The sequence below is a fragment of the Gordonia sp. 852002-50816_SCH5313054-c genome (genome assembly GCF_001665925.1).
Taxonomy (GTDB): domain Bacteria; phylum Actinomycetota; class Actinomycetes; order Mycobacteriales; family Mycobacteriaceae; genus Gordonia; species Gordonia jacobaea.
The window spans coordinates 1-56,994 of record NZ_LZTE01000055.1 but is presented as its reverse complement, the minus strand read 5'-3'; the positions used below and the strand labels follow the sequence as shown (position 1 = coordinate 56,994).

Below are 56,994 nucleotides of genomic sequence, written 5' to 3'. Positions count from 1 at the left end.
AGAACGTTCGGCGATCGCGACGTGCTGCGCAACGTCGACCTTCGCATCGGAGCTGGAGAGTTCGTCGCGCTGTTGGGTGCGAGCGGTTCTGGCAAGAGCACGCTGCTGCGCGGAATCGGCGGTCTCGACGACGGATTCACCGGAACTATCGAAGCCCCGACTGCCAAAGCGATTGTCTTCCAGGAACATCGATTGGTTCCCTGGCTTCCGGTGTGGCGGAACGTCGCACTCGGCCTGCGGGGTGCGCGGCCCCGTGACCGATCGGTGCAGGCGTTGGCCGAGGTCGGTCTCGCGTCGAAGGAGAATGCGTGGCCGACCACGCTCTCCGGGGGTGAGGCGCAACGAGTTGCTTTGGCGCGGGCGCTCGTACGTGAACCCGACCTGCTACTCCTCGACGAACCGTTCGGTGCGCTCGATGCGCTGACACGACTGAACGCCCAATCGCTCGTCGAAAAGCTCTGGCAGCGGCATCGCCCCGCCACGCTGCTTGTGACCCACGATGTTGAAGAGGCTGTGCTGCTTGCGGATCGCGCACTTGTGCTCCGCGACGGACGGATCGCCGAGGACATTCCCGTCGATCTCGACCGTCCGCGAGACGTCACGGAACCGAGGTTCGTCGAACTACGCAGAACACTGCTGTCCGCGCTCGGCGTCGGACGGGGCCCAGATGGCACACACACTCGAGAACCGGAGAACCCTGATGACTGAGCAACTCACCCTGCAGACGGACGTGCTCGTTCTTGGCGGTGGACCGGCCGCGGCGTGGGCTGCGTTGAATGCCCGAGACCGAGGTGCCGAAGTGGTCCTCGTCGACAAGGGCTACTGCGGTACGTCGGGAACCACTGCGCCTGCGGGAACGGGAGTCTGGTACGTCGTCCCGGATCCCGAGCGGCGGGCGAAGGCCAAGGCTGATCGGGAGCAACTCGGTGGATACCTGGCCGACCACAACTGGATGGACCGGGTACTCGACCAGACGTACGCGAACATGCGACGTCTCGGCGACGAGGGCCGCTACCCGTACCCGATCGATGAGAAGACCGGCGAACCGATCCGCACCGGCCTTCAAGGCCCCGAATACATGAGGCGAATGCGAGCATGGCTGCAACGCAGAGGGGTTCGTATTCTCGATCACTCGCCAGCGCTCGAGCTGCTGGTCGACGACGCCGGCCGGGTGTCGGGCGCGGCGGGTGTACAGCGCCAGACCGGCGACGAGTACCGGATCAGCGCTGGTGCGGTGGTGCTGGCGACCGGAGGGTGTGCGTTCCTCTCACGCGCGCTGGGCACGAACGTCGACACCGGCGACGGCGCGCTGATGGCGGCCGAAGTCGGTGCGGAGTTTTCCGGGATGGAGTTCGGCAACGCATACGGGATCGTCCCGAAGGGTTCGACGATCACCAAGACGGCCTACTACGGGTACGCGAGCTTCTATCACGAGGACGGCAGGATCGTCGAAGGCGCGGGCTCGATGAGGGGACGCTCAGTGATCGCGCGAACCCTGTTGACGGAGAAGGTCTTCGCGCAGCTCGACCGTGCAGACGAGACGACCGCCGCCCAGATGAGGCTGGGCCAACCCAACTTCTTCCTGCAATTCGATCGACGCGGAATCGACCCGTTCACCCAGCGGTTCGAGGTCGATCTCCTCGCGGAGGGGACGGTGCGCGGCACCGGTGGGGTGAACGTGATCGACGACGACTGCTGGACCGGCGTCGAAGGCCTCTACGCCGCGGGAGACGCCGCAACGCGTGAGCGCATCTGCGGCGGCTTCACAGGGGGAGGCAGTCACAACGCCGCCTGGGCGATGTCGTCGGGCACCTTTGCGGGCGCGGGTGCGGCGCGAGATGCGTTGGCGCACGGGCGTCGAGCGGTCGTGTCACTGAGAGGTGCGGGACGAGTCGGACTCGGTGTCGGCGATACGATGCTGAACCCCGACGCCGTCGTCGTCTCCGCGCAGTCACAGCTCCTGCCGTTCGAGAAGAACTATCTACGTGACGGGAGCCGGTTGACGCCCGCGCTGGGTGAATTGAACAGTATTTGGGAGGCACTGTCGCACAGTGACTTCGGCGCGTCGACGGCTCGTGGGCGAGTCCTCACCAGGCAGGCCGCGGCGATCACCGCCGTCGGACGGTGGATCTACACGTCGGCCCTCGCGCGAACGGAATCGCGTGGGATGAGCTCGCGCGACGACTATCCCGCTCTCGACCCGGCGCAACACGGTCACATCCTCATCAAGGGACTCGACGACGTCGAGATCCGGTGCACGCCTGCGCTTCCGGGTTCGCTGCGGCCTCATCAGGTGCGAGTCGCATGATCGAACTGGTTCTCGCCGACGCGTGCATCGCATGCGACAAGTGTGTAAGTGTCTGCCCGACAAACGTGTTCGACTCGACAGAGTCAGGTATCCCCGTCATCGCACGCCAGGCGGACTGTCAGACGTGCTTCATGTGCGAGGCATACTGCCCGACCGATGCGCTCTATGTAAGCCCCGAGTCGACGCCGGTCGAAAACGTGGACCTGCTGCGCACCGACCTCATCGGCACCTATCGCGAGCACATCGGCTGGGGTAAGGGACGCGAACCCGGCAGTCGAACCGCGGTAGGACCCGAGATCCCACACGGCGACCCACCACCGAGGAACGCGGCACGTGTCGCCGCAGCAACCACGTCATCACACGAGACATCATGAAACGGAACACCATGAACCGCACACTGAGGATCCGCATTGTCGCGGTCCGCTTCTTCGCGCTCATCGGCGCCTCGCTTCTCGCGGGACTGGCGCTCACTGCCTGCGGCGGCCAACAGAACTCGAGTGCGCAGCGAGACGTCATCGACACGTTGCGCGTAGGCGTGATCGGTTCGGCGAACACCCTGACCGGGCCTATCGGGTATGCACACAGTCGAGGCCAATTGCTGCCTGCGCTCTCCTCTCTCGGGGTGAAGAACATCGAGGTCGTCAGCTTTCCCAACGGCCCAGATCTGAACCAGGCGCTCGTCGGAGGACGGCTCGACGTCGCACAGTATGGCGATACTCCCGCGCTGGTGGCGCGCGGCAGCGGTCTCGACACCCGACTCATCAACATCGAGCAGTTCAACCTCAACGCCGGTGTCGTCGCGAAAGACCCGACGATCAAGACCCTGAAAGATCTGCAGGGCAAGAAGATCGGTGTGCCCAAGGGGTCATACATTGATCGGTACCTCCAGGGAGCTCTGCAGGAGGAGGGCGTCACCGCTGAACTCGTGCACCTGTACCCGGCGGATCAGGAGGCTCCTCTGGGAGCGGGCGAGATCGACGGTGCCGCACTGCCGGGCGTCGTGCCATCGGTATCGCTGCAGACGTTTGAACTCAAGGGATTCCACCTCGTCGACTCCGTTTACCGGGACCATCCGCATCTCGCCGGAACATCGTCGACCGTCGCCGAGAGCGGCTTCCTCGACAAGCATCCGACGTTCGCCGCGACCTGGCAGCAACTGCACGCGAGCGCAGTGACGTACGCCAAGGCGCATTGGAACGAGTACGTGGACTTCGAGGTCAAGAACTCCAAGTCGCCCGCTGAGGCGATCCGTCAAGCCGCGAACCCCGACGGCTACTCGACCGAGCCATTCCCCGACGCAGGCGTCACATTGCTGCGCGGCACAAAAGAATTCCTCGTCGCGAAGAAGAGCATCAAGAAGGACTTCTCACTCGAGGACTGGTTCTATCGCGCACCAGCGTCGTCAAACTCCTGAGTAACGAAAGCGAAAACCTATGACCGACAACGTGATCAACGTTGATGCAGAGGGACGGGCGGGACCCAAGTTCGGTGTGTGGGCCAATGTGTACGGCACGTGGGCGTCGGCCCACCACCCCGATGACCCGGTCGACGCATCGTGGCGACGCAACCTGAACCTGATCCAGCAGGCCGAGAACCTCGGATACGACAGCACTTTGGTGGCCCAGCACCTGATCAATCCGTTCTCACACGACTGGGAACAGTTGGAGACCTGGACAGCGGTCGCGGCGCTCGCGGCGGCGACGACGAAGATCGAGTTGATCGCCGCGATCAAGCCATTGCTGTTTCATCCCGTCGTACTGGCCAAGCAGGCAGCGACGATCGAAGAGATCTCTCGCGGTCGGCTGTCGTTGAACGTGGTCAATGCCTGGTACAAACCCGAGATCGAGCGGGCGGGCATCGCCTTCCCCGAGCATGACGACCGATACGCCTATGGTGCCGAATGGCTCTCGGTCGTACGCAGGTTGCTGGCGGGCGAGGTCGTCGAACATCACGGAAAGTTCTTCGACATCGACGGCTATCAACTCAGTCCGACCGGACTCTACCGCGAACGGCCGCAGATCTACGTCGGTGGCGAGAGCGATCAGGCGCGTGACCTGGTCGCCCACCAGGGCGACGTGTGGTTCATCAACGGGCAACCAATCGACAGCGTGCGCGAGCTCATCGGATCAGTCGCCGCACGACCACGCCACGGCAATCCGGTGCGGTACGGGCTCGCAGCGTTCGTCGTGGCGCGTCCGACTGCCGCCGAGGCGCAGGCCGAACTCGACCGCCACTGGGAACTCAACCGACTCGACCAGGAGTACACGGCGTCGATCATCGCCGGCGCCGACGAGAAGGCGGTGATGTTCCAGACATTTGCGAAGTACCCGGCAATCGGGACGAACGGCGGAACCGCAGCGGGACTCGTCGGCAGCTACGACGAGGTGGCCGCCCGGATCGTCGACTTTCACAATGCTGGCATTGAGACTTTCATGCTTCAGTTCCAACCGTTCGAAGCGGACATGGAGCGCTTTGCCGGCGAAGTCATTCCGCGGGTCAGGGAGCGCATCGGGAGCGCCGAACTCCAAGTCAGTGCGTCGTGATCCAGCGCCAGCAGACGGCAGTCAGCGGGTGGCAAATCTAGTAATCAGTGCGAACGCAACCCTTGGAAATCGGTCCGACCTCGACTGAACTGGTGTAGTTGCGCCTACGGCGCGCCACCTGATGTCGCTCGACGCCTGGATGCGTCGAGCGACGAGATGCGTCGATCGAGGAGAGAGGCTTTACGTGAGCTCCCTGAAGTTCCACTGGTTCCTGCCCACCAACGGCGGTGACAGCCGCAACGTCGTCGGAGGTGGTCACGGCGTCGCTGCCGAAGCCGCTGGTCGACCGGCGTCGGTGCAGTATCTGGGACAGATCGCGCGCAGCGCCGAGCAGCTCGGCTTCGAGGCCGCGCTCACTCCGACGGGTGCCTGGTGCGAGGACGCGTGGGTCAGCACGGCCATGATCAGCAGCCTCTCCGAGCGTCTGAAGTTCCTCGTCGCATTCCGCCCGGGCATGACCGCCCCGTTCCTGGCCGCGCAGATGGCCGGGACGTTTCAGAACCTCTCCGGTGGTCGGCCCCTGCTCAACGTGGTCACCGGTGGCGAGGACGCCGAGCAGCGGATGTTCGGCGACTTCCTCGACAAGAAGCAGCGCTACGCCAGGGCCGACGAGTTCCTGGAGATCGTGCGACGGCTCTGGACCGGCGACACGGTGAACTTCGACGGCCAGTACCTCTCCGTCGAGAACGCGGTGTTGCACCAGATCCCGGATCCGTTGCCGCAGATCTACTTCGGCGGCTCGTCGCCCGAAGGAATCGCGGTGTCGGCGAAGCATGCCGACGTCTATCTCACCTGGGGCGAGCCGCCAGAGGCAGTGGCGGAGAAGATCTCTCGCGTCCGTGCCGCCGCAGAGGAGCAGGGTCGCGAACTGAAGTACGGAATCCGGTTGCACACCATTGCGCGCGACACCTCCGAAGCCGCGTGGGCCGAAGCCGATCGCCTGCTGGCCAACATCTCCGAAGACGACATCGCGCGCATCCAGGCGGGGCTGAGGCGCTCGGCGTCAGAAGGGCAGCAGCGCATGCTCGCGCTGAACAAGGGGTCCAAGGACGGACTGGAGATCTACCCGAATCTCTGGGCGGGCGTCGGCCTGGTGCGCGGCGGTGCCGGAACCGCGATGGTCGGTTCCTTCACCGAGATCGCCGAGCTGATCGAGGCGTATCACGAGGTCGGGATCGACGAGTTCGTGCTGTCGGGCTACCCGCATCTCGAGGAGTCGTACTGGTTCGGCGAGGGTGTACTTCCCGAACTCACCCGTCGCGGACTATGGGAGCACCCCGCCCCTGTCGCGGTCAGTGCCTCGGTTCCGTTCGGAGCGCAGGCACCGCTCAAGCGGGTGTCGGCATCGTGACGACCGCTGTCGTCGTCGGCAACCCGAAACCAGGCAGCAGAACTCTCGGCGCCGCAACGTATGTGGCCGCGGAGCTGTCGGGCTCTGAACCCGAGCTGATCGTCGACCTTGCAACACTCGGCTCGACGATCCTCGACTGGGGCGACGAGCACGTCAACGATCTCGTGACACAGGTCGGCCAGGCTGATCTCGTCGTATTCGCCAGTCCCACATACAAAGCCGCATATACCGGCCTGCTGAAACTCTTCCTCGACCGCTTCGCGGGCGGGACCGGGCTCTCCGGGATCGCGATTCCGTTGATGCTCGGCGGTAGCCCCGCACATTCGCTCGCGCCGGAACTCACCTTGCGTCCAGTTCTCACCGAGATCGGAGGCACGGTGCCGGGACGTGGTCTGTACGTCATCGATTCCGCATACGACGACCCTGCCGCATACGCCGAATGGCTCACTGCGACAAAGCCGATCGTCACCACATTGCTGAAGGCAGGCTCATGAGCGAACCGCGCACCGACCAGCTACAGACCAATCAGGATCTCGATCCCGCGCGTCTACGTAAAGCGTTCGGCATTTTTCCGACCGGCGTCGTCGCGGTTGCCGCAGAGGTCGACGGCCAGTTGACCGGCCTCGCCGCCAGCTCGTTCACCAGCGTCAGTCTCGACCCGCCGCTCGTGTCGGTCTCGGTGGCGTCGGGGTCCAAGACCTGGCCGGATCTTCGACGCGCAGCACACCTCGGCGTCACAATCCTCGCTGACCACCAGGGTGCCGCTTGTCGACAACTCGCCGGAGCGGTCGAGCACCGATTCGACGGCATCGCGGTGAAGGCATCCGACGAGGGCGCGGTGACTCTCGATGAGGGACTCGCGCATTTCGATTGCACCATCTACCGCGAGGTCGAGGCGGGCGATCACATCATCGTGCTGCTCGAGCTGCATGGCGTCGACCATCCGGAGACCGGAAACCCGTTGATCTTCCACCGCAGTGGATTCGGCAAACTCGCGCAGGCGGTCTAGTCCAGAGTCGCGATGAACGCCTCGGCGATTGCTTCGAGGCCCGCTTGATCGTCGGCTCCGAAGCGGTCGGGTACTGGACTGTCGAGGTCGAACACCCCGATCAGCTCGCCGTGGTGCACCAGTGGCACAACGATTTCCGACCGACTGTCCGCGTCGCAGGCGATGTGGTCGGGGACGGCGTGCACGTCGGCGACGCGTTTCGTGGTGCGGGTTCTTGCCGCCGCCCCGCAGACGCCGCGATCCAACGGGATGCGTACGCAGGCAGGTTTTCCCTGGAACGGGCCGACCACCAGCTCGCGGCCGTCGAAGAAGTAGAAGCCAACCCAATTGACCTGTGGCAGAGCTTGATAGACGAGTGCTGACAGGTTGGCCGCATTGGCTACGCGATCCGATTCGCCCTCGATGAGTGCGCGCGCCGCGCCGGCGAGCTCGGCATAGTCGATCGCGGGGTGGTCGGTGGGCGGGAGGGACTCGGTGCTCATGTCACCACTGTGCCCGCATCGGTGGTCGCTGCGCCAGCGTGGGTCTTCACGTATTGACCTGTGCCTTGCGTGCGAAACGTTCTTGGAGAGGGCCGAATACCGCCGGTTCGCCGAACCAGACGACGACGTCGTCGGCCCCGGCGCGACGCCACGTGTCGAGTTCGTCGACCAATGCGTCGACCTGGTCGGCGGTGCGGACGAAGCGTTTGATCGCCGTCGTGACGCGACCCTCGGTACGACGTTTGAGATCTGCTGCTATCACCCGGAACGTTGCAGGGTCGGTGCCCGAGTTGTTGAAGTAGATCGACTGCCAACGATCACCAAGGCGTACAGCACGATTCACCGCAGCAGTGGAGTGCCCGCCGATCGTGATCGGAATGCCCTGTGGGCGTACCGGAGTGGGATACCCGCCGCCGAAGCTGTAGTGCTCGCCCAACAGTCCGTCGGTGTTGCCTGCCCACAGGTGGCGCAGCACGCCGATCGCCTCGTCGGTTCGACGCCCACGATCGTGGAATTGCGCTCCCACGGCAGTGAATTCGTCTGCGTCCCACCCGACGCCGACCCCGAGTTCCAGCCGCCCGTCGCTCAGCGCGTCGACGGTCGCGGCCTGCTTCGCGACAACGAACGGATTCCGCAGGGGGAGAACGAGTATGGAGGTGCCCACACGCACGGTGGTCGTGTGTGCGGCGATGAACCCGAGCAGCACCAGTGGGTCGTACTCGGCGGCATACGCCGGATCGGGATGCTTGATCGGTGGCAGGACGTGCTCGGCCAGCCATACTCCGTCGAAGCCGAGGTTCTCAGCCGCGGTCGCGAGTTCGGTGAGCTGCTCGATGCTGCCGTCGTTGGGCAGTGCGACGTGAAAACCCATGCACACCATAGTGTGACGTACTCGTCCCACAGACGATCATTGTGCCCACGGCGATCACAAGTGGACCCGTTTGCAAGTCGCTGTCGCGGCGGTGATTACGGCGGGCGAACACAACTGTGGCCGGGAAGCCCCCGTGCTTCCCGGCCACAGTCGTGACGGTGCTACTGGCGTACGGTGCGCCCTCGGAGCGAGAGGTATGCGGCGATCAACACGATCGCCACGACGATGCCGACGATGAACGGGATGACCTCCCAGCCGCCGTTGGCGTTGCTGTACCCGAACTGGTAGGTCAGCCACGATCCGATGAGCGACCCCAGGACGCCGAGAACGATGGTCATGATGATGCCGATGTTCTGCTGGCCCGGCATGACAAGCCGTGCGAGTGCGCCGATGATCAGGCCGACGATGATGGCGCTGATGATTGTTCCGATCACGTGAAACTCCTCCGATAGCGGGCCCTGATCCCCCTTGGATGTTCCACGACTGCTTCATGGAAGGAAGGTCGATTCTTCGACGCATCCGCAAGGCCCCGAGTCAACGTACGACCGGGGACCAGCGGCAAAGCTCATCGCCGACCGCGTCGTGATCCAATCGCAATGTCGGACAAATGACCCATCTCGGCTGGGCACCGGTTGGTGCGCCGCGGGCGGGGACGCGCCGGCTCAATGCCGGTGTCGTCGGAGGTGCACCAGATGGGTGTCGCGCTCGTCGTTGACCCACGCGTAGTAGAAGCCGATGAGAATTCCGCCTCCGACGAAGTTTCCCAGCAGCACCGTGCCGAGATTGCCGAACACCAAACCTATTGGCATGTCGTGTTGGAAGCCGACGATCATGAACAGCACTGTGTTGGCCACAGAGTGTTCGAAATCAAGAAACGCGAAGACGAAGACGGCGGTGATCATCGCCATGCATTTCGCAATGTCCTCGGTCAGGTAACCGTTGTAGACGAGCAACATCGCGAGGTTGATCATGAAATTGCACAGCACGGCTCGGATGAACAGGTCGAGCCATCCGCTGAATCCGTTACTGAGGTAACCGGTCTTGACGTCGACCGCGTGCACCATCGCGTTGAGTACCGGACCGTCGAGAAGTGTTGTGCCGCGCAGCATCACAGCGATCAGCAGGCCGCCGAGGATATTGCCGAGATAGCAGAACAGCAGGATGCGCATGATCAGGACCGGCGTCACCCGTCGGTAGTAGGCGCCGACCGAGACGATCATCATGTTCGAGGTCAGTAGCTCGGACTTGGTGTAATAGATGAACACCAGCGCCCAGCCGAAGGCCAGCGCTCCGATGAGTTTGCCGACCGCGTGCAGTTGTCCGGGCGGATCGGTCATCGTGTCGAACGCGGCGACGATCGTGTAATTGATGACGTAGAAGATCGCGATGATGATGCCGGCCATCGCGGCGCGTTGGATGAAACGGCGCCGCAGATGGCCGGTCATTTTCTTCTTGGACTCGAGCACGTCGAGCGTTGTGCTGATGAAGAACTTGCCCGGGAAGAGCTTGTTCACATCGAACTCGGGGTCGCTCATGTGTCAACGGTTCCACAGCACATGCCATGGCGCCCGCTATACGTACACAACTGCGACCTCAGCGCGAGGCCATCGAAATTATTGTCGTGGCCTCGCGCTGACGACCGAATTGTGTACGTACCCGTCGATGCTCGGGGTCAGTCGGCGAGCGTAGCGGTGTCGATCACGAAGCGATACCGCACATCGCTACCGACGACGCGGTCGTAGGCGGCGTTGATCTCGTCGGCGCTGATCTTCTCGATCTCTGCTCCGATGCCGTGTTCGGCGCAGAAGTCGAGCATCTCCTGGGTGGCGGGAATGCCTCCGACCATCGATCCGGCGATCGAACGCCGGTTGGCCAGTAGCGAGAATGCCTTGATCTCGAGCGGATGCTCCGGAACCCCCAGCTCGACAAGGGTGCCGTCGATGGCCAGCAGTCCGAGGTAGTCGTCGAGGTCGAGGTTGACCGACACGGTGTTGATGATGAGATCGAACTCCCCGCGCAGGGTCCGGAAGGTCTCGGCATCCGTCGTCGCGTAGTAGTGATCGGCGCCGAAGCGTTCGCCGTCCTCCTTCTTGGACAGCGTCTGACTCAAGACGGTCACCTCTGCGCCCAGCGCGTGGGCGATCTTGACGCCGATGTGTCCGAGGCCGCCCAGACCGATGATGGCGACCTTCTTGCCCGGGCCCGCGCCCCAGTGCTTGAGCGGTGCATACAGCGTGACGCCCGCACAGAGCAGCGGTGCAGCGACGTCGAGGTCGACGCCCTCGGGGATCTTCAGCACGAAGTCCTCGGTCACGACGACCTGTTGCGAGTACCCACCGTGGGTGAACTCGCCCTCGTAGGTCTTGGAGTTGTAGGTCTGCACGACACCCGTGGTGCAGTACTGCTCGTCGCCGTTCTTGCACGCGGCACATTCACCGCACGAGTCGACGAAGCAGCCGACGCCGACGCGATCGCCGACCTTGTGCCTGGTCACCTCATCGCCGACAGCGGCGACCGTTCCGGCGATCTCGTGTCCTGGCACGACGGGGTAGGTGGTGCCGCCCCATTCGTTGCGGGCGGTATGGATGTCGGAGTGGCAGATCCCGGCGAAGGCGATGTCGATCAGGACGTCCTTCGGGCCGAGGTCCCTGCGCTCGATGGTGGTCTTCGATAGTGGCGCATCAGGAGCTGTTGCCCAGAAAGCATTGACGGTTGTCGTCACTGTGTTCCCTATCCGGCGTCCGCGGAATCCACGACGATCTGCCGGTGCCGCGGGCACCTCACTACATCCAGCGTGCCGACGTATTGCTGGATGCGCATGCGACTGTGTCGCGTGACACGCCAGGCCGAAGGGGACCGACTTGGTTTTGTCACAGGCAACCTGACTAGCATTCGCGTGTGACCGAATCGCCGGAGAAGACGACAGCAACGCTGCCCAACCGTCGATCCGACGACCCCAATGGCCGCGCACGACGCCTCTCACCTGGGGCGACGTCAATCGTTGCCGTCGTGGCGGGTGTGATCGCGATTGTTGCGGCTGTGCTCACGCCTTTCCTCCCGGTCACCACGACGACGGCAACCATCACGTGGCCGCAGGGTCAGCAGCTCGGTTCGGCAAACGCCGACATCACCTCTCCGCTCGTCGCCCAGATGGCGCAGGATCTCGACGTCACCATCCCGTGTTCGCTCCTGCGTTCTGCGCCGGCTGATGCGTCGTCGACGATCCTCACGACGATGCCGCCCGCTGCGAAGAACCAGCGGACATCGGCGCTGAACGTGACGGCAGACGCGAACACGGTGACGGTGACGATGCGTGGCGACACGGTCGCGTCTGCCCCGCGCGCCGACGTCGCGTCGGATCGGTGCACGCAGCTCCACATCTTCTCGTCGGCGGCGGGTTCGGGCGCACGCTTTGTGGGACTCGGACCGGTGCAGATGGCGCCGGAAGCCGACCGTCCGCAGGTGGCAGGCCTGTTCACCGACATCCCGACCTCGACGATCACCTCGACGCCCGGATTGTCGGCGCGCATCGTCGTCGACGATCGGTTCGATTCGAGTCCGTCGATCATCAAATGGCTCGTGATGATCGTCGGCGTCCTGGCGGCGATCGTCGCACTCGGTGCGCTTGCTCAACTCGACCGCATCTATGGCTACCACCGGCGAGTCGGTCGGGTGCGGTGGTTGGAGCTGCTTCGTCCGCGCGCCACCGATATCGCCGTGACCGCGATCCTGCTCGTCTGGCACTTCCTCGGAGCAGGCTCGTCCGACGACGGCTACATCCTCAACATGGGCCGGAACGCGGAGCACGCGGGCTACCTGGCCAACTACTACCGCTTCTACGGCATCCCCGAGGCGCCGTTCGACTGGTACTACGACTTCCTCGCACACTGGTCGGCGGTGTCGGCGACGGGTGTGTGGATGCGCATCCCGTCGTTGGTGATCGGGCTGGTGAGCTGGTTCATCCTGAGTCGGGTGCTGCTCCCGCGTCTGGGACGTGCCATCCGCACGTCGCAGTGGGCGATGGTGACCGGCGCCGCGGTCTTTCTCGCATTCTGGCTGCCGATGGCCTCCGGCCTGCGCAGCGAGGGCGTCGTGGTGCTCGGCAGTCTGCTGACCTGGTGGGGCGTCGAGCAGGCCATCGCGACCCGGCGCATGTTGCCTGCCGCGGGAGCGGCCTTCGCCGCCGCTCTGACCCTTGCGACCGCGCCGACGGGTGTCATCGCGGTCGCACTCCTGATCACCGGTGCGCGGCCGATGCTCAAGATCCTTGTTCGACGACGCCGCGAGTCGGGCCTTGCCTCTCTTCTGCTTCCGCTGTTGGCGGCTCCGGCCATCGTGCTGATCATCGTGTTCCGCGACCAGACGCTCGCGTCGGTGTTCGAGGCGATACGGGTGCGCTATACCGTCGGGCCGACGCTGGCCTGGTACCAGGAACTGTTGCGGTATTACTTCCTTGCGGTCAACACGCGCGACGGCTCGCTGGTGCGAAGGGTGCCGGTGCTGTTGCTACTGGTCTCGCTGTTCGTGGTTCTCGCGATCATGCTGCGGCGCAAGCAGATCCGTGGGGTCGACAGCGGACCGGTCTGGCGCATCACCGGGGCGGTACTGATCACGATCGGACTGCTCTCGCTCACCCCGACCAAGTGGACCATTCAGTTCGGCATCTTCGCGGGCCTCGCAGCGGCACTGGCAGCGGTCGCCTGTGTTGCGATCGGCCAGGTGGCGCAACGTAATACGCGTAACCTGTCGATCCTGATCGCAGGTCTGCTCGTCGCCTGCGCGGCCGCGGCGGCCGGATACAACGCATGGCCGTGGTCGTACGACTTCGGCATCTCGTGGTTCGACAAGGCGCCAGTGGTTGCGGGACTGCAGGTCTCGTCGATGTTCCTGGTGCTGGCCGTGATTGCACTCGTCGTCGCGGTGTGGCAGCACCTGCGCCTCGACTACGTCGCCGACACCGGACTGCACCACGACGCGGGCAAACCGCCGAACCGGTGGCGAACCGGCATTGCGTCGTCGCCCATTGCCGTCATCGCGGTGATCATCCTGCTCGCAGAGCTGGCCGTGTTCGCCAAGGCGGCCGTGGCTCGCGCCGACACCTACTCGGTGCTGAAGGGCAACGTGCACGCGGTCACCGGAGGCTGCGGTATGGCCGATTACGTTCTCGTCGAACCCGATTCGAACAAGGGGAGCCTCGCTCCGGTCGACAACGCTTCGCCGTCACAGGCGTTGGAGGGCACTGCACGGGGCTTCTCGGCCCAGGGTGTCGCCGACGACCTCACGCCGGAGGCGGATTCGATCAAGCCGGGTACGCAGAACACCTCGGCCGATCTCTCGAAGACCTTCGTCGTGGCCGGTGGTGCCCCGGGGACGACGGGCGGTCGCGGACCGGAAGGGGTCAACGGCAGCACCGCGGCATTGCCCTTCGGACTCGACCCCGCGACGACGCCGGTGATGGGCAGTTACGGAGCCGACGGGCAGGCATCGCTGACGACCGACTGGTATCGACTGCCCGCGCGCGACTCCTCGCCGCTGATCGTCATCACGGCGGCAGGCGCGCTCGCCTCGACCGATCCCGACGGTGTCACGACATACGGGCAATCGCTGCAGGTGGAGTTCGGCGTCGAGCAGGACGGAAAGTTCCAGCAGGTCGGTGCCGCCGTGCAGCCGATCGACGCCGACCGCAAGGCGAATCGGCCGTGGCGCAACCTGCGCATCCCGATGTCGTCGGTACCCGCCGGTGCGACAGCGATGCGGATCGTCGCCACCGACAACAACCTCGACCCCGACCAGTGGCTCGCGGTGACGCCGCCGCGCGCGCCAGAGTTGAAGACGCTGCAGGATGTCGTCGGATCGTCGGACCCGGTGCTCGTCGACTTCGCGGTCGGCGCGGCATTCCCGTGCCAGCACCCGATGGATGCGTCCAACGGCGTCAACCAGATTCCGCAGTGGCGAATCCTGCCGGAGCTGTCGGTGGCGAACTCGCAGTCGAAGACGTGGATGGCCACCGTCAACGGCGGACTGCTCACCACGGCGGAAGCGCTGACGACGCCGTCGACGATGGCGACGTATCTGAAGAACGACTGGTATCGCGATTGGGGCAGCCTGCAACGGTTGTCGCCGTTGGTGCCGGACGCGGTGCCCGCAGCGGTGAGTACCGGAACGTCGACCAGGTGGGGCTGGAGCCGTCCCGGAGCAATGCAGGTGGTGCCAGAAGATGATGAGTGAGACGTCGGTGAACGCAACGGGGAACGGCGACGAGAAGCCGAGCGACAAGGGCACGGGCGGACCGGTGTCGTCGAAATCGGCCGATCGGATCAGGATCGCGAAGATCGTCGCGGTGGTCGCCGGGCTCATCGGCATCGTCATCGCGTTGCTGACCCCGTTCCTTCCGGTCAATTACACCAAGACGGAACTGACCTGGCCGCAACAGAATTCGGTCGGCAGCGTGGCAGCGCCGAGCGTCTCGTTCTCGCCGGTCTCGATGGACGTGTCCGTCCCGTGCTCGCTCGCCAAGAGTCTGCCCGCCTCGGGTGGCGTGATCGTCTCGACGGTGCCGTGGAACGGAGCCGATGCCAACAAGGTCGGCTTCTTCATCCGCGCCACCCGCGACTCGTTGCAGTTGACGCAGCGAAACATCGTGTTGCTCAGTGCGCCTCGAAGCGCGGCAGAGAACTCTCCCGGGTGTCGCGTCGTCTTCCACGCCGACACCGACGGCGCTGCAGGCAAATTCGAGAACCTCTCGACAACCGACACCGGTCTGGGGTCATTCGACCTGCGAGACGCGACGGCACGTCCGCAGATCATCGGTGTGTACTCGCAGTTGCCGCAGGATGCGCCGACGGAAGGCCTGTCGTTCCGCGCGACACTGGACACCCGGTTCGTGTCGACCCCGACAACGCTGAAGTTCTGGCTCCTGGTCATCGGCGTCGTCATGACGATTGCCTCGATGCTCGCGCTGGCCGTGCTCGACGCCCGTGACGGACGGGGTGTCCACAAGCTCTTCCCACAGGGCTGGTGGCGACCGCGCTGGGTCGACGCCTTCGTCACGCTCGTCCTGCTGATCTGGTTGTTCGTCGGTGGCAACACGGCAGACGACGGGTATCAGGTCACCGTCGCACGAGTCGCCCGCAACGCCGGATACCTCGACAACTACTACCGGTATTTCGGTGTGCCGCAAGACCCGTTCGGTTGGCACTACCAATACCTCTCGCTGTGGATGGAGGTGAGCACGGCGACGCCGTGGCTGCGGCTATTGCCGTTCCTCTACGCGGTGGTCGGCTGGTGGCTGATCAGCCGCGCAGCCATCCCACGACTGGGCTACGCGGTCCGGACGTCGCAGTCCGCGATCTGGGCGGCCGCACTCGTGTTCCTCGCGGTGTGGATGCCGTTCAACAACGGGCTTCGCGTGGAACCGATCATCGCCGTCGGCACGCTGCTGGCGTGGGTACTCGTGGAGCGGGCGATAGCGACCGGAAGATTCTTCCCGCTGACGCTCGCGATCGTGGTCGCGGCGTTCACCCTGACGATCCACCCGACCGGCGTGATCGCTGCCATCCCGCTCATCGCGGGAATCCGACCCCTGCTGAAGCGTCTGATGATCAGACGACGACGAGACGGGTTGTGGCCCATCCTCATACCGATTCTGGCGTCGGGACTCGTCGTGCTCTACGAGATCTTCGCCGACCAGACACTCGCTGCGATTCGCGAGGCCATCAGGGTCAACTCTGCCGTCGGTCCGACCAACAAGTGGTGGGAGGAGGGCATGCGTTACTACATGCTCATGAATCCCACCGCAGACGGCGGTATCGCGCGACGCTTCGGTGTGCTCATCACCTTCGTGTGTCTGATCGTCGTGGTGGTCATGCTGCTCAACCGTCGACGGTTGGCGGGCATTGCGTCGGCTCCCACCTGGCGGTTGGTCGCCACGGTCGCGGGCACTGCCGTGATGATGGCGTTCCTGCCTACCAAGTGGACTCACCAGATGGGTGTGTATGCCTGCATCGCAGGCGCTTTGGCCGCCGTCGCAACCGTGTGCGTCGACCGCGCGGTGATGCGTCGACGACGCAACCGCACCCTTTTCGCGGCCGCGTGCGCGTACGTGCTGGCGCTGGCCTTCTCGGGGCGCAATCAGTGGTGGTACGTCGGTAGCTACGGAATTCCTTGGCGCGACGCCGTTCCCGACGTGAAGGGCATCCCTGTCTGGGCGGTCATCCTCACTGTCGCGGTGCTGCTCACCATTCTCGGTCTCTGGCAACACTTCCGCGACGACTACGTCTCCGACGACGTTCGACGCGGCGAGGAGCGGGTGTCGAAGAACCGGTGGACAGCCTGGCTGCGCTCGCCGTCGATCATCGTCGTGTCGGTGATCATGCTGCTGTTCACGCTGGTCTCCTTCGCGAAGGCGGATTGGACACAACGTAATTCGTGGTCGTGGCTGAGTTCGAACGTTGCGGCGGTACGCGGTGAGCCGTGCGCGCTCGCCGACGCGGTGCTCGTCGAGAAGGACGTCAATTCCGGTCTGCTCGCGCCGGCACGTGTTGCGGGACAGAACAACCCGTCGCCGGGGGCTGCGCTCGCGGGTGCCGACGCGACCGGCTTCGACCCGAACGGCGTCGGATCTGATCTCTCCGATGACGGCACGGAATCGGATTCGTCAACGGGGACATCGTCGGCCGAGGTCGACCGGACACAATCGGACGCGACCGAACAGACCGGAACCGACGGTAGTAGTCCGTCGAGCGACACCGCAGGCGGAACCACGTCGACCACCGGCATCAACGGCTCCCAGGTGAAACTGCCATTCGGGCTGTCGCCGCAGCGCACACCGGTGCTCGGTACCTACGGATCCCCCTCGGGCACAGGCAGTCTGACTTCGGATTGGTATCAGCTGCCCGCGCGCGGTTCCGATACTCCGCTCATCACGATGTCGGTTGCGGGACAGATCGAATACGTCGACGATCTCGCCGTCACGCGTTCGGGGCAGCAGGTTCGCCTCCAGTTCGGCCGTGTGGGTCCGGACGGTTCGGTGACACCTGCGGGGATCATGACCCCGATGGATATCGGCGGTGCACCTGCGTGGCGCAACCTGCGGTTCCCGCTCGACGGTGCTCCGCAGGGTGCGACGGTGGTGCGCGTGCTCGCGCAGGACACGTCGACCAACTCCGATCAGTGGCTTGCCGTCACTCCACCTCGTGTCTCAAAGATGGTCACGCTCAACGACCTCGTGGGTAGCGAGGCTCCCGTGATGATCGACTGGGAGGCCGCACTGGCATTCCCGTGTCAGCGTCCCGCACAGGTGCACAACGGCGTGCTGGAAACACCGGAGTGGCGGATCTCGCCCGACCGTGAAGGCGAGCGGGTCAATTCGCAGCGCTGGATGGCGGGGACCGCGGGCGGTCCGCTCGGCATCGTCGAGAACCAAATGCGCCCAACGGTGTTGCCGTCGTATCTACGCAACGACTGGGCTAAGGACTGGGGCATGCTGCAGCGGCTCACACCGCTCGTGCCGCAGAAGCCCGCAGAACTCACGGTGACGACCGACGTCCACAACGGACTCTGGTCGCCGGGACAGATTCGCGCAGTTGGGTTCTGAGTCCTGCCGGGCTCTGTCGCCTTGCCTGTTTCTGCGATCTCAGGCGGCGCCGATGTCGGAGGTGGGTGCGTTCGGGGTCTTGTGGCCCCGAACGCGCCGCTCGAACAGGTAGACGGCGACACTCACCGCGGACCACGTGGTGAGCACCAGGAACGGCCAGACATGTTGATGCCCGCGGAAATACACTGCGGTGTGCAGCGCGTTGACCGACGCGCCGGGTGGTAGCCAGCCGCCGATGGTTGCGATCACCCGGGGTAGCAGCGGCCACGCGACGGAGCCGCCCGACGATGGATTACCCAGCAGCACCATGACCGCCCACGTCGGCAGGATTGCCCAGCGGCCGAACATCGCGCTGAACATCGTGAAGATCATGCCGCAGGTGAACATCGTCAGGGCAAGAATGAGCCACACCTCGAACACCGGCAGCGTCAGTGCACCGATGATCCAGTCGATCATGGCGCAGATGGTGAAGCCGCCCAGTAGCGAGTACAACGCGGTGAATCCGATTCTCTCCCAGGGCCGCAACTTGTTGGCATGCACGCCGAGCTGGATCGCGCCGACGAATCCGATGATGACCGCGGCAAGCATCATGTAGAAGATGGTGAGCCCGTGCGGATCTCGGGGTTGTAGTGGATTGACGTCGCGGATGCTCACGCGGTAGCCGGTCCCGGCGGCTGCACGCGGCATGCTCTGCTCGAGGAGTTGGGCGACCGTCGCACCGGACGCGCTCGACAGTTCGACATCGATGGTGCGCGCCGTGGTGTCGATGTCGACAACCGCGAAGACCTGTTGGTTCTGCAACTGTTCGACGGCTTCGGCATGGGTTGGTAGATGACGCACATCGACCGAACTGCCGAGTTCGCGCGCGAGCCGTGCCTCGACATCGGCTGACTGTGGCGGTGGCAGGTCACCGACGACGGCGATCGGCACGCGTTCGGGTTTCGGGTTGGCCGTCGAGTACGTGTAGGAGCCGACGAACAACGCCGCCGCGATGCCGAGGATCACCACGATCACCAGCGCGGGCGCGAACCGAGAGGTGCGGATGGCGTGCCATGCCCTGCGGAAGTCATCTGTGGTGCGCACGCCTCGAGGCTATTCGTTCGTCGGATAGGCTGCGGAGAAGCTGATCGGAACGACCCGGAGGTAAGTCCATGACCAGTGCCTACGACTTCACGGCGACGGACATCGACGGCAACACCGTCGACCTCGACGACTACCGGGGGCAACCGTTGCTGATCGTCAACACCGCGTCGAAGTGCGGTTTCACCCCGCAGTACAAGGGACTCGAAGAGCTCAGCAAGACCTACGCCGAGAGCGGACTCGTCGTACTCGGGTTCCCCTGTGATCAGTTCGCTCATCAGGAACCGGGCGACGAGGCGGAGATCAAGAACTTCTGCTCGCTCACCTACGACGTCAGCTTCCCGATGTTCGCGAAGGTCGACGTCAACGGGTCCGACGCGCATCCGCTTTTCGCGTGGCTACGCGAGCAGAAGTCGGGCGTGCTCGGCAATCGCATCAAGTGGAACTTCACCAAGTTCCTCGTGAACCGCGACGGTCAGGTCGTCGACCGCTTCGCGCCGACGGTGAAGCCCGAGAAGCTGACCGGAGACATCGACAAGGTGATCTGAGAACGGGTGTGCGCTTTGTGGCCGTTTGTGTGCCGTGTGACCGTCGTCAGCCCAGCCACACAGATCGCGCGCCGGAATCGCCGACGCGGACGACCATCACCACGGCGCCAAGCGCCACAACGATGGTCGCAACCGCGAGCGCGACCCGCAGCCAACCGTGCGCGCGTACCGAAGCCGCAGCAGGTATCCGGCGCGCGATGGTGTCGTCGTACATCGCCCAGGAGAGTACGACCAGTACGAAAAGCGCTGCGACCCAATAGAGCATCTGGCCGCCGAGTTCGGTATGGCGGTGGAGTGCTTCTGATCGCGGTAGCTGCTTCTCCAATGCCTCACCCGCGGAAGTGGTGAGCGGTGTGATGGCCATCGCGACAACCGCGACCGCCGGTGTGAACCAGCCGAGCCGTCGGCGTGCTGCCGGCCATATGCTCGCGAGGATCGCCAGGACGGCCGTGAGGGGAATCGCCACCACCGCAAGGTGAACAAACAGGGGGTGCGCGGGCAGTCCGGCAATCGTGTCCATCGCACGAGTGTGACGGTCAGTCGCTGAAGGACCGCTGAGAATGCGTCGGCAAGCCCATCGCGTGGAGCGACTCAGTCCGAGAAGCGATGATCGCCGACGCCGAACCAGGCCTGCGCGGCCGATCGCATCCGCTCGGGAAGGTACGTGTACGCGTGTGGCTGGGCGCCCGCCGCGCGGGCCGCGGATTCGAGGTGATCGCGCAGGCGCCACACCAGTGCCGGATCGGTCGCGGGTCCGATGTCGAGTGCATCCTCCACTTCGGCCGTCGACAAACCGAGTTGTGCTGCGAGAGTTGCGGTATCGAGACCGGCGAGGTCGAGATTCGCGCGCAGCTCCGCGCTCGTGACGCGGCGTTGGTGTGCGTTCAGAGACATGATCGTCGTCTCCTTGTCTCTAGTTGGTCTGCGCAGTCGTTAGTTGGTCCGCGCACCAGTCTATGAAATTCACGCCATACAGCGACAAGGCAAGCGTATGGTCGCCCGAGACGGAGCCTGGAAGGGGAGACGATGACCGAGCGGATGGCAGGCAAGGTTGCGCTGGTGAGCGGCGGTGCGCGGGGCATGGGTGCAGCGCACGTGCGCGAGATGATCGCGGAGGGCGCGCGCGTGGTCGCCGGTGACATCCTCGACGACGAGGGCAAGGCGCTGGCCGACGAACTGGGTGAATCGGTGCGCTACGTCCATCTCGACGTCACCGAACCCGACGACTGGCAGGCCGCTGTCGCGTCCACGGTCGACACCTTCGGGTGGCTGGACGTCTTGGTGAACAACGCGGGAATCGTGAACTTCGGTCTGTTCGAGGACTATTCACTCGACGACTGGCGCACGATCCTCGATGTGAACCTGACCGGAGTGTTCCTCGGCATCAAATCTGTTGTGCCGCAGATGAAGCAGGCCGGCCACGGCTCGATCATCAACATCTCGTCGATCGAGGGGTTGGCGGGGACGATTGCCACCCACGGCTACACAGCGTCGAAGTTCGGTGTGCGTGGACTCACCAAGTCGGCTGCGCTGGAGTTGGGGCCGAGCGGCATTCGGGTCAACTCGGTGCACCCCGGCCTGATCAAGACGCCGATGACGGAATGGGTGCCCGACGACATCTTCCAGACCGCACTCGGTAGGGCTGCGGAGCCGTCCGAGGTGTCGAAACTCGTTGTCTACCTGGCTTCCGACGAGTCGAGCTACTCAACGGGGGCGGAGTTCGTCGTCGACGGTGGTGTGGTTGCGGGATTGGCGCACAAGGACTTCGGAGTCGTCGACGCGTCGGAGGTTGACGGCTGACCTCACACGGCGGAGAGCTCTCTACGCAGGAACGAGCGCAGTGACTCGTTGAAACGTTGCGTGGTAGGTGCTTTCGGCGCAATCTGATCGAACGCGTGGAAGGCGCCGTCGGCGATCTCGACATCGCAGTCGACCCCCGCCTCACGAAGTCGTCGTGCGTAGTCGAGTGTCTCGTCGTGGAACAGGTCGCAGGTTCCGACGCCGAGCCAGGTAGGCGGTAAGCCGCCGAGATCTGCGCGGCGTGCGGGTACGGCCCGCTGCCTGTCCGCAGCGCCGAGGTAGAGATCCCACCCCCGCTGATTGTCACGCTCAGACCAGAGCACGTATCGACGTCCCGTTGGTGTCGCCGCGGTCCGGTCGTCGAGCATCGGATACACGAGAGCCTGTGCGGCAAGCGGGATGTCGCCACGATCGCGTGTCAGTAGTGCGAGCGCCGCGGTCAGGCCGCCGCCCGCGCTGGCGCCGGCGATTGCGATGCGATCGCGGTCGACCCACGGTTGCTCGGCCAGCCATGCGAGCGCGGTATAGCAGTCCTCGAGCGGTGTCGGATACGGGTATTGCGGCGCGAGTCTGTAGTTGACGGCAGCCACCGTGATGCCGGTGGCGTCGGCGAGGTCGCGGCAGTAGATGTCATCTTGTCCGGCAGAACCGAGCACGTACCCGCCGCCGTGGATCCACAGCATCGCGGTGCCGGTGTTCTGTGCTCCGGTTGGCCGGTGGAGGCGAATCGATACCCCTGGCGCGATCGCGACCGTCGGGACGCCGCGCACGCGGGCCAGGGGCATACCGCCGAGTCGTAGGACGCCTCGCGGCATGTGCCGCAGTCCGATTCCGCGAGGAATCCAGCGTGCGGTGCGTCGAAGGTCGGGAGCGATGTCGGCGGTCGTCACCAACTGGACTATACATTTCCAAGAAAGTGTCTACATCGAGTGTGATCTGTGCCACGATGAGCCCGGCGAAGGGAGTGGCCATGTCCACATTTGACACAGTCGTTCGAGGTGGCCGGTGGTTCGACGGCACGGGGGCGCCGTCGGCGATCCGTGACATCGGTATTCGCGACGGTCGTGTGGCCGCGATTAGTACCGAGCCGCTCGACACCGACGGCGCGCAGGTCATCGACGCCGAGGGGGCGTGGGTGACGCCGGGTCTGATCGATATCCACACCCATTACGACGTCGAGGTTCTCGACACCCCGGAGCTGACCGAGTCGCTTCGCCACGGCGTGACCACAGTGTTCATCGGGTCGTGCTCGCTGTCGACGATCTACGTCAACGGGGAGGAGGCGGGCGACCTCTTCGGGCGCGTCGAAGCGATCCCGCGCGACCACGTCATCTCCGCGGTGGACGAACACAAGGACTGGTCGTCGCCGAGGGAGTACGTCGAGCGATTGGAAGGTCTGCCGCTCGGGGCGAATCTCGCTGCATTCATCGGACATTCGGACATGCGTACGTCTGTGATGGGTCTCGATCGTGCGACACGCTCGGATGTTCGACCCACACGCGCTGAGCAGGCACGGATGGAAGAGATGCTCGGCGACGCGCTCGTCGAGGGATTCGTCGGACTCTCGTCGCAGCAGCTCAAGTTCGACAAGCTCGACGGCGTGACATGTCAGTCGCGCACCCTGCCGTCGACATACGCCAAACCCAAAGAGCTGCGTCGACTCAAGAGCATGCTGCGACACAGCGGCCGGGTGCTGCAGTCGGGACCCGACATTCAGAACCCGCTCAATCTGCTGTCGCAGATGGTGCAGTCGATCGGCTTCGGGCGCCCTGTGCTGAAGACATCGCTGCTGTCTGCGGCCGACGTGAAGTCGAACGAGAAAGCGCTGATCCTGATGGACCGGCCCACCGCGCTCATCAATCGCTTGGGCGGCGACTTCCGCTGGCAGCACCTGCCGGTGCCGTTCGAGGTGTACGCGGACGGTATCGATCTGGTGATCTTCGAGGAATTCGGTTCCGGCGCAGCGGCATTGCACCTGCGTGACGACATCGAACGAGATGCGCTCATCCAAGATGAGGAGTACCGGCGCAGGTTCCGCAAGGACTACGAGCAGAAGTTCGGCATCAGGGTGTGGCACCGCGACTTCTTCGACGCCGACATCGTCGCGTGTCCCGACGAGTCGGTGATCGGAAAGTCGTTCGGTCAGGTCGGACTCGATCGTGGCGGACTCCACCCGGTGGACGCCTTCCTCGACCTCGTCGTCGAACACGGCCGTGAGATCCGTTGGCGCACAACCATCTCGAATCATCGTCCGGAAATGCTCAAGAAGATCGCCACCTGGCCAACAGTCCAGATGGGCTTCTCCGACGCCGGAGCGCACCTGCGCAACATGGCCTTCTACAACAGCGGGCTGCGGTTGCTGCGCCATGTCCGTGACGCCGAGCAGGCCGGAAAGCCTTTCATGAGTACCGAATACGCGGTCCATCGCCTCACCGGTGAGGTCGCCGACTTCTACGACATCGACGCGGGAGACCTGCGCGTCGGCGACCGAGCCGACCTCGTCGTGATCGATCCCGAACACCTCGACGAGCAACTCGAAGCGTACGGCGAGGCGCCGATCGAACAGTTCGGCCAGATGTCGCGCATGGTGAACCGAAACGACGCCGCAATCAGAGCCGTCATGGTGAGCGGACAGATCGTGTTCGCCGACGGTGAGTTCGCGCAGTCCGTGGGGACGGTGCGCACGGGTAGCTTCCTGCGAGCCGGGCACACCACTCCGCCGACAATTGCGCCGCCGGCGACAGCTGAGCGTGAACTCATCCGGACGAGCTGAGTGGGGTCGAGCTGAGTGCGGTCGGAACTGAGTGCGGTCGGGGAGTCATTCAGGACTTCCCGACAGGCACTACGCCTCGAAAGTCACTGTTACGTATAGGTGCGACAGCGGTTTGCGTCGCATCTCCACTGGCAGACGTCAGTACGCAGAAGTCGCCGGGCTTTCAGTGCGGTGACCCCCTTTTGCGTGCAACGATCGGAGTATGGCCGACACAAGCACCGCACCAGACAGCATCCTTGAGGCCGGTACCACCGCGCCCGATTTCACCCTCAAGGCGACGCCCGATCAATCGCTGAGCCTCTCTGAACTCAAGGGCAATCCCGTTGTCCTCGTGTTCTATCCCGCCGACTGGAGTCAGGTATGCGGCGACGAACTCGCCGTCTTTAACCAGTCGCTACCGCTGCTACAGGATTACAGCGCGGTTCTCCTCGGCATCTCGGTCGACAGCGCGTGGAGTCACCAGGCGTTCAAGGAGTCGCGCAAGCTCGGCTACGACCTCCTTGCTGACTACAACCCCAAGGGCGCGGTCTCCAAGGAGTACGGCGCGTACGACGAACAGGCCGGCTGCTCCAAGCGCGCTCTGTTCGTCGTCGACGCAGACGGCGTCATCTCGTGGAGCTACCTGTCGCCGATGGCCATCAACCCGGGTGTGAACGGGGTGCTCGACGCCCTCGAAGCCCTCAAGAACAAGAACGCGTGAGGAGCCGACCATGCCACTGACCCAACCCGTGGGATCCGACGACTACATTCAGGGACCGTCCGACGCCGCTCTCACACTCGTCGAGTACGGCGACTATCAGTGTTCCTATTGCGGGCAGGCCTATCCGATCGTGAAGCAACTCCAGCGCAGCTATCCCGACTCGCTGCGGTTTGTCTTTCGCAACTTCCCGATCCCCGAGATCCACCCGCAGGCACTCGCAGCGGCGGAGTTCGCCGAATACGCGGGCGACCAGGGCAAGTTCTGGGAGGCGCACGACGCGCTGTATGAGAATCAGGATCAGCTCGGCGAGAGCTTCTATCGCGAGTTGGCGACGAGTCTCGGACTGGACCCTGCCGCAGCGGAGGCCGCAGTGAGTGCGCAGCAGTTCGGTGATCGCATCCAGGGTCAGATCAACAGTGGGCTCCGCAGCGGCGTCAACGGCACGCCCGCCTTCTTCATCAACGAGCAGTTCTTTCCGGGACCCTTCACCGAACTCCCCGAGGTGCTCGAGCAGATCTTCGCGTCGGGACGCTGACACCGCTCAGGCAGTTGCTCGCTCAGGCAGTTGCTGCCGTCGCGCGCAACGCGGCGAGTACACGCGCGTTGCTGAAGGTGTCGCCGACGGTGATCCGGACGCCGTGACCGGGAACTGTCTTCACCGCAACGCCGCATGTCCCGAGCAGCGAGCCGAGCGCCACTCCGTCCGCGCCGGGCAGATAGACGAAGTTGCCCTCACCCGCGATGGTCGACGCGCCTATCGCGTGCAGTTGCGCGGACAGCCGATCACGCGCGCCGCGCATGGCCTCGACCCGGTGCGCGAGCGCCGTCGTCGCGGCCAATGCCACCGGCACCGCGGCTTGGGCCGGCGCGCTCACCGCAAACGGAATCTCGAATCGACGGATCTCAGACATCAGCCGCTCGTCACCGACGCCGTATCCGACCCGCAGAGCCGCGAGACCGTGTGCCTTGCTGAAGGTTCGGACGACCACCAATCGGGGATGCCGTGCGATCAGCCGGTGCAGATCTGGTGCGGCAGTACTGAACTCGATGTAGGCCTGATCGAGAATGACCGTCACGTGGTCGGGTAGTGAGGTCAGGAACGCATGTAGTTCGCGTTCGTCGACGACCGTACCCGTCGGGTTGTGTGGGGAGCAGACGATCACGGCGACGGTCGACGCGGTGACGGAGGTGCGCAGCGCGTCGAGGTCGACCCCTCCGCCGCGATCAAGCGGCACACCGCGAAAGTCCATGCGCAGCAACTGTGCGAGGATCGGGAACCCGTCGAAGGTCGGGGTCGCGGTCACCAGTTCGGGCGCGACGCCGTGGTATTGGTCGAGAGCTGCCTGCAGGGCCTGGAGGATGACCCCGGTTGCTCCAGCGCCGACGGTGACCATGTCGTCGGACACTCCCAGATGGTGTGCGATGACGCGACGGGAACCGTGCGGAGTGAACTCCGGGTAGCGGTGTGCCGACAGCACCTGTTGATGGAGAACTTCGGCGACCGCGGGCAGTGGCGGATAGGCTGACTCGTTCAGGTTGAGTCTAATCATGTTGTCGGCGAACACTAGTGACGATCCGACCAACGAATCGCCGCCGCTCCCGCGAAGTCTCCGGCGTGGGCGAACGCCGACATCATGACAACGTCACCGGGCTGGATGCGCCCGTCGGACACCGCCGTGTCCAGAGTGATCGGAAGCCCGACGCCGAACAGGTTTCCGCACTCGTCGAAGGTGTCCGGGTGTCGTTGCTCGGGCAACTCGAGCGCGTCGCGCCAGTTGCGTAGAAAGATGCGGTTCGGCTGGTTGGTGATGAACCAGTCGAGCTCGGACGGGCGGATGTCGATGGAGTCGGCCACCTCGATGGCAGCAGCGGGAACCATGCGATTGCCGCGCGCGAGAACCTTGGTGATCTTCGCTTCGGTGAAGCCGATGTGAATTTCTCCGGTGCCCGCTTCCCAGTAGCGACGGTCGGGTTCTGCCACCGATGTCATGTCGGCCGAGTACTCGCCGTACGAGTGGGTGACCAGTCCGAGGACCGGGGAACCCGCCGGACCGTCGAGGCTCACCACCGCCGCTGCCGCGCCGTCGCCGGGGATCGCGGCCTGTGCCTTGCCGCGAACCTGCTCCTGGGTGAAGATCTGGGATGCGCTGTTCTGTGCCAATCCCAATAGCGCCTTGCCGCCGCCTGCCGCTGCGAGCAGCGCAGCCGCGAGATCGAGCATGTGGATGAACGCGGCGCAGCCGCCGTTGTGGACGTCGAGAACCGTGGTGGGTCGCAGACCGAGACGATCGGCGAGCTCGCCGCCACATCCACGAACCGGTACCTCGGGAAGTTGGCTGTGCGTCAGGACGACGGTGACGTCGTCGAGGTAGTCGTCCCCATGTCTTTCGGTGAGAGTTCTTGCGGCAGAGACCATCATGTCGGCCGACGTCTCGTTTTCTGCTGCGTGGTGCCGGAATGCCGGCGCCGAGAACATGATGTTGTCGGCGAGGTCGTCGTTCTCCGCGAACTGGCTGAAATAGGATGCGGGAACGCGATTCTCGGGCAGATACCCCGCAACGTCCGCGAGGACGACGGCGGGCGCAGTCGGGTTGTTCATGAGCGCATCCAATCGGGCGTAAGGGGCAAATTGTTGGCGTGGCGATACTCGGCGATCGCGGTGAGGTTGTTCAGTTCGAGCTGGTGTCCTGCTGCGAACATGTCCCAGAAGTCGCCGACCCAGACCGGACGGTCGGCGGGTGCCGTTTCTGGGTACGGATTTCGCTCATAGAAGGGATGTCGGCAATTGGTCCACAACACCACCGACCCCGGCTTATCGAGCACGATCTGGGCGTCGACGACGCGCATCAGATAGATCATCCACAGGTGTTTGCCCTGATCCCACGCGCAGTGATAGTCGACGGTCATCGCGTCGGGATTGGCGACCGTACGCGTGTAGATGTCGGTGGCGTCGCCCAGTCTGTCCGACGCCAACCACAATCCCGGCTCGTCGGTCGGCGTGAATCCGCGGAGGCTGTAGGTCCACTCTTCGAGAGACCTTGTGTCGGAGAGCCATTCGTACAGTTCGCGGGCCGGCGCGTTGACGTAACCCTGTACCGGACAGAAGTCGCCGAAGATCTGGTCGTGCGGATAGACCGATCGCAGCATGTCGAGAATGATCGGCGTGGCGGTCTGTCGCGGGTGGGTCTCGATGCGGGTCAACCCGTCGAGCTCGTCGGCTTGCCGGCCCAGGTCGGCCAGCGGTGTGGTCTCGATGGTCATGACTATGGTCCCTTCGGCAGAAACGGTTGGAATGGTGGCACTTCGTCCGGATCGCAGTCGACGACGATGACGTTCGGTCCGGTATCCGCGAACAAGTCGGCACACGCGGAGTCGAGATCGCTGAGAGAAGCAGGATGACGCACCTCGGTGCGAGTGCCGAACATGGCGGCCAAGCCGCCCGCGATGTCCGTCGGCCGGAAGCGATTGACGCTGGCGGCCTCCGGGAAGAAGAGGTGTTCTCGGGTGACGCACATGCCGTGTGCGTCGTTGTTGAGGATGACGAGGGTGACAGGAGCGTCGTATTCCAGGGCGGTGTGAAATTCCATGCCGTGCATGAAGAATGCTCCATCTCCCGCGACGATCACCACCCTCCCTTGATCGGCGGAGCCGATCGCTGCTCCGATTCCTGCCGCGATCGCATATCCCATGCCACCCATACCGAGGGCCACGGTGAATCTCCCGTCACTGATCGGAGTGAGATAGTGGATCGCTGCGGCGCCGACGTTGCCTGCGTCGGCGAAAACTCTTGTGCCACTGCGAAGGTGTGATGAGACGGTGTTCATGATCTGGCGTAGGCTCGGAAACTCAGAGTGCGGCAGCGCCGGTGTGTCGAGGTAATCGATGTCGACGGTCGGCACCGCGCCCTGTGTCAGTCCAAGTGCGGCGAGTGACTCATCGAGAAGTCGGAGCGCACTGGGCAGCGAGTCGACAAGGATCGACGATCCGCGTTGCGGTCTGGCGTCGTTGATGCCGATGTGAATGATCTCGGTGTCCGCAAGATCTGCGTCGAATCCGCCCCGATCGGTCGCTGTCATCCGGCATCCGATGCTGACGCAGATCGACGCGGCCACCAGTTCGGCGTGTGCCGACGGGTGCCCCATGACTCCGGTGATGCCGGCATGGCCGTCGATGTCCTCGAGTGCGTCGGCACCTCCCGGTGCGGCCACGACACTCGCACCAAGGCGAGAAGCGATGCGGCGTAACGCCGTTCCGGCGCGGGTTCGGGAGGCCTCGTCTCCGAGCCAGAGGCAGATCCGCTCGCCACGCCCGACGGCGTCGGCGAGTCGGCCGGCAGTCTCCGTGATCGCGGTGGGACTCTGGGCCGTCGAGTGTGTTGCCGGTACGTGGTTCTCATCTACTCCTGTGTCCCAGATCGTCTGTGATTGAACGTCTTTGGGGATCACAAGTGCAGCAGGCAGTCCGCGATCAAGAGTGGCGAACACAGACTTCAACGCGGGTTCTAGCTCGCTCGCGTCTGCGACCAACTCGACGTGGCCGGTCACCGACTTGAGAAGTCCGACGACGTCGATCGTGTCAGGCGGGTCGAGCATGTCTTGGAATGCGCCCCGAGTGGTCAGCGAGGTAGGTGCAGCGCCGACGACGGCGAGCACCGGAACCCTGCTGTCGTACGATTCGGCAAGCGCAGGAACGACATTCATCGCTCCGCCGCCAGAGGTTGTGAGTACCAATGCCGGCCCGTTCGTCATCCGAGCAAGACCGTCTGCCATTGCGCCAGCTGCGAATTCGTGTTTGGCCACCACAGCAGGCATTCCGAGCCGGGATGCGGCGTCGTAGATGTCTTCGATGTTGGCCCCGTGTACGCCGAACGCGTGGGAGATACCACGTCGACGCGCACTTTCGAGGAGATGCAGAGCGACGCTCCGTCGGTTGGACATGTCGCAAGAGTGCCCGCAGACACCTGAAGGTTGGCTGAAACCGGGTACCTGTTGCTCCCGCCGCGAACGGCATACACTCGACGACCACAGCTCATTGGTCACTTTCCGGTGGGCGACCGTGGTATCGATACAGCTTTGGCCATTGGATGAGCTCGTGAACGTACGCACCCGTATTCGTAGACGAGTAGGCGGCTACGGCGTGCGAAAGCAACTCACGATCGTGTCGGCTTTTGTACTTGTCGTCGCATTGGCCATCAGTGGCGCGGTGATGCTCCTCATGCTGCATCGCGAGAACACAGCGCAGATGTATCGAGCGACGGGGCGTCAGGCGTATCAGATCGCTACCGCGGTCAACCGTGGTGGCGTGTCGGCGGTCGATCCCGACGACCTGACTCCCGGAGCGGGCATCGACATCACGCAGGTCGTCGACGATCGGGGAGTTGTGGTGGCCGCGTCGCCTGGCGCACCACGTACGGCGATCCGGGTCGCGGATGACTCGAATACTGATGAATCGAAGGTGCGCTACGCCGACCACGTGAACGTCCCCGGGTATGGAGACGAGTTCTGCGCATCGGTGAACACCGCGTACCACGCCGACCGTGAGTACACGATCCTCGCGCTCGACAAGGCGACGGGCATAAGGAGCAGTGAATGGACCACCGCGACGCTCATGGCGATCGAACTGCCGATCATCGTGGCACTCGGGGCAGGCGCGGTCTACCTGCTCGTCGGTCGGTCGCTTCGGCCCGTCTCGCGTATCACCAAGCAGGCCAATGAGATCACCTCCACCGAGCTCGAGCAGCGCGTTCCCGTGCCGACCGCAGACGACGAGATCCGCACACTCGCCGTCACCGTCAACAGCATGCTCGGGCGACTCCAACGTGGGCGGGAGTCGCAACTCCGTTTCATCGGCGACGCGTCGCACGAGTTACGAAGCCCGCTCACCACCCTTGTCGGGTTGCTCGACCTTGCCGACGACACATCGACGCCGATCGATGTGGAGACCGTCCGCACCATCCTCCTGCCCGAGGCGCGTCGAATGCAGGCCATGGCAGAAGATCTGCTCTTGCTGGCACGCGCCGATGAACAGGGGTTGACCGTCGTGGCGGGCGATGTGGACCTCGACGACGTCGTCGTCGAGGAGGTCGCACGGTTACGCGCGATGGACGCGGCCAAGGTGACCGCACACGTTGTGCCCGTTCGGGTTTCCGGTGACCGCGAGATGATTCGACGCGCGGTGCGCAACCTCGTCGACAACGCCAGCAGACACTGTGACTCGGCGGTCTGGGTCTCGCTGCGCGCTGATCGATCGAACGCCGTCATCGCGGTGAGCGATGACGGGCCCGGCATTCCCGACGACAGGCGGTCGGTGATATTCGACAGATTCTCGCGACTCGACGTCGATCGTCAGCGTGACTCGTCGGGAGCCGGTCTCGGCCTGGCGATCGCTTACGAGATCGCACAGGCGCACGGTGGCTCGGTCTCAGTTGTCGACGGCAGTCACGGCGGCGCTACGTTCGAACTGGTTCTGCCACTAGGAAACTCGTCCGATGGTTCCGAAGAAGCCAGGAGCCGTTCACAGCGCGATCAAACGGTACCCGGCGCCCCGGATCGTCTGGATGGAGGCGATCCCGAATGGGGCGTCGATGCGCTTACGTAGATAGGCGATGTAAACCTCGACGATGTTCGGGTCGCCGTCGTAGTTCTCGTCCCACACCGATTGGAGAATGGCATGTTTCGACATCACCTGCCCCTGGTTGCGCAACAGCAGTTCGAGTACCGCGTACTCGCGGGGAGTCAGGGCAATGGGCGCCCCGTGACGCGTGACGACGTGTTGGGCGGGATCGAGACACAGCGATCCCGCCGAGAGTATCGCGGGTCGCTCGCGCTGACCGCGCCGGGCGACCGCCCGTAGATGAGCCTTCAGCACGACCACGGAGAACGGCTTGACGAGGTAGTCGTCAGCGCCGAAGTCGAGTGCTTCGGCCTGGTCGTACTCGCCGTCCTTCGCGGACAGCATCACGATCGGCACCCACTGCGATCGTCTGCGCAACTCACGCACGACCTCATAGCCGTTGAGACCGGGCAGCATGATGTCGAGCACCACTGCGTCGAATTCCTCGTCAACGGCACGCTGTAGCGCCTGCGCGCCGTTGTGCAGGACTGACACGTTCCACCCGTCGCTCACCAACACTCGACGAATGGTTTCGGCCGCCCGCACGTCGTCGTCCACCACCAACACACGCACGTCGGACATCGCCCTTCTCCCCGATGCTCAGGCACCGCGGCTCCCGGCGTCGCCATCAGAAAGGACCCCGATGCGTCACCGCACACTGACCCGACCACGTAACAATTCGACCCTACTCCCGGTGCGTGGACCACGAACCCTTCCGCTGCAGTCCGCGCTGCGGTTGCGGGCCGACCCGGCACAGTTCGCAGAGAATCTTCGCGCCGACTACGGCGACATCGCCTTCATCACGGTGCTCGGACGCAACATCGTGATCGTGCAGGGCCCCGAGGCACTCGGCGAGTTGGTTCGCGACGCCGACCGCGCGTTTCGCAACGAGCCGGTATACGGATTTGCCCTCGGCACCCTCTTCGAACGCGGAATCCTGCTGATGGACACCGACGAACATCGCAAGCATCGTCGAATAATGCAGGCGGCCTTCACCGCCGACCGCCTGGCCGGCTACCAGGATCAGCTCAATTCCCTTGCCGCTGAGGCCGCGACGCGATTCACTCGCGGACCAGACGTCGACATGCGTACCGAACTCAAAGCGATGGCACTCGACGTCGCGTTGGAACTGTTTGTCGGAGAGAAGCTTTCGCGCGACGACGCCGATCGGATGAACGCGGCGTTCGTCGATCTCATCGAGGCGGGCAGTGCGCTGGTTCGGTTTCGAATCCCGGGCACCATGTGGGCGCGTGGACATCGGGCGCGCGGCGTCGTCGACGAGTTCTTCAGCGATCTTCTGCCTGCGCGGCGCGGCGCCGACGGCCCGGACCTGATGTCGGCGCTGTGCCATGCACGCGGCGACGACGGCTCGCAGCTCTCCGACCAGCAGGTCGTCGACCACATGCGATTCATGCTGTTCGCCGCTCACGACACCGCCACCATAGCGATGACATCGATGGCCTATCGGTTGGGACGTGACGCGCGGTGGCGTGCGCGCGTCGTCGACGAGGCGCAGCGTCTGGGGGAAGCGCCGTCAGCAGCGGAGTTGAAGGAGTCCGACGTCTATCAGGCGGTGTTCAAGGAGTCGCTGCGGTTGCGCCCGCCGGTGCCGGTGATCCCCCGTGCGGCGATTGCGGACACTTCGATCGGCGGACACTTCATCCCGAAGGGCGCCTTTGTCATAGCGGTCAGCGCGAGCAACCACCGGATACCCGAAATATGGCCGCGCCCAGATGATTTCGATCCCGAGCGGTTCATGCCGGAGAACGTTGAGCGTCGGCATCGGTTGGCATGGGCGCCGTTCGGCGGTGGTGCGCACCAGTGCATCGGCATGAACTTCTCGTACCTGGAGGCGGCGACGATGATTCACCATATGATTCGACGGCTCGACTGGACGGTCGGCTCCGACGACTACGAGCGTCGCGACGTCGCACTGACAGCCAATGTGGGTTTCAGTGCCGCGGTCACCGACGCGCGAGAGCGATGCGACACGCGTAGATAGCGATACCGATGACGATGACCACGACGCCCGAGATCACCGAGGCGCGGGGGAGTGTGCATGCGAGGACTACGCAGCCGACGAGTCCGACGGCGCAGACGATGAGAGGTGGGCGTCGCTCCACGCGAGAAAGTGTCATGGCCGACGCGTTCGCGATCGCGTAGTACAGCAGGACTCCGAACGACGAGAATCCGATGGCGCCACGGACATCTGCGGTCGCGGCGACGACAGCGACAACCGCACCGACGGCGAGTTCGGCGTGATGCGGCACGCCGAAGCGGGGGTGAATCGCCGCCAACGTTCGTGGCAGGTGTCCGTCGCGCGACATGGCCAACGTCGTCCTGGAGACGCCGAGGATCAGCGCGAGCAGTGAACCGAGCGCTGCGACAGCTGCGCCGATCCGAACGACAGGAGTCAGCCAGCCCGCGCCTGCGGCCTGCGTCATCGCAGCCAGTGGCGCTGTCGCAGTGGCAAGTCCGGATGCGCCGAGTGCCCAGAGAGCGGTTGCCGCGACGGTCGCGTAGACGACCAGTGCGATCCCCAACGCGACGAGGATCGCGCGAGGAATGATGCGTGTCGGCTCCCTCACCTCCTCGCCGAGGGTCGCGATGCGCGCGTAGCCGGCGAAGGCGAAGAACAGGATGCCCGCGGACTGCAGTATTCCGGTGACTCGTGCATCCGAGCCGACCTCGAGTGAGTCGACGCTGCCCACGTCGGACGCGAGCGTCGTCACGACGACCACGGTGAGCACCATCAGCACCACGGCGACGATCGCGCGTGTCAGCCACGCCGACTTCTGCACTCCGACGTAGTTCACCGCGGTGAGCGCGACAACAGCGGCGACTGCCACCACGTGTGCGTGCGCGGGCCAGGCATACAGTCCGACGGTCAGCGCCATTGCGGCGCACGACGCTGTCTTGCCGACAACGAACGCCCACCCGGCGAGATAGCCCCAGAAGTCACCGAGCCGCTCGCGGCCGTAGACGTACGTCCCACCGGAGACCGGGTAGATGGCCGCAAGTCGCGCCGACGACATCGCATTGCAGTAGGCCACAACAGCGGCGATGACCAGCCCGATCAGCAGCGCCGATCCGGCTGCGGCGGCCGCGGGCGTCAGCGCAACGAAGATCCCGGCGCCGAGCATCGAGCCGAGGCCGATGATGACGGCGTCGGACATGCCGAGCCTGCGGTGCAGCGACGGGTCAGTCATCGGTCGATCGTGGTCTGAGCATGGTCGAGATTCTCACCGAAAGGTGAATGGCAGGTGGCGTGCTCTTCGACGGCCGCCGCCGCTGCAGCTCAGCTCTGAGCGCTGATAGGCACTACGGTTCGTCCCGTCGTTCGGCCTGCCCGTATCTCGGCGAGCGAGCCGTCGAGGTCGTCGACCCCGATCTCGGTGATGAGTCGATCGAGATGGGCTGGGCGCAAGTCGGTTTCGAGGCGTGCCCAGACCGACCGGCGAAGCTCGGGTCCGATGGACACCGAGTCGATTCCGAGGAGTGCCACGCCGCGCAGGATGAAGGGCATGACTGTTGTCGGGAGGTCGGCGCCACCGGTGAGACCGCTCGCAGCGACCGACCCGCTGTGATTCATCGTCGACAACACGTAGGCGAGTGTCTTGCCGCCGACACAATCGACGGCGCCCGCCCACTGCGATTTCCCGAGCGGACGAATTTTGGTGTCGTCGTCGACGAGTCGGCCGACAACCGACGTCGCGCCGAGCTCGGTCAATAGCGCTGCGGCGTCGGACTTTCCACTCGATGCCGTGACCGAGAACCCGAGTGCGCTGAGGAGATCGACACTCACCGAGCCGACTCCGCCACTGGCTCCGGTCACCACCACGGGGCCGTCGTCCGGGGTGAGCCCGCGGTCGAGAAGTGCGACAACGCTGAGTGCCGCGGTGAAGCCCGCAGTGCCGATGGCGGCGGCTTCGCGCGTCGAGAGGGTGTCGAGTCGTACGACCTGCGCGGCGGGGACCCGTGCGTAGGCGGCATAACCGCCGTGTTGCGCGGTTCCGATCGGACCGCCATGTGCCACAACGCGATCGCCGGGGGCGAAGTCGAGTGTCGACGATGCGATCACCTCGCCGGCGAGGTCGATGCCCGGCACGATGGGGTAGTCGCGCACCACGCCGCCGCGCGGTGTGACAGCGAGTGCGTCCTTGTAATTGACGCCGGAGTAGTCGACCGCGATCGTCACCTCGCCGTCGGGCAGTTGGGTGGCGTCGAGTTGCTCGCTTGCCAAGGTGATTTCGCCGTCGGACTCGCGGGCCATCAGGACGGTGAACTGATCGGGCAGGGTGCGCGTCATTGTGCTCCTCGGATCGTCATGGGTCGTCGAAATCCAGCGTAGGTCAGAGCAATCCTCCGATGTCGCCTGCGGCGAGCAGACAGATCAGCACCGGGACCAGGTGCGTCGGGGCGATTCCGTAGTCGTTGCGACCGACTTTGGTGACGATCGACGCCGCGGTCAGGATCTTCAGGTGGTGGTAAAGCTGACCCGATGTTCCGAAGTCGCCTGACTCCTGCAGATGTGCGACCGAGGCGTTGCCGCGTGCCAGGATGCGCACGATCTCGACGCGTGCGGGATGGCCGAGCGCGGCAAACACGTTCGCGGTCGTCTCCGGCGCGAGATCGAGCGTCGCGTCGGCCGAATAGGCGATATTCCAGGTGACAGGTCCGGTGAAATCGACGCTGCCGGAGTATTCGAGCATGCCCGACAGGCCCTCAGCGGCCGAGTCCGGTTCGCTGTCCGTGCGGTCGCCCGCGGCGAAGACCGCCGCTTCGAGGCGCGCGACTCGGGCTGCGAGGTCGTCGGACGGATCACTGCTCACCCCAAGCACCGTAGCGCGTGTCCGACGTCGCGATCGGTGATGGCTGCGAGGAGCAGTTTCTGGTGGGTGAACTTGTCGGCCTCGGCGTCGCGCTGGGAGACTCCGCGGACCATCAGCGTGCCGGTCCCGATCCTGCCGTCGGGCGTGCGGTATTCGAAGACCTCGGTGATCACTCCGGGGAGGCTGCCGCCCTTGAATCCGAGCACCGAGCCGTCGGGCATCGGTCCCTGGTATTCGAGATGGCGGCGCGCAAGCTCTGCACCGGGCCCGAACGAGCTGTCGGCAAAGCTCGTCATCAGTGCGTTGAGCGCGTTAGACGTCGCCTCGAGATGCGAATCAGTCTGTGGTCGAAGAGGATTGGCGATAGCGAGGTAGGTGTCGAAGAGGCTCGGTACCGGTCCGGTGAATCCATAGCGCACCATGACGTCACGTAACGCGTTGTCGCCCAGCGTGTTACGAAGCAGGTCGGGAGCTGCGGAGTCGGAGAAGCGGATCATCACGTCGGCGAGTTCGCGGTAGGTCACCGTGGCCGAGAGGTCGAGCGGGATGCCCTCGCGTGCGGGAATCCGGAGGTACTCGAGCGCTCGAACGTGCGCTCCGCCGTCGAGCGGGATGTACCAGCGCTGCCAATCCGTGACGGGGACACGCGCTTCCGGGTCGAGCCGGCCGTCGGCAACCGCCCGCGAATACGCCGCGAGATGGATGAGTTTGATCGACGACGCCGCGGGGAACTGCACGTCGGCGTTGTGCGTGATCGGGTCGCCGTCGAGTGGTCGCACACTCAGTGCGTAGTTGCTGCGATGGGCGGCGAGGTACCCGATCCAGCCGGGCACGGTGGTGACGTTCGGCTGTGCGGGTGGAGCACACATCGAGGCTGCGGAAGGGGGTGCGGCGGGGGCGTACGCGGGGGTGAAGAGACCCACGGCTACGGCCAGCACGAATGCGAGGTAGGAAGCGGGGCGCATCGGAACTCCTCAAGTTCGTAAGTACGTAATTACGAAACTATCGAACAGTTTGTGTCGCCGCAACCATCGAGTTATCGACTGTCAGGCCGACGACAGGCGACGGCAGGGCCGCGTAAGCGCAGCTCCCTAACGTCAGTGTCAACAAATCCTGACTACTGATAGGAGGTGCTGTCATGGCAACCACCACTGATGCCGCGACGCAGAGTTCGTCGCGCACCTACACGTCTCTCGCCGCAGCAGCCATACCGCTTGCTGCGCTCTGTCTGGCCTTCTTCGTCGAGATGGTCGACAACACACTGCTCTCGATCGCGCTGCCGACTATCGGTCGCGACCTCGGCAGCAGCACCACTGCGCTGCAGTGGATCACCGGTGCGTACTCGCTCACCTTCGGCGGGCTGCTGCTCACCGCGGGCTCGATCGCGGACAGATTCGGTCGACGACGCGTCCTGATGATCGGTCTGGCCGCGTTCGGGCTGCTCAGCTTGCTGGTCGTGCTCGTGAACTCGACGACCGAACTGATCGCGTTGCGAGCCGCTCTCGGCGTCGCCGCCGCGATGATGGCCCCGATCACCAACTCGCTGGTCTTCCGTCTCTTCGACGACCAGAAGCTGCGCATGCGCGCGATGACCGTGATGATCGTCGTCGGCATGGCCGGATTCGTGCTCGGTCCGATACTGGGTGGCTCCGCGCTTGCTCATGTGAGGTGGGAATGGCTGCTCGTCGTCAATGCGCCGATCGCGCTCATCGCAGGCATCGGCATCTGGTTCGGCGTCGCGTCGGATCGTCGTGAAGACCTCACCGACTACAAACTCGACATCCCGGGAGCGCTGCTGAGCATCGCGACGATCGGCCTCGCGTGCTGGTCGCTGACCAGTGGCGTCGACCACGGCTGGGCGTCGGCGATGACGCTGGCGTCGATCATCGGCGCGGTGGTCGCAGGTGCGGCATTCGTCTGGCATGAACGGCGAAGTGCCGCACCGATGTTGAACCTCTCGCTGTTCCGCAACGGCACCGTGCGCGGTGCGACGATCGCCCAGGTCGGTAGCGCAATCGCGATGGCCAGCGTGATGTTCGGACTCATCCTGCATTTCCAGTACGCCTACGGCTGGAGCCCGATGAAGGCCGGACTGGCCAACCTGCCGATGATCGCGACGATGCTCCTCGCAACACCGCTGTCGGAGGCGCTGATCACCCGCTTCGGTCACCGGATGACCTGCTTCATCGGCGCGATGGCGCTCGCAGTGGGCACCGCGGGTCTCGGCTGGGGTGTCACGCACGGGTACCTCGCGATCGCGATCTTCATGGTCGTAATGACCTTCGGACTGCGGACGGTCATGACGATCTGTGCGATCGCACTCGTCGACGCGATGCCCGAGAATCAGACCTCGATCGGCACCGCGCTCAACGACACAGCGCAGGAGGTCGGTAGCAGCGTCGGCACGGCGATCGTCGGCACGATGCTCGCGACGCTCGTTGCGGCGCACCTACCGGAGGGGAAGTGGACTGCCGCCTTCACCGACACGTTCTTCCACGGGGAGAGCATCACGTATGTCGTGCTGGGGATCGTCGTCGGCGTGATCGCGGGCATCGGCGCCCTCACGCTGACCAACTCCCGCAACGCCGAGGAAGCTCACTAGTGGACGCGACGACGTTAGCCAGCGCCAACAGTCAGAGGGTTGGCGAGCGACTGAAAGCCGAAGGACTATCCAGAAGCTCTGGTTAGCCACCAGATTGTCAAGGCGATGACGACGATAGAGCAGCACCCCATCTCGCCGCCGCCAGAAACACCCCCTCATCTACGCAGATGAGGGGGTGTTTCACTGTCTGGGGTCAGTTGGCTGTCTCGGCTCTCCCGTTTTCAGTCATTTCTGAACGGTCCCGGCGAGCCGACCTGGGCTTTTGCCGCCGGGCAGCTCTGAAACTGACTGAAAACGGGAGCGGCCCGGAACGTATTCGGGCGGATCACGTCCACACGCGCACCTGCGAACGATCGCCGATGGACGCTGGCGAAAATGCCTGGGACGAAGGGGAATCTGCGAGCTCCCACGGGCCGCATCGGTTATCTCTGGAGGACTCCCGGTCGCTGTGGCGTGTTCAGAGGACCGAAACCACCTTCTGCGCAGTCTCTTTCGCTGATCCGGGGTTCTGGCCGGTGACAAGGCGACCGTCGACGACGGTGTAGGAGACGAACGGCAGTTTCGCCTTCTGGTAATTGGCGCCGCGGCTGCGCATCTCCTCTTCGGCGTTGTACGGCACCAGCTTGTTGACCCGCGCGAGAACCTCTTCCTGCCAGGCGAATCCGGTGACATCACGGCCGGCAACGAGCAGTGAGCCGTCGGACAACGTGGTGTTCAGTAGTCCGCAGTAGCCGTGGCAGACCGATGCGACCACTCCGCCTCGCTCGAAGATCTCGCGGGTGATGCGTTGCAGCCCAACACTGTCGGGGAAGTCGTACATCACCGCGTGGCCGCCGGTGAAGAAAATGGCGTCGAAGTCGGCGGAGTCGATGTCGTCGGGGGCGGCGGTGGTGTCGAGGAGCGCCATGCGGTCGGGGTCGGCGCGCCAGGCCTTCGCGGTCTTGTCGTAGTTCGGAAACTTCAGCGACCGCGGCTCGAGCGGGGAGTGTCCACCCGCCGGACTGACGAGAGTCTGTTCATAACCGGCGTCGTCGAAAATCTCCCACGCGTGGGTCAACTCCGACAACCACAGGCCGGTGGCGTGCGACGGATCGTCGTAGTGGCTCACGTTTGTGACGACGTTGAGTATCCGTGTGACCATCGCGTGCGGCCTTCCGTCGGTGGTGTGTTGATCCGACGTTAGGGGCGAATGTAAGCAGTGTCAACCGGCCGTGGTCTGCGTGCGAGCCCGCTGTTGGACGAGTTCGAGAGTCCTCGCGGTGGTCTCGATGTCGGATGCGTCGATGTCGGCGGTCAGTTGCGCCGTTGCTGCGCCGACGGATTCGCGTGCGGCGGTGAGTTGGTCATTGCCGGCGCTGGTGAGTGCACCTGCGGCGTCGAGGATTCCGTTGTCTCGGAGCGTGATTCGTATGCGCTCTACGGATTCGACCGACTGCTGCAGGGTTGTCGCGATCGCAGGCAGTGGTGCACCGGCGAGGCTCATGTTCAGGTAGATCCACTCGTCTCGACCGAGGGCTGGGAATGGTGCCAGCTCGTGATCGAGGAGTGCGCCGAGCGCGCTCTCGGTAGAGCCGATGATCTGGGGCAGTGAGCGTGTCATGGGAACCTCCCGCGTGTACCGTTGGTGTGACCAACAGTAACAGACCATTGGTGGTACCAACAGTGAGCGATTCTTCGACGTCTCGTCGACTAACCGACCTGCCGACGTGGCAGCTCTCGCGCGTCGCTGCGCGTTCGCATCAGGTGCTGCACGAGCGACTGCGCACGGAGGGCGTCACGGGCTACGAGTTTCGCGTTCTCGCTGTCGTCGCCGACCTCGGTCCGGTGAGTCAGACGGAACTCGGCCGTGCGGCAGAACTCGACCGTCGAGACGTCGCGGTGACGGTCCGCGACCTCGAGTCGAGAGGGATGGTCGAGCGAGCACCCGATCCAGCACACCGGCAACGAAAGCTGGTGTCGCTGACCGCCCTGGGCGAACGCACGCTGGCTGACCTGGAACGAGTGATTGCGGCGGTTCAGCGTGAGGTGTTCGGCGCCTTGGACGACGCCGAGATGTTGACCCTGCTGGGCTATCTATCGCGACTCGGTGGCTAGTGCTGTGTTGTCACCACGCCAATGGCGACGTGCCGAGCGGGCGCGCGGCTAGCGGTCGTGGCGTCGGCTTGCCGTCGAAAATGATGGGGATGACCGGTTCGTCGATACGGCCGAACGGACCGTCGACTGTCGTCAGATCGATTGACCTGGCGCCCCAATCGATGTCGGGGGCGGCGTCCGACGGACCGAGAGATTGCACCCAGGTGCACACGCGCGCGAGTCGCACGCGCACCCTCCATGAACCGCCCTCGGTTTGTCGACGGCGAAGCGCGGCAACGATTCCCGTCGCGCCGAGGTAAGCGGCCAGATAGTCATTGAGGAGGTGCGTCGGGGGTAGTGTCGGCGGACCGCCGCGCCCCTCTTCCAGGCTGAAACCGGTTGCTGAACAAGCAAGTTGGTCGAATCCGCCACGATCTCCCCATGGTCCGTCGGAGCCCCAGCAATGGTATTCGACGACGACGATGCCCGGTCGTCGCTGCGCGAGGTGCTCGGCATCGAGGCCATGGCGCTGTAGGCCGCGGTAGGCGTTCACGAAGACGTCGGCGTCGGCGATCAGATCGGTGAGTTCGGCCAACTGGTCTGGGTCGCGAACATCGCAGTAGGCGTTGCGTTTTCCGCCACCGGTGAGCGCAGGCATGGGGTGGGGGTCGACGAGGTCGGGTCGGGTGACGTGCACGACGTCGGCTCCGAAAGCGGCCAGCAGTTCGGTGCTCACCGGGCCGGCAATCACGTGAGTCATATCCACAACTCGAACGCCATTCAGCGGCGGCCATTCTCGTGGTGCGGTAAGGGATTCGGGGTCGGAGTCGTCGATGCGTTCCAGGTCGATGACCGGTCGTCGTGCGACGTCGATACCCACCGGCGACGCGGCCCACTGTTCGGCGGTTCGTGCTGCGGCCGCAACGCCGCCCGCTGCAACCACGGCCTCTTCGAGGGCAACGGAATTCCATGCGAGAGCGGCTTGCGCGATTCGCTCCTTTGTGGGCGGGCAGTCCAGGACGGAGCAGACGGCGTCGCGTTGGTGCGGAAAGGTGGTGATCAAGAACGTCCAGCCGTCGGCAGTGCGATAGAAGTCGTTGTTGCGCAGTGCAGTCGGGTCTTCTGCGACCGATCCGGTTGATTGACCGTTGATCGTCGTCAGGTATGCGGCACGCAATTGGTCGACGGCGTCGGAGACACTGACGGACACTCCCGAGCTGTCACCCAGCGCTGAGATCTGGGCGCCGAACGCCGCGATCGCGGCTGCCGATGCGTCGCCGATTCGGTGGGGTGATGGTGTGATCGGGTCGGCTCCGGAGATTCGCGTCGGGCCGACGTCGGTTCCCGTGAGCGCGGTCAGGCCGTCGACGATGTCGGAGACGCGCGGCGAAGTGGTTGGCATGGCTTCAGTCTTCGCGTCGAGGCTGCAACGCTGGTGATCTTCCGAATATACGTAAGATGTCGGCGTGGGTGGACAACGCGCCGTCATGCGAGCCGACCGGATACTGGAAGAGGTTGCGCGTGCGTCGAAACCGTTGTCGCTGAGCGCGATTGCTCGTTCTGTGGACGCACCGGTGTCGTCGACGTCGGATTTGCTCGATGACCTGGTGTCGTGTGGATACCTGGTTCGATCCGACCGCAGGTACCGTCTGGGTCCGCGGCTGATGACGTTGCGGCTGATCGCGGCCCACGCCGATGCGCCACCGATTGACGCAGATGGGCTCGCGACGCTGGCGGAGTACACAGGACTGCCGGTCGCGCTTGCCGTGCTCGTCGGCTCCGACGTCGTGTACCTCGGGAGTGTCGGCGAGGTGTCGGAGCATGCAGAAGCCGTGGTCGGGGAGTACCGCCCGCGACCATTACTTCGCACGGCGGCCGGGCGTGCGTTCCTGGCTTTCGCCGACGACGGTGAGCGCGACCGGTTGTTGGCGATGCACGCCGGACCGGCCGACGCCGCTGGTTTCCAGCGTGAGGTCGCCGCGATTCGACGTCTCGGCTATGCGATCAGCGACGGACTCGCCGATCCCGAGATCCGCGCCGCTGGTGTTCCGGTGTTCGAGCGCGGGCTGCTGGTCGGCGTCGTCGTGGTGGTGGGTCCTCGAACCGGCAACGGGCGGGGCGTGGACAAGGCCGCGCGGCAGGTGCGGGAGTGGCTCGCCCGTAAGTGAGGTCTATAGATGTGTGTCTTGCGTAAGGATGTGGGTGCTGCAGCATCCAACTCTTTCAACAAGACACACATTTGGGTGCGCTATCGGACGGTGAATACGTCGGAGCACTGCGAGGTGGCCGGTGTGGTCAGCAGTGCGCCCCGGTTGGTCGGGCGGAATTCGATGCGGACGCGGCCCGGGCCGGTGTTCACGCCCTCGAACGTCTTCATCGTGCCACCGTCGGAGAGGCGCACGCCGAGTTGGCCGCGCAACTGCCCGGTCTTGCCGGTGCCGAGGTTCCGCCAGCGGACGTCGATCAGGTTGGTATAGCCCCAGACCGACATGTTCGCGTCGATCCGGATGTCGGCATAGCCGCTTCGGAGCGGATTGGGTTGCGATACAAAGATTCTTCCGAAGTAGGGAAGGTCGATCACGTTGGGGCTGATGCCTGTACAGGGGGCCGCGGAGGTTTGGAATCCGCCGCCCGGACCGTTGTGAAAGATCGACGCCGAGGCGGTGCCTGCGGTGATGCCCGAGCTGATGATCGCGGTCGCCGCAGCCGCCGCGCCGAGCTTTTTGAGGTGTCCCATACTCGTCTGTCGAGATCGGGCCGGGATGTGTTAGCCGATTGCGCAGATGCGTGGCATTTCCGTTATAAAGCGGACGCGACCATAGACGCGTCTGGGCCGACATGGTGCGACAAATGTGTGTCTTACGTGAGGATGTGGGCGCTGCAGCATACACATCCTTCGATTCGACACACGTTTATCGATCGGTAGAAGTCCGCGCGACCGCGGCGATCAGTGGGTGTATGCGTCCGCGTCAGCGGCGCCGAGCAGCGTCACACGAATCGAGGCCGCCAATTGTGGTGGAAGATCGACTGATTCGTCGCCGGACACGGACACGGCAGCGCCCTGCTTTCTGGCGACGATGGTTGCGCCCGGTTCGATGCCTGCTTCAAGCAGACGTGTGATGGCGGATTCGTCGTTGAGCACATGCTCGGAGAACGCTTGCACCGATAGCCTGGCGGAGCCTGTGTCACGTATGGCCTCGGACAGTGGGAGGCCGGGTAGCAGGATCGGGCTATCGTGAAAGCCTAGTTGCCAGAGTGCGGGTATCGGATTTCCCCAGGCATCGGTGGTTGGGTACCGCAACAGGTGCATGAGTTGAGTTTCGGTGGCTTTGTCCATGGACAGCTCCCAGCCCGACGCAACTCGGTGAGCCTGTAAGCGAGGTAGGCCGACGACGTCGACGAGCATCCTCTCGGCAAGTCGGTGCCGCCTGGTCAACGCGACGCCGAGATCGCGCCCCGCCTTGGTGGGAACCACGAGCCGCTCGTCGGTAAAGTCGAGCAACCCCTGATCTCTCATTCTCCGAAGCATTTGGGCGACAGATGCTTTGCTGTTCCCTGTGCGTTCGGCGATGCGTGCGCGACGAACCTCCACGCGATCTTCCTCAAGGTCGAAGATGGTGCGAAGGTAGTTTGCGACGGTCGCCGTAACCTGTGTTGTCATCAGCGAGCATGATGCCGGTGGTGAGCTTAGGGGACCCTGAGTGTGCGCTGGAGTGACCTGGCATGAGGTGCGGAATCGTTGGGGTCATCGGCGCCGGTGAGCCAGAGGAATGCGACGAGGATGGTCGCAAGGACGAGCGAGCCAATGGCGACAACATCGTCGCCGAGACCCAGTCCGATCGGTTGCGGCTTGCCGAGCCAATCAGCCACCGACGCACCAAGAGGGCGGGTGAGCACGTACGCGGTCCAGAATGCGGCGACGGCGTTGAGGTGGAGGTACTTCCAGCCCACGCCGGGCACCACCATGAGACATGCGTAGAGCACGATGGAGCCGGCGAATCCCAATCCGAGGAAGAATGCGCTCCAGTCGCCCAGTGCCGTTCCGAGTGCGAAGGTCAACAGGACTGTGCCCCAGTAGAAGACCTCTCTGCGTCGTGTGGTGATCTCGTGGATGTTGAGCGTGTGTTCGGTTCGGTACCACAGTGTCATCCACAGCCCGAGAGCGATCGCGTAGCCAAGACTTGTTTCCGTTGTGGACAGTCCGACGACGTGCAGCCCGTCGGCGACGACCGTGCCGAACACCGCCACTCCCGCTACCGCGAACCAATAGGTGGGTGCGTGGTAGGCACGCGACCGGAGCTGCAGCCACAAGCTCATACCCATCCAGACGACGCCCACGACCACCGGAACCGCAAGACCGAATGTCGCCAGATAGTCCGACATCGCCTCTCCCATACCGGTTGTCACGATCTTGACAACCCAGAACATGACGCCGATCGCCGGCACCTTGACGGCCAGCTGCTCGTTCAGGCCGGTACGAATTCGGCTCGGCGACTTCGCTTCGGTAGGCGCCACTGACGCCGAAGCGTCGTGAGAGGAGTCCGACATAGAGATTCCTATCGTAGGTATCCGGAAGGGAGACGCGCTTGCGCGTCGTCGCGAAAGCCGCTTGTACGAAGGGCGATTGAAGGACTCCGCGTCCGCGTCGAATCACCGACGCAGTCAACAGTATTGAGGTCGCGGTACGCCTGCGAATCGGACTCAGCACCGGTTAAGAAACTCAGCGCCCGGTGAGATGGCCCGCGGCTTCGTCGAGCGAACCCTTGTACTCAGTGTGACTCAGCATCTCCACAGGGCTGCTGATCAATAGTGACATCATGTCGAGCTACATTCGCGTGTCGGGCGGATTGGCGTTGGCCCTTGTCCTTGTGGTTGCGGGTGTCGCCCTGCGCATCTCGGGCGGCGGTCCATTGCCCATTGACTCAACGATCATGTCTGCGACGACAAGATTTCATACGCCTCACCGGACCTTGGTCGTCGACGTTGCGACTCAGGCTTTCAGCCCGTGGGCGATCGTCGTCTGGACTGCTCTGGCGGCGGTCATTCTGTTGGTGCGCGATGCGTGTGTCCTGCGCGCCGTCATGTTGGTTGCCGCAGTCGCAAGCGCCGGGGCGCTGTGTGCGATGTTGAAAATGCTGGCTGCGCGCCCGCGCCCGCCGGTCGCAGACCAGGTGGGCGTATTGGAAACCACCTATTCGTTTCCCTCTGGCCACGTGGCTGGGACTGCTGCATTGGTGGTCGCCGTGGCGTCCCTCGTTGCACGGTCGGCGGGCGGTGGTGCTCGCACTGCGTTGTGGGTGTGCGCCATCGTCGCAGTTGTGTTCGTCTGCGCAACGCGCTTGTACCTCGGTGTCCATTGGATCTCAGACGTGGTCGCAGCTGTTGGTGTCGCCTGCGCTGCAACGCTACTCGTACTCCCTATCGTTGAATTGGCAGTGGCGAAGTGGCCGTCCCGAAGACGCAGCGTCCTCATCGTGGCGATCCTGTTGGTTCTCAGTGCCGTCGCGGTGATTCTGGCAGTCGACGGTGACGGCATATCCGATGGAGCGTCCGCGGCGCGACAGGCAGGACACCTGGCTGGTGTATGGGCCACCGAGTATGCGGAGTGGTTCTCTGCCCATCACTGATCGGAGAGGCCGGTGGCATCCCACCTTCGTCTCTGTCAGAGAAGGTCTCGGGAAACCATTTCGACAGTGACGAGCGCGGCCACTGCACTCACCGCCAGCAACGAGATCAAGACGAAGAGTTGCATGATCGCCGCTGCGGTGGTCGAGGCTCCACCGAGAACCATCCCGACGAACGCGCCCGGAATGGTGACGAGGCCAACTGAGCGGGTCTGATCCAGTCCGGGAATCAATGCTGTTGCCGCAGTGGGTCTGATGATCTCCAGTCGGGCATCGCGCGACGAGAACCCCAGTGACAGTGCCGCTTCGACCTCGCCGTGCCGAGTGCGAAGTTCATCGTGCGCGCGCTTGCCGGCGATCGACGTCGTATTCATCGCACCTCCGAACATGATTCCGGCGGTCGGGATGATCGCGATGCCAGTGGCGGGTAGTACGCCCACAGCAACCAGTGTCACGACGATCAGGATGGTGCTGGCTGCTACCGGGACGAGGCACCGGATTGTCTTCCGCACGCTCGCACGGTGTGCTGCTGACACGCGACCTGCCGAGGTCGCCGCGGCGGTGATCGCCATGACGACCACGAACACTGCCGATGCCCACAGGGCGTGGATGACTAGCGCCAATACTGCTGCCAGAGCAGCTAACTGGCAGACTGCGCGGATCGCGGCCCGTGCGGTCGCTGCGGCGAGTGCGCGATCGTTGTATCGGTTGACGGCGATCGCGATCACGGCGAGCACTGCGATGGAGACTGCCAGGGCTGGACCGAGATGGACGACGGTGTGGTCAGCTTTCACGAGCGGCTCCGTCTGCCGACTCGGGACGACCGACACACATGTGGGGCATCCTTGCTGGTAGAAGCTTAGGGGACGCTGAGTAGCGCCACTATGGATACATACGGCCGACTAGGCTTCGGAAGGTGTATCAGCGTGCAAGGACGATTCTTGGCCGACTTGTCGCCTGGACTCGTCCCGTACGCATGCGGCTCACGCTTCTCGCGACCGGTCTCGTCGCATGCGCGTTGGCAATCGCGGCGGTGGTCATGGTCGAAGCACTACATCACGTGTTGCTGCGGAGTGCTGATGCCGCCACATTCGCGCGCGCAGAGCAAATAGCGAGCTCGTTGTCGGCTGAAGGTGTCGGGGGTATCGACCCGGCGCTGCTCGCGAGCGGCCAGAACATAGCGGTCATACAGATCACCGACGAGTCGGGTGCTCTGAGGTTGGCCAACAAACCCGTCTACTCGCGACCGATGTCACCTCCGTTGGCCGCCGGGCAGCGGTTGACGATCCACGGCGCGCACGCCACTGACACCGAGCAGGAATTCCAGGCGAGCGCCTACGGAGTCAAGACACCCGAAGGAGTCTTCACCATCCAGGTCGGCGCGGAAGAGGCGCCCATCAATGCCACCGTTGTCGCGCTCGGGATACTGTGCTCCATTGTATTTCCATTCGTCGTTGTCGGAATGGCCTTCCTCACTTACGTTTTCGTGGGGCGCGCACTTCGTCCCGTCGACGATATCCGGGCACGCGTCGAGGAGGTCTCGGGTGGTGACCTCACCCAACGGGTCCCGGTACCCGCTACGGGCGACGAGGTGTCTGCGTTGGCTGTCACCATGAACGAGATGCTCGCCCGTATCGAGGTGTCACGAACGCAGCAGCTGCAGTTCGTCAACGATGCGTCGCACGAGCTGAACAGCCCACTGACCACACTCGTTGGGCTGCTGGATCTTTCGAGTGTCAAACGCCAGCCCATCGATCCGGACACGGTCGACTCCGTGATGCTCCCCGATGCTCTGCGCCTGCAACAGATGGTTGCCGATCTCCTGCTTCTTGCCCGCGCCGATGAAAGCGGAGTGCCACTACTTCTCGATGACGTCGATCTCGACGAGATCGTCAGTGCAGAAGTCACCCGACTCGACGCGGTGACCGATCACGTCGTCGACGCTCGAATCGTTGCCGCTCGGGTTCGCGGCGACGCAGACAAGCTCGCACGCGCGCTACGCAACATCGCCGACAATGCTGCGCGTCATGCCTCCAGTCGCCTGTCGGTGACGATGTCGAGAGACGTCGCGGATGCCACGGTCACGATCACGGTTACCGACGACGGTGACGGTATCCCTGACGACGACAAAGCCCGTGTCACAGAGCGGTTCGTGCGCCTCGACGCCTCGCGGCAGCGCGGATCAGGCGGTTCGGGTCTCGGACTGGCTATTGTCTCGGAGATCGTCCGCGCGCACGGTGGGACCGTGGTGATCACCGACGCCGATGGTGGGGGAGCAGCCGTCGGCTTTCGGCTGAGCGTCGAGCAAGATCTGGACTAGCCCGAACGTACCTAGCCGCCTCCGTCGGACGCCAGGCGATATCCGACCCCTCGGACAGTCTGAATTGCCTTGCACCCGAACGGGGTATCGATCCTCTTGCGGAGATAGCTCACGTAGACCTCGACGACATTCTCGTCGCCGCGATAGTTCACGTCCCAGACGGAGTCGAGGATCTCTGCTCGGGTGACCACCTCACCTTTGTGGCGCATCAGGAACTCCAGCATGCTGAATTCCCTTGGCGTGAGGGTGAGTTCCGTCTCGCCGCGAGACGCGACGTGGGCCGCCGGGTCGAGAGACAGGGTGCCGGCGGTGAGCACCGCTGGTCGCTCGGGTGCACCACGGCGAGCAAGTGCGCGCATGCGCGCGATCAACACGATGAACGAGAACGGCTTGGTCAGATAGTCGTCGGCGCCGAAATCGAAGGCGTCGGCCTGGTCGTACTCGCCGTCCTTGGCCGTCAGCATCAACACGGGTGTCCACACCTGGGAACGCCGTAGCGAACGTACGACCTCGTATCCGTTGAGGCCGGGCATCATGATGTCGAGCACGATCACATCGAAGCGCTCGGAGGTGGCCTTCTCCAGGCCGAGCGCACCGTCGTGCACGACGTCGACCACCCAGCCCTCGGCCACCATCATCCTGCGGACCGTCTCCGCGACGTTACGGTCGTCGTCGACTACAAGGATGCGCACGCCACATTCACCGCCCTCTTCTCCGAACACAGTGTGCGCGATCGCCGCTGTGGAGACACTGAGTGGCCCCGGGTGGGCCGACATGGTGCGGTGAATGTGTGTCTTACGTAAAGATGTGGGCGCTGCAGCACCCACATCCTTCGATTCGACACACGTTGGTCGGCCGGTGGCGCCGCCGCGAGCCATTGACAGTGACGTAAGTCACAAAACTACCAAACCTGAGCGGAATGGACTCAACTCTACTCGCGTTGAACAACTCGAGTGGCCATAATTGAGCCACAGAGACTTAAGAACGCACACGTAGAGAAAGAGGTACCACGAAGTGGACAGCTTCACCCCGACCACCAAGACACAGCAGGCGTTGAGCGCTGCCGTGCAGGCGGCGGCCGCTGCTGGTAACCCCGACGTACGTCCCGCCCACATCCTGGTGGCTTTGCTCGACCAGTCCGATGGGATCGCTTCGCCGCTGCTCAAGGCGGTCGGAGTGAATCCGTCGACTATTCGCGCACAAACGCAGGCGATGGTCGATCGGGCGCCGACGGTGTCGAGTGCCAGCGCCCAGCCGCAACTCTCCCGCGAGTCGATCGCGGCGGTCACGGCCGCCCAGCAACTCGCGACCGAACTGAACGACGAGTATGTCTCCACCGAGCACCTCGTCGTCGGATTGGCGACCGGTGATTCCGACGTCGCCAAGCTGTTGCATGACAACGGCGCAACCCCGCAGGCGCTGCAGGAGGCGTTCGTCGCCGTCCGTGGCACCGCGCGAGTGACGTCCGAAGACCCGGAATCCACCTATCAGGCGCTGGAGAAGTACTCGACCGACCTGACCGCGGCTGCCCGCGAGGGCAAGCTCGACCCGGTCATCGGGCGCGACTCCGAGATCCGTCGTGTGGTGCAGGTGCTCAGTCGTCGTACCAAGAACAACCCGGTGTTGATCGGTGAGCCAGGTGTCGGCAAGACCGCCATCGTCGAGGGGCTCGCTCAGCGCATCGTCGAAGGCGATGTGCCGGAGTCGTTGCGCAACAAGACCGTTGTCTCGTTGGACCTCGGATCGATGGTCGCGGGTGCCAAGTACCGCGGTGAGTTCGAGGAGCGGTTGAAGGCCGTGCTCGACGAGATCAAGGGATCGGCCGGACAGGTCATCACCTTCATCGACGAGCTGCACACCATCGTAGGTGCCGGTGCCACAGGTGATTCCGCCATGGACGCGGGCAACATGATCAAGCCGATGCTTGCTCGTGGTGAGCTGCGACTCGTGGGTGCCACGACTCTGGAGGAGTACCGCAAGTACATCGAGAAGGATGCCGCGCTGGAGCGTCGTTTCCAGCAGGTGTACGTCGGTGAGCCGAGCGTCGAAGACGCGATTGGCATCCTGCGTGGCCTGAAGGAACGGTACGAGGTACACCACGGTGTGCGCATCACCGACTCCGCATTGGTCGCTGCCGCAACACTTTCCGATCGCTACATCACCTCGCGCTTCCTTCCCGACAAGGCCATCGACCTCGTCGACGAGGCGGCGTCGCGCCTGCGGATGGAGATCGACTCGCGCCCCGTCGAGATCGACGAGGTGGAGCGTGTCGTCCGACGCCTCGAGGTCGAAGAGGTCGCGCTCGAAAAGGAGCACGACGAGGCGTCGAAGCAACGTCTGGAAAAGCTGCGTCAGGAACTGGCTGATCAGAAGGAGAAGCTCAACGAGCTCTCCGCACGCTGGCAGTCGGAGAAGACCGCCATCGACGCCGTTCGCGACACCAAAGAAGAGCTGGAACGCCTTCGCGGAGAAGCGGATCGCGCTGAGCGTGACGGCGATCTCGGCCGCGCGGCCGAGCTGCGCTACGGCAAGATTCCGGGCTTGGAGAAGGAGTTGGAGGCCGCGATCGAGAAGACCGGCACCGACCCTGACGAAGACGTGATGCTGCAGGAGGAGGTCGGCCCAGACGACGTCGCACAGGTCGTTTCGGCGTGGACGGGCATCCCTGCGGGCAAGATGCTCGAGGGTGAGACCGCCAAGCTGCTGCGCATGGAAGAGGAACTGGGACAACGCGTCATCGGTCAGAAGGACGCTGTCGTCGCGGTCTCCGATGCCGTGCGGCGTGCACGTGCAGGTGTCGCTGACCCGAACCGGCCACTGGGATCGTTCCTGTTCCTCGGACCGACTGGTGTCGGCAAGACCGAGCTGGCCAAGGCGCTGGCGGAGTTCTTGTTCGACGACGAGCGCGCGATGGTGCGCATCGACATGAGTGAGTACGGCGAAAAGCACGCCGTCGCAAGGCTTGTCGGTGCACCTCCCGGCTACGTCGGCTACGAGCAGGGCGGTCAATTGACCGAGGCTGTGCGGCGTCGTCCGTACACGGTGGTCCTCTTCGACGAGGTCGAGAAGGCTCACCCCGACGTCTTCGACATCCTGCTGCAGGTTCTCGACGAAGGACGCCTGACCGACGGTCAGGGCCGCACCGTGGACTTCCGCAACACCATCCTCATCCTGACGTCGAACCTCGGTTCCGGCGGCGACAAGGACCAGGTGATGGCGGCAGTGCGCGCGGCCTTCAAGCCGGAGTTCATCAACCGACTCGACGACGTCGTGATCTTCGACGCGCTGAGCCCGGAGGAACTGGTGTCGATCGTCGACATCCAACTCGGCCAACTGCAGAAGCGGCTCGCACAGCGTCGCCTCGAGTTGCAGGTCACGCCCAAGGCCAAGGAATGGCTCGCCGAGCGGGGATTCGATCCGCTCTACGGCGCGCGTCCGCTGCGTCGCCTGGTGCAACAGGCCATCGGCGACAAGCTCGCCAAGGCGTTGCTCGCCGGTGACGTCCGCGACGGCGACGTCGTGCCGGTCAACGTGAGCGCCGACGGCGACGGGTTGGTTCTGGGCTGACCGCTACAGGACTGACACGCCGATACGGCTGACACGCCGACAGGCCAGAAAGGTCCCGACCCATTCGTGGGTCGGGACCTTTCTTTTGTGAGGGGGCCTTGCGGTTTGGGGACTCTGTGCGCGTTCAGGTGCTCAGGCGGCAGGAACCGCCGCGATGTGCGGCTCGAGACGCTTGAGGGCCTGCCGGATACGCGACTTCGCGGTCGGCAGCGCGACGCCGAGTTCGTCGGCCACCTCGCGGTAGGTCATACCGCGGAAGTAGGCGAGCTCGATGGCTTCGCGCTGCAGTTCGGTCAGCCGTGAGAGCAGGGAACGCACCTCGCGAACGGTTTCGCGACGCTCAGCCGATTCGCTGACGACGTCGTGTTCGATCCGGGTGGACTGTTCGGCCGTGCTGTAGACGTGAAGTCGACGCTTTGCCGCGGTCTCCGAGCGGACCCGGTCGACGGCCCGTCGATGCGCGAGGGTCATCAGCCACCCGAGCGGCGAACCCGACTCCGGGTCGAAAGTGTGCGCCGACCGCCACACCGTGAGGAAGACCTCCTGCGTGGTTTCCTCGCTGAGGCCGCGATCGCGAACGATCCGCAGAACCATGCCGTAGACACGGTGACTGGTTTCGTCGTAGAAGGCGGCGAAGGCGTGCGCGTCTCCCTCCGCGATGCGGGAGAGCAGTGCAGACAGGCGTCCCGTTGAATCACTCATGTCGAGCTCCTGTTGTCGTAGTGCGCAGCGCCGACTTCTCGACGTGGGCTAAACGCTAGGTCTTCGGAGGCGAAGACCGTCAGGGGCAACGGCGGATTGCGACGAACTCGAAACCGAGGGCACTCGCGGTCACGAAGTAATAACGCGACGGGACGTTATAGGTTAACGATTTTCATGGATGAACGCGTCAGTCGTCAGTCAGAGCTTGATAGAGCCAGGAAACGACGAGCGCACCCGGATCGACGACGCCGCGCGCATTCTCGCCGACGTAGCTCGCGCGCCCCTTCGTTGCGGTTGTGTCACGCGTGGATTCGGCGCCATCAGCAGCCTTCTGGGCGACGTCGGCGAGAGAGTCGCCATTCTCCAACGCGTCGACGGCCGGGCTGAGAGCGTCGACCATCGTGTTGTCGCCGACCTGGGCGCCGCCGAGATCCTGGATCTCTGCGAGCGCATGCGAGGAGCCCTCGCGGATTGCGGCCTCGACGTCGTCTGTCTCGGAGAAGGCGTTGGCCAACTCGCGGAATAGCACGCCGAAGATGACGCCGGACGTCCCGCCGGAGCGGACGAGATACGACGTGCTGATGGCGTTCAATACCTGGCTGTCGGTACCGCGCACCGGAAGGCTGAAGTGAGACAGGGCGGCTTCCATGTTGGTTCCGAAATCGCCGTCACCTGCCTTTTGGTCGAGCTCGGTCAGATCGTCGATCGACTCCTGGACGTGTCGGACAAAGCGTGTCAGCCACTCGTTCTCAGCTCCGTCGTCTGCGGAGTCCGACGGTTCGGCGAACGTGGTGTCGCTCAGCGGGGCGGTACCACGCGCCGGATTGGCCGCCCATCCCGGCGCGGTGGTCGGGGCGTCGAAGAGCGACACGATCTCGTCGTCGGCTCGCAGCAGGGTGATCGAGACGCCACGCATGTCGAGGGCCGTGACGAATGTTCCTACCATCGGCCTGGCGATGGAGATCCCGCGACGATCAAGGTCTGCGACGACCTCACCGAACACGAGGTCGAGTTCGAGTGGGTGGGCGGCGCCCAAGCCGTTGACCAGGCAAATCACTTCTTCGCCGTGGGTGAGTGAGAGTGCGTCGACCAGCGGGTCGACCATGCGATTGACCAGTTCACGGGCACCGACGCGGGCGGTGCGTTCACGCCCGGCTTCGCCGTGGATGCCCACTCCGAACTCCATCTCGTCGGCGTCGAGCTCGAAGGTCGGCGCAGACTTCGACGGCATGGTGCACGCGTGATAGGCCACCGAGATGCTGCGGGCGTTGTCCGCTACTCGCCGGCCGATGTCGGCAACGGTGCCGAGATCGTCGCCGCGAGATGCTGCGGCTCCACAGATCTTCTCGACCAGGATCGTCGCTCCGGTTCCTCGACGACCGGGGCCGGTTGCGGAGTCGGATGCCACGTCGTCGGCGACGATCACATGATCGGTCTCGATGTCGTCGCGCACCAGGTGCCGCGCGATGCGGAAGTTCATGACGTCGCCGGTGTAGTTCTTCACGATGTGCAGCACGCCCGCGCCGCGGTCCGCCCACCGTGTGGCACCGACGATCTGCAGGGCATTGGGCGAGGTGAAGACCAGTCCGGGGCATCCGGCGTCGAGCATGCCGGTGCCGATCATTCCGGAGTGCATGGGTTCGTGGCCTGACCCGCCGCCGGAGACGAGGGCGACGTTGCTTTCGCCGTCGCGCTCGCGCAGGTGGAGGAAACCGGGGTCGGACTGCCAGACGATGTCGGGGTGAGCGGCGACAAAACCGCGGAGCGAGTCGGTGATGAAGGTGCCCGGTGAATTCAGGATGTAGTCGCTCACGCAATCCACCGTATCGGTAAAGCGGATGGAGGTGCCGATCGTGTCGGAGTCCCGCGATACGCTCGGCGGCGGCGGACTGGGAGGCAGGACACATGGTGGACGTGATCGTTGGCGACGATGGCTTGTCGCGCTGCACGTGGGCAGCGGTCGAGCCCGAGACGACCTATCACGACACGGAGTGGGGATTTCCGCTCACCGGCGACACCGCGCTGTTCGAGCGGGTCTGCCTCGAAGGCTTCCAGTCCGGCCTGAGCTGGCGAACGATCCTCACCAAGCGCGAAAACTTCCGAGCCGCATTCGCAGGTTTCGACGTCGAGAAGGTCGCGCGCTTCACCGAGCGTGACGTCGAACGTCTTCTCGGCGACGCCGGGATCATTCGTCATCGAGGCAAGATCGAAGCGTCGATCAACAATGCGCGTCGGGCGAGCGAACTCATCGATGCCGAGGGGTCGTTGGAATCCTTCTTCTGGCGATATGCGCCTGCGGCAGAACATATTCCGGGTTCGATGACGCTGTCCGAGGATTCGACGAGGCTCTCGAAAGATCTCAAGAAGCGCGGCTGGAAGTTTGTCGGTCCGACCACGATGTTCGCGCTGATGCAGGCGTCGGGGATGGTCAACGACCACGCCTACGACTGCGTGACCCGGCCGACAGTTGCCGCGGCCATCGAGGACTACCTGGCGTTGCAGTGACCCTTGACTTCGAGTGAGGTTGAGCTTTTAGCCTCGTCAGCATGACCGCCGATGCCAGATGTTCATCGCACCACCCACGCGCCATGCGTCGCGCGCACGTGCCGTCATCGCCAACTCCCGGCGTGCTGCGGACCTGCGGCGGCCTGCACTGTGTCGGTGCGGCACCGAGCGCATCGACCCTTCCGTGTCAGGAAGCCGACGCCGACCTGTGGTTCGCCGAAGACCCTCGTGACCTCGAGCGTGCCAAGGCGATGTGCGCCGACTGCCCGCTGCGGGCGCAGTGCCTGCAGGCTGCGCTTGATCGTGCCGAGCCCTGGGGTGTGTGGGGCGGCGAGATCTTCGAGCGTGGTGCGGTGATCGCGCGCAAGCGTCCTCCCGGCCGCCCGCGCAAGTCCGCGGCCTGACATGGACGGGCACGACCCCCCGGCTGTAGCCCCCGAGACGGTGTCTGGGGCTGGCGCTCGCGCGGGCGCCGAGCGATCCGTATGACGTTGACCCCGGAAATGGGCCCTGATTGTCATACGGATCTGGCTGTCATACGGATCGGGCCCATGCGACAAGACGATGTCACCCCGGCCAGGTGGTCACCGTGGGTAGGTGGTGATGGTTTCGCCTGTGCGGGTGCTGGTCCATGTGATGGAGAGGTCGGTGTGCATGGTGGGTGTCCAGAAGCCGAGGTGTTTGCGTTGGTGGTCGGGTCCGCAGAGGGGGACGAGGTTGAACAGCACGGTCCAGCCACCGGCGTGGGGGTCGGCGTGGTTGAACTTGACCAGGTGGTCGAGTTCGGTGTGTTCGGCGGGTTTTCCGCATTCGGGGTATCGGCATACTCCGTGCAGGGCGATGACCTGTTCGCGTAGCCAGTCGGGTGGTCGGTATCGCAGCGCCCATGGTGGTGGTGCTGGGTAGCCGCCGTGTCCGGTGGGGTCGGCGGGAGGTGCGGGATTGTCGGGCAGCCCCCATGAGGCGAGGTTGGATGCCATCGCGGCGAGGTTGAGCCCTGGCGAGGTGAGGTTCGACGCGGTGAGGTCGGGAAACACGACGGTCCGTGCGATGACGCCTGCCGCGAGTTCGGCGGCGTGGGCGGGGTCGATTGCGCC

At 64.3% G+C, this 56,994-nt stretch carries 54 protein-coding genes (1 of these 54 only partly in view); 25 read left to right on the top strand and 29 right to left on the bottom strand.

The features are described from left to right. The 8 genes from A5788_RS13100 to A5788_RS13065 form a co-directional block, all read left to right on the top strand. Window positions 1–708, top strand: the 3' portion of a protein-coding gene (locus A5788_RS13100) for an ABC transporter ATP-binding protein (protein WP_064865966.1). It extends 87 nt beyond the left edge of the window; the window shows 708 of its 795 coding nt (coding positions 88–795); its start codon lies off the left edge, out of view; it ends in the stop codon at window positions 706–708. Continuing rightward, a complete protein-coding gene (locus tag A5788_RS13095; protein WP_064865964.1) occupies window positions 701–2,308 on the top strand; it encodes an FAD-dependent oxidoreductase in 1,608 nt (535 codons plus the stop codon). The genes A5788_RS13100 and A5788_RS13095 overlap by 8 nt, the downstream gene beginning before the upstream one ends. Continuing rightward, window positions 2,305–2,682, top strand: coding sequence for a 4Fe-4S dicluster domain-containing protein (locus tag A5788_RS13090; protein WP_064865962.1), 378 nt, complete (start codon window positions 2,305–2,307; stop codon window positions 2,680–2,682). The genes A5788_RS13095 and A5788_RS13090 overlap by 4 nt, the downstream gene beginning before the upstream one ends. A gap of 11 nt (window positions 2,683–2,693) precedes the next feature. Further along, window positions 2,694–3,722: an ABC transporter substrate-binding protein gene (locus tag A5788_RS13085; protein WP_064866196.1), complete on the top strand. Its 1,029-nt coding sequence runs from the start codon at window positions 2,694–2,696 to the stop codon at window positions 3,720–3,722. Window positions 3,723–3,741: 19 nt separating this feature from the next. Further along, window positions 3,742–4,851: an LLM class flavin-dependent oxidoreductase gene (locus A5788_RS13080; protein WP_064865960.1), complete on the top strand. Its 1,110-nt coding sequence runs from the start codon at window positions 3,742–3,744 to the stop codon at window positions 4,849–4,851. A gap of 139 nt (window positions 4,852–4,990) precedes the next feature. Then, the gene (locus tag A5788_RS13075; RefSeq protein WP_064866194.1) at window positions 4,991–6,202 is read left to right on the top strand and encodes an LLM class flavin-dependent oxidoreductase; all 1,212 of its coding nucleotides are present in this window, start codon (window positions 4,991–4,993) and stop codon (window positions 6,200–6,202) included. Further along, window positions 6,199–6,696 (top strand): NAD(P)H-dependent oxidoreductase, encoded by a 498-nt coding sequence (locus tag A5788_RS13070; RefSeq protein ID WP_064865958.1) that lies wholly within the window; start codon window positions 6,199–6,201, stop codon window positions 6,694–6,696. Before A5788_RS13075 ends, A5788_RS13070 begins: the two co-directional genes overlap by 4 nt. Continuing rightward, window positions 6,693–7,211: a flavin reductase family protein gene (locus A5788_RS13065; RefSeq protein ID WP_064865956.1), complete on the top strand. Its 519-nt coding sequence runs from the start codon at window positions 6,693–6,695 to the stop codon at window positions 7,209–7,211. Before A5788_RS13070 ends, A5788_RS13065 begins: the two co-directional genes overlap by 4 nt. On the opposite strand, the gene A5788_RS13060 is transcribed toward A5788_RS13065, so the two are convergent. The 5 genes from A5788_RS13060 to A5788_RS13040 all read right to left on the bottom strand — a co-directional run bounded on the left by A5788_RS13060 (window position 7,208) and on the right by A5788_RS13040 (window position 11,286). Continuing rightward, the gene (locus A5788_RS13060) at window positions 7,208–7,693 is read right to left on the bottom strand and encodes a GAF domain-containing protein (RefSeq protein WP_064865954.1); all 486 of its coding nucleotides are present in this window, start codon (window positions 7,691–7,693) and stop codon (window positions 7,208–7,210) included. The two genes, A5788_RS13065 and A5788_RS13060, sit on opposite strands and share 4 nt — an antisense overlap. Before the next feature lie 46 nt (window positions 7,694–7,739). Continuing rightward, window positions 7,740–8,564, bottom strand: a complete 825-nt coding sequence (locus tag A5788_RS13055) for a TIGR03619 family F420-dependent LLM class oxidoreductase (RefSeq protein WP_197494525.1) — start codon at window positions 8,562–8,564, stop codon at window positions 7,740–7,742. 161 nt (window positions 8,565–8,725) lie between these two features. After that, window positions 8,726–8,998 carry a GlsB/YeaQ/YmgE family stress response membrane protein gene (locus A5788_RS13050; RefSeq protein ID WP_049700050.1) on the bottom strand — a complete coding sequence of 91 codons (273 nt, stop codon included), beginning with the start codon at window positions 8,996–8,998 and terminating at the stop codon, window positions 8,726–8,728. A 228-nt stretch (window positions 8,999–9,226) separates the two neighbouring features. Next, window positions 9,227–10,099 carry a formate/nitrite transporter family protein gene (locus A5788_RS13045; RefSeq protein ID WP_049700049.1) on the bottom strand — a complete coding sequence of 291 codons (873 nt, stop codon included), beginning with the start codon at window positions 10,097–10,099 and terminating at the stop codon, window positions 9,227–9,229. A gap of 137 nt (window positions 10,100–10,236) precedes the next feature. Then, a complete protein-coding gene (locus A5788_RS13040; RefSeq protein WP_064869989.1) occupies window positions 10,237–11,286 on the bottom strand; it encodes an NAD(P)-dependent alcohol dehydrogenase in 1,050 nt (349 codons plus the stop codon). Between the two features lie 176 nt (window positions 11,287–11,462). Here A5788_RS13040 and A5788_RS13035 point away from each other — a divergent pair, with 176 nt between their 5' ends. Next, window positions 11,463–14,792, top strand: coding sequence for an arabinosyltransferase domain-containing protein (locus A5788_RS13035; protein ID WP_064865948.1), 3,330 nt, complete (start codon window positions 11,463–11,465; stop codon window positions 14,790–14,792). Beyond that, complete coding sequence (locus A5788_RS13030; protein WP_156525516.1) at window positions 14,782–18,159, top strand: arabinosyltransferase domain-containing protein; 3,378 nt, start codon at window positions 14,782–14,784, stop codon at window positions 18,157–18,159. Before A5788_RS13035 ends, A5788_RS13030 begins: the two co-directional genes overlap by 11 nt. Window positions 18,160–18,198: 39 nt before the next feature. Here A5788_RS13030 and A5788_RS13025 read toward each other — a convergent pair whose 3' ends face one another. Beyond that, window positions 18,199–19,242 carry a DUF3533 domain-containing protein gene (locus tag A5788_RS13025; protein ID WP_064865946.1) on the bottom strand — a complete coding sequence of 348 codons (1,044 nt, stop codon included), beginning with the start codon at window positions 19,240–19,242 and terminating at the stop codon, window positions 18,199–18,201. 68 nt (window positions 19,243–19,310) lie between these two features. Between A5788_RS13025 and A5788_RS13020 the strand changes: the two genes are divergently transcribed. Further along, complete coding sequence (locus A5788_RS13020; RefSeq protein WP_064865944.1) at window positions 19,311–19,787, top strand: glutathione peroxidase; 477 nt, start codon at window positions 19,311–19,313, stop codon at window positions 19,785–19,787. A gap of 46 nt (window positions 19,788–19,833) precedes the next feature. Here A5788_RS13020 and A5788_RS13015 read toward each other — a convergent pair whose 3' ends face one another. Continuing rightward, a complete protein-coding gene (locus A5788_RS13015; RefSeq protein ID WP_064865942.1) occupies window positions 19,834–20,307 on the bottom strand; it encodes a DUF2231 domain-containing protein in 474 nt (157 codons plus the stop codon). Between the two features lie 71 nt (window positions 20,308–20,378). Then, window positions 20,379–20,681: a DUF2316 family protein gene (locus tag A5788_RS13010; protein WP_064865940.1), complete on the bottom strand. Its 303-nt coding sequence runs from the start codon at window positions 20,679–20,681 to the stop codon at window positions 20,379–20,381. Between the two features lie 132 nt (window positions 20,682–20,813). On the opposite strand from A5788_RS13010, the gene A5788_RS13005 reads away from it, so the two are divergent. Beyond that, on the top strand, window positions 20,814–21,587 hold the full coding sequence (locus A5788_RS13005; protein WP_064865938.1) for a glucose 1-dehydrogenase: 774 nt from the start codon (window positions 20,814–20,816) through the stop codon (window positions 21,585–21,587). A 2-nt stretch (window positions 21,588–21,589) separates the two neighbouring features. On the opposite strand, the gene A5788_RS13000 is transcribed toward A5788_RS13005, so the two are convergent. Next, entirely contained in the window at window positions 21,590–22,477 is an 888-nt protein-coding gene (locus tag A5788_RS13000; protein ID WP_064865936.1) for an alpha/beta hydrolase, read from the bottom strand. Between the two features lie 80 nt (window positions 22,478–22,557). Here A5788_RS13000 and A5788_RS12995 point away from each other — a divergent pair, with 80 nt between their 5' ends. The 3 genes from A5788_RS12995 (at window position 22,558) to A5788_RS12985 (ending at window position 25,595) form a co-directional block, all read left to right on the top strand. Further along, the gene (locus A5788_RS12995; protein ID WP_064866189.1) at window positions 22,558–24,360 is read left to right on the top strand and encodes an N-acyl-D-amino-acid deacylase family protein; all 1,803 of its coding nucleotides are present in this window, start codon (window positions 22,558–22,560) and stop codon (window positions 24,358–24,360) included. Between the two features lie 202 nt (window positions 24,361–24,562). Beyond that, window positions 24,563–25,060, top strand: coding sequence for a redoxin domain-containing protein (locus A5788_RS12990; RefSeq protein ID WP_064865934.1), 498 nt, complete (start codon window positions 24,563–24,565; stop codon window positions 25,058–25,060). A 10-nt stretch (window positions 25,061–25,070) separates the two neighbouring features. Then, complete coding sequence (locus A5788_RS12985; protein WP_064865932.1) at window positions 25,071–25,595, top strand: DsbA family protein; 525 nt, start codon at window positions 25,071–25,073, stop codon at window positions 25,593–25,595. 22 nt (window positions 25,596–25,617) lie between these two features. Here A5788_RS12985 and A5788_RS12980 read toward each other — a convergent pair whose 3' ends face one another. From A5788_RS12980 to A5788_RS12965, 4 genes are read right to left on the bottom strand one after another with little or no spacing between them, the layout of a single operon-like run. Further along, window positions 25,618–26,610, bottom strand: a complete 993-nt coding sequence (locus tag A5788_RS12980; protein WP_064866187.1) for a pyridoxal phosphate-dependent aminotransferase — start codon at window positions 26,608–26,610, stop codon at window positions 25,618–25,620. Between the two features lie 14 nt (window positions 26,611–26,624). Beyond that, entirely contained in the window at window positions 26,625–27,659 is a 1,035-nt protein-coding gene (locus A5788_RS12975) for a 3-oxoacyl-ACP synthase III family protein (protein ID WP_064865930.1), read from the bottom strand. Next, complete coding sequence (locus tag A5788_RS12970) at window positions 27,656–28,321, bottom strand: hypothetical protein (protein WP_064865928.1); 666 nt, start codon at window positions 28,319–28,321, stop codon at window positions 27,656–27,658. The genes A5788_RS12975 and A5788_RS12970 overlap by 4 nt, the downstream gene beginning before the upstream one ends. A 2-nt stretch (window positions 28,322–28,323) precedes the next feature. Further along, complete coding sequence (locus A5788_RS12965) at window positions 28,324–29,997, bottom strand: thiamine pyrophosphate-binding protein (protein WP_064865926.1); 1,674 nt, start codon at window positions 29,995–29,997, stop codon at window positions 28,324–28,326. A 154-nt stretch (window positions 29,998–30,151) separates the two neighbouring features. On the opposite strand from A5788_RS12965, the gene A5788_RS12960 reads away from it, so the two are divergent. Then, window positions 30,152–31,657, top strand: a complete 1,506-nt coding sequence (locus tag A5788_RS12960) for a sensor histidine kinase (RefSeq protein ID WP_064865924.1) — start codon at window positions 30,152–30,154, stop codon at window positions 31,655–31,657. Here the strand turns inward: A5788_RS12960 and A5788_RS12955 are convergent. Continuing rightward, window positions 31,574–32,254, bottom strand: coding sequence for a response regulator transcription factor (locus tag A5788_RS12955; protein WP_049700032.1), 681 nt, complete (start codon window positions 32,252–32,254; stop codon window positions 31,574–31,576). The two genes, A5788_RS12960 and A5788_RS12955, sit on opposite strands and share 84 nt — an antisense overlap. A 112-nt stretch (window positions 32,255–32,366) precedes the next feature. On the opposite strand from A5788_RS12955, the gene A5788_RS12950 reads away from it, so the two are divergent. Then, window positions 32,367–33,674, top strand: a complete 1,308-nt coding sequence (locus A5788_RS12950; protein ID WP_231894202.1) for a cytochrome P450 — start codon at window positions 32,367–32,369, stop codon at window positions 33,672–33,674. Here A5788_RS12950 and A5788_RS12945 read toward each other — a convergent pair. The 4 genes from A5788_RS12945 to A5788_RS12930 all read right to left on the bottom strand — a co-directional run bounded on the left by A5788_RS12945 (window position 33,637) and on the right by A5788_RS12930 (window position 37,469). Further along, window positions 33,637–34,881, bottom strand: a complete 1,245-nt coding sequence (locus tag A5788_RS12945) for an APC family permease (RefSeq protein ID WP_064865920.1) — start codon at window positions 34,879–34,881, stop codon at window positions 33,637–33,639. The genes A5788_RS12950 and A5788_RS12945 overlap by 38 nt on opposite strands. Before the next feature lie 89 nt (window positions 34,882–34,970). Then, on the bottom strand, window positions 34,971–35,981 hold the full coding sequence (locus A5788_RS12940) for an acrylyl-CoA reductase family protein (RefSeq protein WP_064865918.1): 1,011 nt from the start codon (window positions 35,979–35,981) through the stop codon (window positions 34,971–34,973). A 43-nt stretch (window positions 35,982–36,024) separates the two neighbouring features. Then, complete coding sequence (locus A5788_RS12935) at window positions 36,025–36,504, bottom strand: ArsR/SmtB family transcription factor (RefSeq protein ID WP_064865916.1); 480 nt, start codon at window positions 36,502–36,504, stop codon at window positions 36,025–36,027. Continuing rightward, window positions 36,501–37,469, bottom strand: a complete 969-nt coding sequence (locus A5788_RS12930) for a serine hydrolase (protein WP_064865914.1) — start codon at window positions 37,467–37,469, stop codon at window positions 36,501–36,503. Before A5788_RS12930 ends, A5788_RS12935 begins: the two co-directional genes overlap by 4 nt. Window positions 37,470–37,642: 173 nt before the next feature. Between A5788_RS12930 and A5788_RS12925 the strand changes: the two genes are divergently transcribed. Continuing rightward, a complete protein-coding gene (locus tag A5788_RS12925; protein WP_064865912.1) occupies window positions 37,643–39,106 on the top strand; it encodes an MFS transporter in 1,464 nt (487 codons plus the stop codon). 457 nt (window positions 39,107–39,563) lie between these two features. Here the strand turns inward: A5788_RS12925 and A5788_RS12920 are convergent, their stop codons facing one another. After that, window positions 39,564–40,247 carry a type 1 glutamine amidotransferase domain-containing protein gene (locus A5788_RS12920; protein ID WP_064865910.1) on the bottom strand — a complete coding sequence of 228 codons (684 nt, stop codon included), beginning with the start codon at window positions 40,245–40,247 and terminating at the stop codon, window positions 39,564–39,566. A gap of 60 nt (window positions 40,248–40,307) precedes the next feature. Next, window positions 40,308–40,706: a hypothetical protein gene (locus tag A5788_RS12915; protein WP_064865908.1), complete on the bottom strand. Its 399-nt coding sequence runs from the start codon at window positions 40,704–40,706 to the stop codon at window positions 40,308–40,310. 62 nt (window positions 40,707–40,768) lie between these two features. Here A5788_RS12915 and A5788_RS12910 point away from each other — a divergent pair, with 62 nt between their 5' ends. Beyond that, window positions 40,769–41,200, top strand: a complete 432-nt coding sequence (locus tag A5788_RS12910; RefSeq protein ID WP_064865906.1) for a MarR family winged helix-turn-helix transcriptional regulator — start codon at window positions 40,769–40,771, stop codon at window positions 41,198–41,200. A gap of 10 nt (window positions 41,201–41,210) precedes the next feature. Here the strand turns inward: A5788_RS12910 and A5788_RS12905 are convergent, their stop codons facing one another. Continuing rightward, window positions 41,211–42,581, bottom strand: coding sequence for a CoA transferase (locus A5788_RS12905; protein ID WP_064865904.1), 1,371 nt, complete (start codon window positions 42,579–42,581; stop codon window positions 41,211–41,213). 64 nt (window positions 42,582–42,645) lie between these two features. Between A5788_RS12905 and A5788_RS12900 the strand changes: the two genes are divergently transcribed. After that, entirely contained in the window at window positions 42,646–43,347 is a 702-nt protein-coding gene (locus A5788_RS12900) for an IclR family transcriptional regulator (protein WP_064865901.1), read from the top strand. Window positions 43,348–43,427: 80 nt separating this feature from the next. On the opposite strand, the gene A5788_RS12895 is transcribed toward A5788_RS12900, so the two are convergent. The 3 genes from A5788_RS12895 to A5788_RS12885 form a co-directional block, all read right to left on the bottom strand. After that, window positions 43,428–43,916, bottom strand: coding sequence for a hypothetical protein (locus A5788_RS12895; protein WP_064865899.1), 489 nt, complete (start codon window positions 43,914–43,916; stop codon window positions 43,428–43,430). Between the two features lie 210 nt (window positions 43,917–44,126). Next, on the bottom strand, window positions 44,127–44,840 hold the full coding sequence (locus A5788_RS12890; protein ID WP_064865897.1) for a metal-dependent transcriptional regulator: 714 nt from the start codon (window positions 44,838–44,840) through the stop codon (window positions 44,127–44,129). A gap of 26 nt (window positions 44,841–44,866) precedes the next feature. After that, window positions 44,867–45,727: a COG4705 family protein gene (locus A5788_RS12885; RefSeq protein WP_082937981.1), complete on the bottom strand. Its 861-nt coding sequence runs from the start codon at window positions 45,725–45,727 to the stop codon at window positions 44,867–44,869. Window positions 45,728–45,996: 269 nt separating this feature from the next. On the opposite strand from A5788_RS12885, the gene A5788_RS12880 reads away from it, so the two are divergent. After that, window positions 45,997–46,806, top strand: a complete 810-nt coding sequence (locus tag A5788_RS12880) for a phosphatase PAP2 family protein (RefSeq protein ID WP_064865893.1) — start codon at window positions 45,997–45,999, stop codon at window positions 46,804–46,806. A 35-nt stretch (window positions 46,807–46,841) separates the two neighbouring features. Here A5788_RS12880 and A5788_RS12875 read toward each other — a convergent pair whose 3' ends face one another. Beyond that, window positions 46,842–47,597, bottom strand: coding sequence for an ABC transporter permease (locus A5788_RS12875; RefSeq protein ID WP_064865891.1), 756 nt, complete (start codon window positions 47,595–47,597; stop codon window positions 46,842–46,844). 182 nt (window positions 47,598–47,779) lie between these two features. Here A5788_RS12875 and A5788_RS12870 point away from each other — a divergent pair, with 182 nt between their 5' ends. Beyond that, a complete protein-coding gene (locus A5788_RS12870; protein ID WP_064865889.1) occupies window positions 47,780–49,123 on the top strand; it encodes an ATP-binding protein in 1,344 nt (447 codons plus the stop codon). A gap of 11 nt (window positions 49,124–49,134) precedes the next feature. Here A5788_RS12870 and A5788_RS12865 read toward each other — a convergent pair whose 3' ends face one another. Continuing rightward, window positions 49,135–49,815, bottom strand: a complete 681-nt coding sequence (locus A5788_RS12865; protein WP_064866184.1) for a response regulator transcription factor — start codon at window positions 49,813–49,815, stop codon at window positions 49,135–49,137. 322 nt (window positions 49,816–50,137) lie between these two features. Between A5788_RS12865 and clpB the strand changes: the two genes are divergently transcribed. After that, window positions 50,138–52,690, top strand: a complete 2,553-nt coding sequence (gene clpB, locus A5788_RS12860) for an ATP-dependent chaperone ClpB (RefSeq protein WP_064865887.1) — start codon at window positions 50,138–50,140, stop codon at window positions 52,688–52,690. Window positions 52,691–52,822: 132 nt separating this feature from the next. Here the strand turns inward: clpB and sigK are convergent, their stop codons facing one another. Both sigK and A5788_RS12850 read right to left on the bottom strand, forming a co-directional pair. After that, window positions 52,823–53,392: an ECF RNA polymerase sigma factor SigK gene (gene sigK / locus A5788_RS12855; protein ID WP_049700012.1), complete on the bottom strand. Its 570-nt coding sequence runs from the start codon at window positions 53,390–53,392 to the stop codon at window positions 52,823–52,825. A gap of 187 nt (window positions 53,393–53,579) precedes the next feature. Next, window positions 53,580–55,205 (bottom strand): dihydroxyacetone kinase family protein, encoded by a 1,626-nt coding sequence (locus A5788_RS12850; protein WP_064865884.1) that lies wholly within the window; start codon window positions 55,203–55,205, stop codon window positions 53,580–53,582. A 92-nt stretch (window positions 55,206–55,297) separates the two neighbouring features. Between A5788_RS12850 and A5788_RS12845 the strand changes: the two genes are divergently transcribed. Next, entirely contained in the window at window positions 55,298–55,897 is a 600-nt protein-coding gene (locus A5788_RS12845) for a DNA-3-methyladenine glycosylase I (protein ID WP_049700011.1), read from the top strand. Window positions 55,898–55,938: 41 nt separating this feature from the next. Then, the gene (locus tag A5788_RS12840) at window positions 55,939–56,301 is read left to right on the top strand and encodes a WhiB family transcriptional regulator (RefSeq protein ID WP_269449573.1); all 363 of its coding nucleotides are present in this window, start codon (window positions 55,939–55,941) and stop codon (window positions 56,299–56,301) included. A gap of 180 nt (window positions 56,302–56,481) precedes the next feature. Here A5788_RS12840 and A5788_RS24060 read toward each other — a convergent pair. Next, window positions 56,482–56,994: HNH endonuclease signature motif containing protein (locus A5788_RS24060; protein ID WP_197502771.1), on the bottom strand; the 513-nt coding region annotated here is incomplete at its 5' end.

Coding starts and splice junctions, on each gene's coding strand:
- A5788_RS12930 (WP_064865914.1), bottom strand. CDS start 37,469: ATGCGCCCCGCTTCCTACCTCGCATTCGTGCTGGCCGTAGCCGTGGGT.
- A5788_RS12870 (WP_064865889.1), top strand. CDS start 47,780: ATGCGGCTCACGCTTCTCGCGACCGGTCTCGTCGCATGCGCGTTGGCA.
- A5788_RS13010 (WP_064865940.1), bottom strand. CDS start 20,681: ATGTCTCTGAACGCACACCAACGCCGCGTCACGAGCGCGGAGCTGCGC.
- A5788_RS13045 (WP_049700049.1), bottom strand. CDS start 10,099: ATGAGCGACCCCGAGTTCGATGTGAACAAGCTCTTCCCGGGCAAGTTC.
- A5788_RS12905 (WP_064865904.1), bottom strand. CDS start 42,581: ATGCCAACCACTTCGCCGCGCGTCTCCGACATCGTCGACGGCCTGACC.
- A5788_RS13005 (WP_064865938.1), top strand. CDS start 20,814: ATGACCGAGCGGATGGCAGGCAAGGTTGCGCTGGTGAGCGGCGGTGCG.
- A5788_RS12915 (WP_064865908.1), bottom strand. CDS start 40,706: ATGACACGCTCACTGCCCCAGATCATCGGCTCTACCGAGAGCGCGCTC.
- A5788_RS13015 (WP_064865942.1), bottom strand. CDS start 20,307: ATGGACACGATTGCCGGACTGCCCGCGCACCCCCTGTTTGTTCACCTT.
- A5788_RS13080 (WP_064865960.1), top strand. CDS start 3,742: ATGACCGACAACGTGATCAACGTTGATGCAGAGGGACGGGCGGGACCC.
- A5788_RS13065 (WP_064865956.1), top strand. CDS start 6,693: ATGAGCGAACCGCGCACCGACCAGCTACAGACCAATCAGGATCTCGAT.
- A5788_RS12890 (WP_064865897.1), bottom strand. CDS start 44,840: ATGACAACACAGGTTACGGCGACCGTCGCAAACTACCTTCGCACCATC.
- A5788_RS12945 (WP_064865920.1), bottom strand. CDS start 34,881: ATGACTGACCCGTCGCTGCACCGCAGGCTCGGCATGTCCGACGCCGTC.
- A5788_RS12940 (WP_064865918.1), bottom strand. CDS start 35,981: ATGACGCGCACCCTGCCCGATCAGTTCACCGTCCTGATGGCCCGCGAG.
- sigK (WP_049700012.1), bottom strand. CDS start 53,392: ATGAGTGATTCAACGGGACGCCTGTCTGCACTGCTCTCCCGCATCGCG.
- A5788_RS13020 (WP_064865944.1), top strand. CDS start 19,311: ATGACCAGTGCCTACGACTTCACGGCGACGGACATCGACGGCAACACC.
- A5788_RS12980 (WP_064866187.1), bottom strand. CDS start 26,610: ATGATTAGACTCAACCTGAACGAGTCAGCCTATCCGCCACTGCCCGCG.
- A5788_RS12995 (WP_064866189.1), top strand. CDS start 22,558: ATGTCCACATTTGACACAGTCGTTCGAGGTGGCCGGTGGTTCGACGGC.
- A5788_RS12955 (WP_049700032.1), bottom strand. CDS start 32,254: ATGTCCGACGTGCGTGTGTTGGTGGTGGACGACGACGTGCGGGCGGCC.
- A5788_RS12895 (WP_064865899.1), bottom strand. CDS start 43,916: ATGGGACACCTCAAAAAGCTCGGCGCGGCGGCTGCGGCGACCGCGATC.
- A5788_RS12920 (WP_064865910.1), bottom strand. CDS start 40,247: ATGGTCACACGGATACTCAACGTCGTCACAAACGTGAGCCACTACGAC.
- A5788_RS12965 (WP_064865926.1), bottom strand. CDS start 29,997: ATGTCCAACCGACGGAGCGTCGCTCTGCATCTCCTCGAAAGTGCGCGT.
- A5788_RS13090 (WP_064865962.1), top strand. CDS start 2,305: ATGATCGAACTGGTTCTCGCCGACGCGTGCATCGCATGCGACAAGTGT.
- A5788_RS13075 (WP_064866194.1), top strand. CDS start 4,991: ATGCGTCGAGCGACGAGATGCGTCGATCGAGGAGAGAGGCTTTACGTG.
- A5788_RS13095 (WP_064865964.1), top strand. CDS start 701: ATGACTGAGCAACTCACCCTGCAGACGGACGTGCTCGTTCTTGGCGGT.
- A5788_RS12975 (WP_064865930.1), bottom strand. CDS start 27,659: ATGAACAACCCGACTGCGCCCGCCGTCGTCCTCGCGGACGTTGCGGGG.
- A5788_RS13060 (WP_064865954.1), bottom strand. CDS start 7,693: ATGAGCACCGAGTCCCTCCCGCCCACCGACCACCCCGCGATCGACTAT.
- A5788_RS12840 (WP_269449573.1), top strand. CDS start 55,939: ATGACCGCCGATGCCAGATGTTCATCGCACCACCCACGCGCCATGCGT.
- A5788_RS12925 (WP_064865912.1), top strand. CDS start 37,643: ATGGCAACCACCACTGATGCCGCGACGCAGAGTTCGTCGCGCACCTAC.
- A5788_RS12970 (WP_064865928.1), bottom strand. CDS start 28,321: ATGACCATCGAGACCACACCGCTGGCCGACCTGGGCCGGCAAGCCGAC.
- A5788_RS12885 (WP_082937981.1), bottom strand. CDS start 45,727: ATGTCGGACTCCTCTCACGACGCTTCGGCGTCAGTGGCGCCTACCGAA.
- A5788_RS12990 (WP_064865934.1), top strand. CDS start 24,563: ATGGCCGACACAAGCACCGCACCAGACAGCATCCTTGAGGCCGGTACC.
- A5788_RS12985 (WP_064865932.1), top strand. CDS start 25,071: ATGCCACTGACCCAACCCGTGGGATCCGACGACTACATTCAGGGACCG.
- A5788_RS13030 (WP_156525516.1), top strand. CDS start 14,782: ATGATGAGTGAGACGTCGGTGAACGCAACGGGGAACGGCGACGAGAAG.
- A5788_RS13085 (WP_064866196.1), top strand. CDS start 2,694: ATGAACCGCACACTGAGGATCCGCATTGTCGCGGTCCGCTTCTTCGCG.
- A5788_RS13055 (WP_197494525.1), bottom strand. CDS start 8,564: ATGGGTTTTCACGTCGCACTGCCCAACGACGGCAGCATCGAGCAGCTC.
- A5788_RS12845 (WP_049700011.1), top strand. CDS start 55,298: ATGGTGGACGTGATCGTTGGCGACGATGGCTTGTCGCGCTGCACGTGG.
- A5788_RS12880 (WP_064865893.1), top strand. CDS start 45,997: ATGTCGAGCTACATTCGCGTGTCGGGCGGATTGGCGTTGGCCCTTGTC.